49 protein-coding genes (1 of these 49 only partly in view) are annotated in these 57,671 nt (G+C 60.9%); 23 read left to right on the forward strand and 26 right to left on the reverse strand.

The features are described 5' to 3' along the window. Positions 1 to 101: 101 nt before the first annotated feature. On the reverse strand, positions 102 to 1,046 hold the full coding sequence (locus MHH62_RS25710) for a LysR family transcriptional regulator (protein ID WP_032901761.1): 945 nt from the start codon (positions 1,044 to 1,046) through the stop codon (positions 102 to 104). Between the two features lie 155 nt (positions 1,047 to 1,201). On the opposite strand from MHH62_RS25710, the gene MHH62_RS25715 reads away from it, so the two are divergent. After that, positions 1,202 to 3,517: a TonB-dependent receptor gene (locus MHH62_RS25715; RefSeq protein ID WP_020302219.1), complete on the forward strand. Its 2,316-nt coding sequence runs from the start codon at positions 1,202 to 1,204 to the stop codon at positions 3,515 to 3,517. On the opposite strand, the gene MHH62_RS25720 is transcribed toward MHH62_RS25715, so the two are convergent. Both MHH62_RS25720 and MHH62_RS25725 read right to left on the reverse strand, forming a co-directional pair. Then, positions 3,488 to 4,675, reverse strand: coding sequence for a CynX/NimT family MFS transporter (locus tag MHH62_RS25720; protein WP_336827224.1), 1,188 nt, complete (start codon positions 4,673 to 4,675; stop codon positions 3,488 to 3,490). The two genes, MHH62_RS25715 and MHH62_RS25720, sit on opposite strands and share 30 nt — an antisense overlap. Continuing rightward, positions 4,662 to 5,123: a nucleoside deaminase gene (locus MHH62_RS25725; protein WP_339232123.1), complete on the reverse strand. Its 462-nt coding sequence runs from the start codon at positions 5,121 to 5,123 to the stop codon at positions 4,662 to 4,664. The genes MHH62_RS25720 and MHH62_RS25725 overlap by 14 nt, the downstream gene beginning before the upstream one ends. 107 nt (positions 5,124 to 5,230) lie before the next feature. On the opposite strand from MHH62_RS25725, the gene MHH62_RS25730 reads away from it, so the two are divergent. From MHH62_RS25730 to MHH62_RS25785, 12 genes are all read left to right on the forward strand, one after another. After that, positions 5,231 to 6,082, forward strand: a complete 852-nt coding sequence (locus MHH62_RS25730; RefSeq protein WP_005783745.1) for a LysR substrate-binding domain-containing protein — start codon at positions 5,231 to 5,233, stop codon at positions 6,080 to 6,082. Between the two features lie 233 nt (positions 6,083 to 6,315). Next, positions 6,316 to 7,128 (forward strand): energy transducer TonB, encoded by an 813-nt coding sequence (locus MHH62_RS25735; RefSeq protein WP_014716438.1) that lies wholly within the window; start codon positions 6,316 to 6,318, stop codon positions 7,126 to 7,128. 25 nt (positions 7,129 to 7,153) lie between these two features. Then, positions 7,154 to 7,876, forward strand: coding sequence for a MotA/TolQ/ExbB proton channel family protein (locus tag MHH62_RS25740; protein WP_108538336.1), 723 nt, complete (start codon positions 7,154 to 7,156; stop codon positions 7,874 to 7,876). Next, the gene (locus MHH62_RS25745; RefSeq protein ID WP_014716440.1) at positions 7,877 to 8,278 is read left to right on the forward strand and encodes a biopolymer transporter ExbD; all 402 of its coding nucleotides are present in this window, start codon (positions 7,877 to 7,879) and stop codon (positions 8,276 to 8,278) included. Positions 8,279 to 8,435: 157 nt separating this feature from the next. After that, a complete protein-coding gene (locus tag MHH62_RS25750) occupies positions 8,436 to 11,366 on the forward strand; it encodes a DUF6543 domain-containing protein (RefSeq protein WP_339232124.1) in 2,931 nt (976 codons plus the stop codon). Between the two features lie 219 nt (positions 11,367 to 11,585). Further along, complete coding sequence (locus MHH62_RS25755; protein ID WP_014716442.1) at positions 11,586 to 12,167, forward strand: alpha/beta hydrolase; 582 nt, start codon at positions 11,586 to 11,588, stop codon at positions 12,165 to 12,167. Positions 12,168 to 12,215: 48 nt separating this feature from the next. Then, positions 12,216 to 13,142 (forward strand): sigma 54-interacting transcriptional regulator, encoded by a 927-nt coding sequence (locus MHH62_RS25760; RefSeq protein ID WP_014716443.1) that lies wholly within the window; start codon positions 12,216 to 12,218, stop codon positions 13,140 to 13,142. Positions 13,143 to 13,248: 106 nt separating this feature from the next. Then, positions 13,249 to 14,031 carry a MetQ/NlpA family ABC transporter substrate-binding protein gene (locus MHH62_RS25765; protein ID WP_003187613.1) on the forward strand — a complete coding sequence of 261 codons (783 nt, stop codon included), beginning with the start codon at positions 13,249 to 13,251 and terminating at the stop codon, positions 14,029 to 14,031. A gap of 369 nt (positions 14,032 to 14,400) precedes the next feature. After that, the gene (locus MHH62_RS25770; RefSeq protein WP_014716444.1) at positions 14,401 to 15,066 is read left to right on the forward strand and encodes an amino acid ABC transporter permease; all 666 of its coding nucleotides are present in this window, start codon (positions 14,401 to 14,403) and stop codon (positions 15,064 to 15,066) included. Beyond that, positions 15,047 to 15,706 carry an amino acid ABC transporter permease gene (locus tag MHH62_RS25775; RefSeq protein ID WP_020302224.1) on the forward strand — a complete coding sequence of 220 codons (660 nt, stop codon included), beginning with the start codon at positions 15,047 to 15,049 and terminating at the stop codon, positions 15,704 to 15,706. Before MHH62_RS25770 ends, MHH62_RS25775 begins: the two co-directional genes overlap by 20 nt. Beyond that, entirely contained in the window at positions 15,703 to 16,479 is a 777-nt protein-coding gene (locus tag MHH62_RS25780) for an amino acid ABC transporter ATP-binding protein (protein ID WP_034125472.1), read from the forward strand. The genes MHH62_RS25775 and MHH62_RS25780 overlap by 4 nt, the downstream gene beginning before the upstream one ends. Then, positions 16,476 to 17,324, forward strand: coding sequence for a transporter substrate-binding domain-containing protein (locus MHH62_RS25785; protein WP_020302225.1), 849 nt, complete (start codon positions 16,476 to 16,478; stop codon positions 17,322 to 17,324). Before MHH62_RS25780 ends, MHH62_RS25785 begins: the two co-directional genes overlap by 4 nt. A 99-nt stretch (positions 17,325 to 17,423) precedes the next feature. Here the strand turns inward: MHH62_RS25785 and MHH62_RS25790 are convergent, their stop codons facing one another. Continuing rightward, complete coding sequence (locus MHH62_RS25790; protein ID WP_032901767.1) at positions 17,424 to 18,584, reverse strand: AAA family ATPase; 1,161 nt, start codon at positions 18,582 to 18,584, stop codon at positions 17,424 to 17,426. Positions 18,585 to 18,705: 121 nt separating this feature from the next. Here MHH62_RS25790 and MHH62_RS25795 point away from each other — a divergent pair, with 121 nt between their 5' ends. The 4 genes from MHH62_RS25795 to MHH62_RS25810 all read left to right on the forward strand — a co-directional run bounded on the left by MHH62_RS25795 (position 18,706) and on the right by MHH62_RS25810 (position 26,351). Then, positions 18,706 to 19,788 (forward strand): efflux RND transporter periplasmic adaptor subunit, encoded by a 1,083-nt coding sequence (locus tag MHH62_RS25795; protein WP_038448469.1) that lies wholly within the window; start codon positions 18,706 to 18,708, stop codon positions 19,786 to 19,788. After that, positions 19,785 to 20,855 (forward strand): efflux RND transporter periplasmic adaptor subunit, encoded by a 1,071-nt coding sequence (locus MHH62_RS25800; protein WP_072434707.1) that lies wholly within the window; start codon positions 19,785 to 19,787, stop codon positions 20,853 to 20,855. Before MHH62_RS25795 ends, MHH62_RS25800 begins: the two co-directional genes overlap by 4 nt. Then, positions 20,852 to 23,917 carry an efflux RND transporter permease subunit gene (locus MHH62_RS25805; protein ID WP_339232126.1) on the forward strand — a complete coding sequence of 1,022 codons (3,066 nt, stop codon included), beginning with the start codon at positions 20,852 to 20,854 and terminating at the stop codon, positions 23,915 to 23,917. Before MHH62_RS25800 ends, MHH62_RS25805 begins: the two co-directional genes overlap by 4 nt. Positions 23,918 to 24,161: 244 nt before the next feature. Continuing rightward, entirely contained in the window at positions 24,162 to 26,351 is a 2,190-nt protein-coding gene (locus tag MHH62_RS25810; protein WP_339232127.1) for a glycoside hydrolase, read from the forward strand. A gap of 574 nt (positions 26,352 to 26,925) precedes the next feature. Here MHH62_RS25810 and MHH62_RS25815 read toward each other — a convergent pair. Then, the gene (locus MHH62_RS25815) at positions 26,926 to 27,552 is read right to left on the reverse strand and encodes a class I SAM-dependent methyltransferase (protein WP_019819876.1); all 627 of its coding nucleotides are present in this window, start codon (positions 27,550 to 27,552) and stop codon (positions 26,926 to 26,928) included. A gap of 176 nt (positions 27,553 to 27,728) precedes the next feature. Here MHH62_RS25815 and MHH62_RS25820 point away from each other — a divergent pair, with 176 nt between their 5' ends. Further along, positions 27,729 to 28,832: a hypothetical protein gene (locus MHH62_RS25820; RefSeq protein ID WP_339232128.1), complete on the forward strand. Its 1,104-nt coding sequence runs from the start codon at positions 27,729 to 27,731 to the stop codon at positions 28,830 to 28,832. Positions 28,833 to 28,834: 2 nt separating this feature from the next. Here the strand turns inward: MHH62_RS25820 and MHH62_RS25825 are convergent, their stop codons facing one another. From MHH62_RS25825 to MHH62_RS25875, 11 genes are all read right to left on the reverse strand, one after another. Then, positions 28,835 to 29,479 carry a methionine ABC transporter permease gene (locus MHH62_RS25825; protein ID WP_003187635.1) on the reverse strand — a complete coding sequence of 215 codons (645 nt, stop codon included), beginning with the start codon at positions 29,477 to 29,479 and terminating at the stop codon, positions 28,835 to 28,837. After that, a complete protein-coding gene (locus MHH62_RS25830) occupies positions 29,469 to 30,584 on the reverse strand; it encodes an ATP-binding cassette domain-containing protein (RefSeq protein ID WP_032901774.1) in 1,116 nt (371 codons plus the stop codon). The genes MHH62_RS25825 and MHH62_RS25830 overlap by 11 nt, the downstream gene beginning before the upstream one ends. After that, positions 30,581 to 31,396, reverse strand: a complete 816-nt coding sequence (locus tag MHH62_RS25835; RefSeq protein WP_038448479.1) for a MetQ/NlpA family ABC transporter substrate-binding protein — start codon at positions 31,394 to 31,396, stop codon at positions 30,581 to 30,583. The genes MHH62_RS25830 and MHH62_RS25835 overlap by 4 nt, the downstream gene beginning before the upstream one ends. A 138-nt stretch (positions 31,397 to 31,534) precedes the next feature. Then, positions 31,535 to 32,893 carry an LLM class flavin-dependent oxidoreductase gene (locus tag MHH62_RS25840; RefSeq protein WP_014716457.1) on the reverse strand — a complete coding sequence of 453 codons (1,359 nt, stop codon included), beginning with the start codon at positions 32,891 to 32,893 and terminating at the stop codon, positions 31,535 to 31,537. Beyond that, positions 32,893 to 34,086 (reverse strand): SfnB family sulfur acquisition oxidoreductase, encoded by a 1,194-nt coding sequence (locus MHH62_RS25845; protein ID WP_339232130.1) that lies wholly within the window; start codon positions 34,084 to 34,086, stop codon positions 32,893 to 32,895. Before MHH62_RS25845 ends, MHH62_RS25840 begins: the two co-directional genes overlap by 1 nt. 40 nt (positions 34,087 to 34,126) lie before the next feature. After that, positions 34,127 to 35,368, reverse strand: a complete 1,242-nt coding sequence (locus MHH62_RS25850) for an SfnB family sulfur acquisition oxidoreductase (RefSeq protein WP_339232131.1) — start codon at positions 35,366 to 35,368, stop codon at positions 34,127 to 34,129. Positions 35,369 to 35,553: 185 nt separating this feature from the next. Further along, positions 35,554 to 36,342, reverse strand: coding sequence for a hypothetical protein (locus MHH62_RS25855; protein WP_032901776.1), 789 nt, complete (start codon positions 36,340 to 36,342; stop codon positions 35,554 to 35,556). A 372-nt stretch (positions 36,343 to 36,714) separates the two neighbouring features. Continuing rightward, positions 36,715 to 37,461, reverse strand: a complete 747-nt coding sequence (tcyN, locus tag MHH62_RS25860) for an L-cystine ABC transporter ATP-binding protein TcyN (RefSeq protein ID WP_014716461.1) — start codon at positions 37,459 to 37,461, stop codon at positions 36,715 to 36,717. 3 nt (positions 37,462 to 37,464) lie between these two features. Further along, positions 37,465 to 38,130 (reverse strand): cystine ABC transporter permease, encoded by a 666-nt coding sequence (gene tcyL / locus MHH62_RS25865; RefSeq protein ID WP_003187646.1) that lies wholly within the window; start codon positions 38,128 to 38,130, stop codon positions 37,465 to 37,467. Beyond that, positions 38,130 to 38,924: a cystine ABC transporter substrate-binding protein gene (gene tcyJ / locus MHH62_RS25870; protein WP_014716462.1), complete on the reverse strand. Its 795-nt coding sequence runs from the start codon at positions 38,922 to 38,924 to the stop codon at positions 38,130 to 38,132. Before tcyJ ends, tcyL begins: the two co-directional genes overlap by 1 nt. Positions 38,925 to 39,196: 272 nt before the next feature. Next, entirely contained in the window at positions 39,197 to 40,192 is a 996-nt protein-coding gene (locus MHH62_RS25875) for a D-cysteine desulfhydrase (protein WP_032901778.1), read from the reverse strand. Between the two features lie 165 nt (positions 40,193 to 40,357). Here MHH62_RS25875 and epsC point away from each other — a divergent pair, with 165 nt between their 5' ends. From epsC to mgrA, 3 genes are all read left to right on the forward strand, one after another. Then, on the forward strand, positions 40,358 to 41,284 hold the full coding sequence (epsC, locus tag MHH62_RS25880; RefSeq protein ID WP_014716464.1) for a serine O-acetyltransferase EpsC: 927 nt from the start codon (positions 40,358 to 40,360) through the stop codon (positions 41,282 to 41,284). 399 nt (positions 41,285 to 41,683) lie between these two features. Beyond that, complete coding sequence (gene betT / locus MHH62_RS25885) at positions 41,684 to 43,645, forward strand: choline transporter BetT (protein ID WP_169856569.1); 1,962 nt, start codon at positions 41,684 to 41,686, stop codon at positions 43,643 to 43,645. A gap of 127 nt (positions 43,646 to 43,772) precedes the next feature. Next, entirely contained in the window at positions 43,773 to 44,810 is a 1,038-nt protein-coding gene (mgrA, locus tag MHH62_RS25890) for an L-glyceraldehyde 3-phosphate reductase (RefSeq protein ID WP_014716465.1), read from the forward strand. A gap of 140 nt (positions 44,811 to 44,950) precedes the next feature. Here mgrA and tauD read toward each other — a convergent pair whose 3' ends face one another. From tauD to MHH62_RS25925, 7 genes are all read right to left on the reverse strand, one after another. Next, complete coding sequence (tauD, locus tag MHH62_RS25895) at positions 44,951 to 45,787, reverse strand: taurine dioxygenase (protein WP_339232132.1); 837 nt, start codon at positions 45,785 to 45,787, stop codon at positions 44,951 to 44,953. 14 nt (positions 45,788 to 45,801) lie between these two features. Next, positions 45,802 to 46,638 carry a taurine ABC transporter permease TauC gene (gene tauC, locus MHH62_RS25900; protein WP_038448492.1) on the reverse strand — a complete coding sequence of 279 codons (837 nt, stop codon included), beginning with the start codon at positions 46,636 to 46,638 and terminating at the stop codon, positions 45,802 to 45,804. Then, complete coding sequence (gene tauB, locus MHH62_RS25905; RefSeq protein ID WP_014716468.1) at positions 46,635 to 47,414, reverse strand: taurine ABC transporter ATP-binding subunit; 780 nt, start codon at positions 47,412 to 47,414, stop codon at positions 46,635 to 46,637. Before tauB ends, tauC begins: the two co-directional genes overlap by 4 nt. A gap of 17 nt (positions 47,415 to 47,431) precedes the next feature. Further along, positions 47,432 to 48,409, reverse strand: coding sequence for a taurine ABC transporter substrate-binding protein (gene tauA, locus MHH62_RS25910; RefSeq protein WP_034125493.1), 978 nt, complete (start codon positions 48,407 to 48,409; stop codon positions 47,432 to 47,434). 259 nt (positions 48,410 to 48,668) lie between these two features. Beyond that, on the reverse strand, positions 48,669 to 50,252 hold the full coding sequence (gene gshA, locus MHH62_RS25915) for a glutamate--cysteine ligase (protein WP_339232134.1): 1,584 nt from the start codon (positions 50,250 to 50,252) through the stop codon (positions 48,669 to 48,671). A gap of 214 nt (positions 50,253 to 50,466) precedes the next feature. After that, positions 50,467 to 50,850 (reverse strand): PaaI family thioesterase, encoded by a 384-nt coding sequence (locus MHH62_RS25920; RefSeq protein WP_014716471.1) that lies wholly within the window; start codon positions 50,848 to 50,850, stop codon positions 50,467 to 50,469. Further along, positions 50,850 to 53,174 (reverse strand): Tex family protein, encoded by a 2,325-nt coding sequence (locus tag MHH62_RS25925; RefSeq protein WP_014716472.1) that lies wholly within the window; start codon positions 53,172 to 53,174, stop codon positions 50,850 to 50,852. Before MHH62_RS25925 ends, MHH62_RS25920 begins: the two co-directional genes overlap by 1 nt. A 357-nt stretch (positions 53,175 to 53,531) precedes the next feature. Between MHH62_RS25925 and ompR the strand changes: the two genes are divergently transcribed. Both ompR and MHH62_RS25935 read left to right on the forward strand, forming a co-directional pair. Beyond that, positions 53,532 to 54,272: a two-component system response regulator OmpR gene (gene ompR, locus MHH62_RS25930; RefSeq protein ID WP_003187669.1), complete on the forward strand. Its 741-nt coding sequence runs from the start codon at positions 53,532 to 53,534 to the stop codon at positions 54,270 to 54,272. A gap of 117 nt (positions 54,273 to 54,389) precedes the next feature. Then, positions 54,390 to 55,703: an ATP-binding protein gene (locus MHH62_RS25935; RefSeq protein WP_014716473.1), complete on the forward strand. Its 1,314-nt coding sequence runs from the start codon at positions 54,390 to 54,392 to the stop codon at positions 55,701 to 55,703. Positions 55,704 to 55,843: 140 nt separating this feature from the next. Here the strand turns inward: MHH62_RS25935 and rimK are convergent, their stop codons facing one another. The 3 genes in view from rimK to MHH62_RS25950 are tightly spaced (at most 46 nt apart) and all read right to left on the reverse strand, a layout consistent with a single transcriptional unit that may run on beyond the window. Beyond that, the gene (gene rimK / locus MHH62_RS25940) at positions 55,844 to 56,749 is read right to left on the reverse strand and encodes a 30S ribosomal protein S6--L-glutamate ligase (RefSeq protein ID WP_003187674.1); all 906 of its coding nucleotides are present in this window, start codon (positions 56,747 to 56,749) and stop codon (positions 55,844 to 55,846) included. Then, on the reverse strand, positions 56,746 to 57,195 hold the full coding sequence (locus MHH62_RS25945) for an ATP-dependent zinc protease (RefSeq protein WP_169856571.1): 450 nt from the start codon (positions 57,193 to 57,195) through the stop codon (positions 56,746 to 56,748). The genes rimK and MHH62_RS25945 overlap by 4 nt, the downstream gene beginning before the upstream one ends. A gap of 46 nt (positions 57,196 to 57,241) precedes the next feature. Beyond that, positions 57,242 to 57,671: the 3' portion of an EAL domain-containing protein gene (locus MHH62_RS25950; protein ID WP_103451982.1), read on the reverse strand. Its footprint extends 350 nt past the window's final position; 430 of the gene's 780 nt are visible here — the last part of the coding sequence; the start codon falls outside the window, past its right edge; its stop codon occupies positions 57,242 to 57,244.

The raw sequence follows: 57,671 nt of genomic DNA on the forward strand, positions 1-57,671 counted from the left end.
CGCGCTTCCTCGTGCGAGTCAAAAGGTAGACCCTCTTGTATGTGATCTTTGTTATCTAACGATGACTTCACTGACGTTGCGGGCCGCTGTTCACCGCTTAGTCAGACCGCAATATTTTCCAACGCATAAACATCCTCGTCCCTCTCGTCAATCTCCTTGATCTGCTCAATCATCGCCTGCGCCAGCGGCGACAACCGATACCCTGCACGGCTGACGATCCCGTAGCGGGTGTAGCGCTCCTCCAGGTTTTCGTCCAACCCCTCAATCTGCAAACACACCAGTTCGCCCCGCGCCATGTGCAGCACGTCGCTGTTGGCGCTGACGATGCCGATGGCGTCCGAGCGCAATACCACGCCCATGAGGCTGTAGCCGTTTTCGCATTCCACATTGGGCTGGTAATCCGGCCGGCCGCTGAGGTCGACGATGACTTTGCGCAGGTTCGGCGGGCGGATGGTCACTGCCAGCGGGTAGCTCATCAGCTCGGCGGCGCTGACGCTGTTGCGTGCGGCCAGGGGATGCCCGGCGCGGCAGCAGAAGTGCCAACGGCGCGGGCGCAGGCGGTGGGTGTGGTAGTCGGGGTTGGCTTCGAAGTGGCGGGTGTCGGCGACGAAGAATTCGAACTCTTCGCTGAGCAGCCGCTTGCCCAGGCTTTGCCAGTCATCCACTTGGAACTGCACGCGGGCCTTGGGGTAGCGCCCGATAAAACTGCCGATGGCACGTGGGACTAACCCAGCTGCCGGCGCGGGGCCGCAACCGAAACGCAGTTCACCGGCTTCCAGGCCGTTGAACTGGCTGATTTCATTGGCCAGTTGTTGTGCGCCGCTGACCAGGCGCCGTGCATGCTCGAGCAGCACCTGGCCTTGCTTGGTGGGCGCCAGGTCTTTGCGGCCACGGTCGACCAGTTGGCAGCCGGCACTGTGTTCCAGGGCCTGGATGCTGCGGCTGAACGCCGACTGCGACAGGTTCACCGCCGTTGCTGCCGCGACGAAACTGCGCTGTTCGGCGAGCGCGATGAAGTGGCGAAGCTGGCGCAGGTCGATATGCATTTTTCACATCAAAAATATCCGGGAAATGCATTGGCTATGCATTAGGTCGACTCCTTATAAAGGCTATCTCTTATGCAGTAAATGTTCGTAAAAACATAAATAAATAACCTTTTGGAATATGAGGCGACGAGTATTCCGGGGTTTTGGAGCCGCTTATGAGTCTGTTCAAGTCCTTGCCCCTGGCTGTTCTAGTGGCCGGTAGCAGCAGTTGGTCGCCGGCCCAGGCCGCTGAAACACCCGCGCCTGCCGGCAAGGGCGAAAGCGCCAGTGGCCAACTGGAAACTGTCACGGTCACTGCCCGGCGGCGTACCGAAAGTGCCCAGGCCGTGCCGACGCCCATGAGCGTGCTCGGCGGCCAGGCCCTGGAAACCCAGCGGGTGTACCGCATCCAGGATTTGCAGCAACTGGTGCCCAGCGTCAACGTCGCCTATATGCATGCGCGCCAGTCCAGCGTGTCGATCCGCGGCCTGGGCAACAACCCGGCCAGCGATGGCCTGGAAGGCAGCGTGGGGCTGTATATCGACAACGTCTACCTCGGGCGCCCGGGTATGGCGGTGTTCGACCTGATGGACATTGAGCAGCTTGAGGTTTTGCGCGGCCCCCAGGGCACGTTGTTCGGCAAGAACACCACGGCTGGCGTGATCAATATCAGTACGCGCGCGCCGAGTTTTACTCCCGAGCGCAGCATCGAAACCTCCTTGGGCGAGGACGGTTATTTCCAGACCAAGGGCACGATTTCCGGCCCGCTCACCGAGGACTTGGCAGGGCGTTTCTCGGCCTATCGCACGCGCAGCGACGGCGATATCAAGAACGAGTACGACGGCCATGATCTTAACGGCGGTTCGCGCCAAGGCTTTCGCGGGCAACTGCTGTACAAGCCCAACGAAGCGTTCAACCTGCGCTGGATCGGTGACTACAACGAAGAGGATTCCAGCGCCGGCACCCGCGTGCTGTACAGCACCGGCCCGACCATCAATGGCACCAACCTGTATCAATCCCGGGCCAACGCGGCGGGCGCAACTTTGGTGGACGGCACCCATCGCAAGGTCAACCTCGACAACGACCAGCACGTCACGGTGTTCCAGGGCGGTACGTCGCTGGAAGCCAATTGGACGCTGCCCAGCGACTTCACCCTGACCTCGGTGAGTGCTTATCGCTGGTGGAATTTCACCCCGCGCAACGATGATGGCCTCAACGTACCGGCGTCGTATAACGCCGGGGTTTCGGTGGAAGATAAGCAGTGGTCCCAGGAATTTCGCCTGGCGTCGCCCAGCGGTGGTTTCTTCGATTACGTGCTGGGCGCTTACTACTTCGGCTCCGACCTGGATAACAAATCCTTTGCCTACTACGGGCCCAAGGCCGATATCTGGAACGGCACACCTGCCGGTGCGTTGAGCAACGTGAGCAGTGTGGGCAACGGGCATATCCGCACCGACAGCTTCGCGCTGTTCGCCCAAGGCACCTGGCACCTGACCGAACGCCTGGATTTCACCGCCGGCCTGCGTGGCACCTACGAAGAGAAAAGCGCCTGGGTCACGCGCAATGCGCCCGTCGGTGGCGCGGCGGTCAGCGGGGCTGCTGCCACGGCGCGGCGCGGGCGTACCGGGGCCTATGACTCGGGCGACCTGTCGCAATACAGCGCCACGCCGTCGGGGCTGCTCAACCTCAGTTATCACTTCAATGAAAACCTGCTGGGCTACGCGACGCTGTCCCATGGCGAGAAGTCCGGCGGTGTGAACCTGGCGGTGGGGTCTGCGCCGACGGCCGGAGCCGACTCGTTGCTGATCGGCACCGAGCGCGCCAACAACGCCGAGCTAGGCTTCAAGAGCACGTTGTGGGACCGCCGCCTGCAGCTCAATGCCAACCTGTTCTGGACCCAGGTCAACGGCTACCAGACCAACGCCTACGACCAGGACAACCGCGTGCAGTACCTGACCAACGCCGGCTCGGTACGCTCGCGGGGCGTGGAGGTGGAAAGCACCTTGGTGCCGATCAAGGGCCTGACCCTGAACATCAACGGCTCCTTCAATGACGTGACGTACCTGTCTTACAAGGACGCGCCGTGCCCGCCGGAAACCAGCCTGCGTCCCGGTGCGCCGGCGTCCTGCGACCTGAGCGGCCATCAGGTAGTGGGCGCCTCCAAGTGGATCGCCAACGCCAACGGCGAGTACAAGTGGAACCTGGCGAACGGCTTCGAACCCTATGTCACCGCCAGTTACGCGTTCCGTTCCAAGGCGGTGGGCACGGTGGAAGATTCCGACTACGGGCAGATCCCGGCGTATGCGGTGGTCAACCTGTCTACCGGTTTGCGCGGCGACTATGACCAAGGGCAGTGGGATGTGTCGCTGTGGCTGAAAAACGCCTTCGACAAAACCTACTACACCACCCTGTGGACCGGTGGTAATGGCGGTTACGAGGGCCTGTTGGGCACGCCGCGCACCCTAGGCGTGACTGGGCGCTACGATTTCTAGGTCGGTGCGATAGGTGGCCGGGCTGAACACCCGCGTCACCAGCAGCATCGCCACCACCGTCACCGTCAGCACCACCCAGGCACTGACAAAGTTGCCGGTAAGCTCGCGCAGCCAGCCGGTCAGCCACGGCGAAATCGCATTGATCAAAAAGCCCACGCCTTGCACGAACGCCGCCAGTTGCCCCGCTTGGCGTGGGTCGCGATGGTGGTCGAGGGTCAGCAGCAGGCTCAGGGCAAAGCACGCCCCTAACCCGAAGCCGCACAAGGCCACCCACAGGTGGGGATATTCCAGCGGCGCAATGATCAGGCCCAGGTAGCCGATGGTTTGCGCCAGCAGGCTGATGCTGAGCAATGGGCGGCGGTCGATACCGCGTTGCGCCAGCACTGGCATCAACAGAGCGGCCGTCACCTGAAAAATCGTCATGAACGCCAGCAATGACCCGCTGGGCAGCACGCCCCAACCCAGTTGCTGATAGTAGGCGGGCAGCCACGCGACCATGCTCATGTAGCCGCAGTTGACCAGGCCGAAATACAGCGCCAGCAGCCAGGCGCGGCGGTTACGCAACCCTTTGAACGCAGGCGCCTGTTGTGGGTTTCGCGCCGCGCCCAGCGGCAGCCAGGCCCACAGCAACAACGCCCCCAGCGCCGGCAAGAGCCACACACCCAGGCCTGCTTGCCATTGCTGGAAATGCGTGGCCACCACCGGACTGAGCAGCGCCGCCAGGCCGCCACCGGCCATCAGCGAGGCCGAATACACGCCCATCGCCACCGGCACGCGGTGACGGAATTCGCGCTTGATCATCGCCGGCACCAGCGCCTGGATCAGCGCCACGCCCGCACCGCCGAGCAGCGCGGTAACCAGCAGTGCCGAAGCCTGGCCCATCAGCCAGCGCGCCAGGCACGCCAGCAAAATCATCAACAAGCCCAGGGCGATGCCGCGACGCTCGCCCAAGCGCGCCTCCACGCGCACGCCCACCAGTGCCACCAACCCCATGCAGATCACCGGCAGGCTGGTGAGCAGGGCGCTGCTCTGAAAGCTCAGGCCGGTGGCCTGGCGAATCTCGCCGAGCAGTGGGCTGATGGAACTGAGGATCGGGCGCAGATTCAGGCCGAGCACCACCAGCAGGCCCCAGCCGGCGAGGGATTTATTCAGGGTCATGCAGGGTTTTCCACTGGTGATACAGCGCAGTCATTGCGGCATCGGGCAGGTGCTGAATGGGCAGGCATTGCGCGTCGATGGGCAAGCCAGCCTGCTGGCTGATGGCTGCCGTCGACAGGCCGAACGGCTCGGCCATTTCGTTGCTGGCGGCAAACACTACGCGCTCGACGCCGCACAGGTACATGGCACTCAGGCACATCGGGCAAGGCTGGCCGCTGGCGTAGATCACGCACCCTTCCAGGCGTGCACCCAGCTGCCGGCTCGCTGCGCGAATTGCCAGCAGCTCGGCGTGGGCGGTGGGGTCCTGGGTCAGGTGTATCTCATTCGCGGCTTCCACCAGCACTTCACCGTTGCGCGTCAGCACAGCACCGAAGGGGCGGCCACCTTGGGCGACGTTGGCGCGGGCCAAGGCGATAGCGCGTTGCAGGTGTGCTTGATCGTTGGTCATACAAGGCCCCCGGATGCGATGAAAGGTGTGAAGTATGGGCAGCCAGCAAGGTATTCTGAAATTAAATATAAACATGCCAATCAGTGGCAAACACAATGGTGATGACGTTGTTCGATCCCGTGTTGTTGCGCAGCTTTGTCGCCGTGGTGGACTGCGGCAATTTCACCCGCGCCGCCGAGCGACTGCACTTGACCCAGTCCACCGTCAGCCAACAAATCCGCCGCCTGGAAGACGCAGTGGCGTGTCAGTTACTCGACCGCGACCAGCGCCGGGTAGTGGCCACCGCCGAGGGTGAGCGCCTGCTCGCGTATGCGCGCCGCATCCTCGCGCTGCACGAAGAAGCCGCCGATGTGCTGATCAACCAGCAAAGCGACGGCGTGTTGCGCCTCGGCGTGCCGGAGGACTTTGCCGCCGAGCGCCTGATGCCGCTGCTTTCGGCATTTGTCGTTGCTTATCCACGGGTGCGACTGGAAGTCACCAGCGGGCTGGGCCCTGAATTGCAGCGCCAGTACCGGGGCGGTGAGTTCGATGTGTTGCTGGTCAAGCAGATGGGCGACAGCGACGACTGTGTGGCGTCGTGGCCGGAGCCCTTGTACTGGGTCGACAGCCTGAGCACTCCGGCCCTGGGCCGCGACCCGCTGCCGCTGGTGGCTTTCCCCGTAGGCGGCCTGTATCGCAACGACATGCTGCACCATCTGGAACGGGCCGGCTGGCGTTGGCGCATCGGCTATTCCAGCGCCAGCCTGGCCAGCGTTTGTTCGGCGGTGGCGGCAGGCTTGGGCATCAGTTTATTGCCCGAACGGGTATTGCAACCGGGCCATCGCATACTCGGTCCAGAGAGTGGCTTGCCGCCTGTTCATGGCGTGCGATTGGCCCTGTATGGCCGCAGTGGTCTGGGCGCAGCGGGCCAGAGTTTGCTGGGTGAATTGCTGGCCTTGTGCAGTGGAAACCCGCACTGAGCCCATACCTTTGCCGAATATTTTGTATGCCTTTAAGGCATTGAAAGACAACGACTTGAAGCCAGGCCACGGGCCACGTGGCTTTGGCGTGATCGGCTGTTTTGTTTATGTGTTTTTGTTCTATGTATAACTTTAAAGATTACTTTAAGAGATAAGTGTCTGGCCCCGATGATTCAGCCCACGACGGGCCTTCGCTGGCCCGTCGGTTTTTCAAAACCGTAGGGAGTGAATCAATGGGCAATGTCCAGACCGCCGCCAGTGCACCCGAGGCGCAGTGGCGCCCGGCACCGAGTGGTGAGTTGGTCGACCTTGGCCGGCCGCATCACGCGCCGTTGGGGCAATTGCGCCTGCAGAAGACCCCGAAGCGTTTTTCCAGCCGCCGCGAGGGGGTTTTGCTCGGGTTGCTGGTGTTGGCGCTGCACGGTGCAGTGATCTATTGGGTGAGCCAGAAACCCACGCCGGTGCTGCCGATTGTGCCGCCGGAAATTCCACCGATGACCATCGAATTTTCCCAGCCGGCGCCGCCGGTGGTTGAACCGCCACCGCCTGTACCGCCACCACCGCCTCCGCCTGTGGTCGAACCACCGCCGCCGGTGGTGGATGAGTTGGCGGCCAAGCCGGCGCCGCCCAAACCCATTGCGAAACCCAAACCCAAGCCCGTGCCTAAACCTGAGCCTAAGCCGGCCCCCAAGGCCGTCGAGCAGCCACCTGCACCACCGACGCCAGCGCCACCTGCACCGCCCGCACCCGCGGCGCCAGCGCCGGTGACGCCTGCTTCGGCCAACGCCGCGTACCTGAAGAACCCGGCGCCGGAATACCCGTCACTGGCTCAGCGTCGCGGTTGGGAAGGTACGGTGTTGCTGCGGGTGCAGGTGCTGGCCAGTGGTAAACCGGGTGAGATCCAGGTGCAAAAAAGCAGTGGTCGCCAGCAGTTGGATGACGCGGCATTGGCGGCGGTGAAGCGCTGGAGTTTCGTGCCTGCCAAACAGGGCGATGTGGCCCAGAACGGCTGGGTGAGCGTGCCCATCGATTTCAAGATTCATTAATTATTCAGCGGCGCAGAGGGAAAACATCATGGCATTGGCATCTCCACTTGAATCCATCGAAAGCGCGGTGATCTGGCTGCTGGTGGCCTTTTCGGTCGCCACCTGGGGCCTGGCCTTGCTCAAGGGCGTGCAGTTCGGTCGCCTCAAGGCCCAGGATCGCAAGTTTCACAAACAGTTCTGGGCGGCATCGAGCCTCGACTCGGCCGCCGAACTCGCCGAAACCCAGCCTGGCGCCGCCGCCCGTGTAGCCCAGGCCGGCTATGCCGCGATCCAGGTGGGCGATACCCCCCACGCTGCGGATTTGAGCCAGGCGATCAATCACCAGGACCGCCTCGAACGCGCCCTGCGCCAGCAAATCGTGCGTGAGCGTCGCTCCCTGGAAACCGGCCTGGCTGTGGTCGCCAGTATCGGCAGCACCTCGCCGTTTATCGGCCTGTTTGGCACCGTGTGGGGGATCATGGAAGCGCTCAAGGGGATCAGTGCTGCCGGGTCCGCCAGCCTGGAAACCGTGGCGGGACCCATCGGCGCGGCACTGGTGGCGACCGGCGTGGGGATCGCCGTCGCGGTGCCTGCGGTGCTGGTTTACAACTACTTCCTGCGTCGCCTGAAGCTGACGGCGGCAGACCTGGATGACTTTGCCCACGACTTCTACAGCCTGGCGCAGAAAAACGCGTTCCGCGTGCTGCTGCACCCGACGTTGGCCAAGGTCAACGCCGGCAGCCCGCAGAAAGTGAAGGAGGCATCCTGAATGGCCTTCTCCACGCAAGACAGCGATGAGGTGCTGAGCGAGATCAATGTCACGCCTCTGGTGGATGTGATGCTGGTGCTGCTGGTGGTGTTTATCGTCACCGCGCCGCTATTGACCAACTCCATCCCGATCAACCTGCCCAAAACCCAGGCCGTAGCGCCGGTTGAGCAGAAAGACCCGTTGGTGGTGAGCATCGACGGCGCGGGCAAACTGTTTATCAACAAGGACGCAATCCAGCCGGACCTGTTGGAATTCAACCTGCAGGCGGCCAAGGCCAAGGACCCCGACGTGCGGGTGCAATTGCAGGCCGACGATGGAGTGAACTACGGCGAAGTGGCGCGAGCCATGGCGTCGATCGAGCGCGCAGGCATTACCAAATTGTCGGTGATTACTGCACGTTAGTTTCAAAGAGCCGCGACACGTTTTTGGGCCGTTTCCTTGGCAGGGTGCGGCCCTTTTTTATTGGAAGGGTATAGCGTTAGTAAAGGAAAAGAATTCACACGTTTTTAAATGTTTCTGAGCGTGCAATTCATGACCGTATGATTATTCTGGCTGGCGCATGGAAAGTTTCGATAAATGGAGAATTTATAGAATGGTACGTTTTCCGATTCGTTTGGTAGATACATTCGTCAGCCCGCAACAACCGGTTTCTCAGCCCGATGAAAAAAAACCTGTCGCTTTTTCTGGGCCGTCCGATAGGCCTGGCCCACGGCATCCGTTAGGGCAAAGTTTATCTTTGAATCGCGCCGGTTATCAGCACATTAACGCACCCAATGCCGAGCCCAAGGTATTGAAGCCAGATCCTGTAATAGATGCTTATATCAGTGCGCATGCGTCTGATTTTATGTCTCCCGAAAAAGAGATTGCCACTATTTTGTCCGCGAAGATAAAAAAACAGTGGGGCATTGAAGTTGATCCTGATAAAACGTATCTGGTGACGTTTAAGGATAATGGCGATGACGAAAAGGATGTTGTGGAAAAAATAACGCTGACCCAGGCGGCTTTGAAAAACAGGCAAGATGTTACGATTGAAGATAATGAGGGCTGGTTTCGAAAAATCGCCAAGTATTTTTCGCCGGCAGTGTATGTTTACAACAAAATTGACGGCTGGGTGCAGGAAGCAGGCAGTCGCCAAGCTATTTACCGGGAACCGAGTTCTCCGGGCTCTGCGCTCTACAGTGCGGCCACTGAGGTGCCCATTCCGGTTGAAGATTTCAAAGCCTTGGTCTGGGATACAGACCGCACCCAACTTTACAAGAATACGCTTGATGGATTCTGGGACAAACACAGCGCCTCGTATGCATCGTTGAGTAAAATATCCTTTGTTAAAGCGATCAATCTACAGCGTCTGGAAGGAACACTTGGACCGGTTGAGGCGGCACTCGCTCAGCGTGCGTTGGGGGCGGTTGCGCAAAAGGATTGGCCCGAGCTGACGGTTCAGGATTTTACCAAGCCTGCCGTCAAGGATCCGAATCTGGAGATCGGCTTGCTGAGCATCAACGGCTTGCAGTCGACCGACTTGATGTGTGTGACCGATCGGAAAACCCAGCTGACGTTGCTATACATCCCTGGCAATTCCTCACCTATTCATCGGTTCGATAATCCGCAGCAAATGAAAACATGGCTGGCGGGGCAGGCGTCAGACCCCGTTAAGCGCGAATCGCTGCTGACGCACTTTTCTCTCAAGGATCAAGCTGACAAGTCGTTTTCAGACGGTGTACGTCAGTCTCTGGAAGGGATGGGAAATTGGTCGGACGCGCAGGCGTCGGGTAATGCTTTCCTTAAAGGGCTCAACGGCTGGGTGCCGGACCGGTTTATCACAGTGGATCAGCTGCAGGGCGACCCTTTCGAAGCAGTCAAGGTTCGACAAAAGGCCCGATCTTATTCGGACGCGGATAATGCGATCGTCAGTGATGGGGACTACACCAAGAACAAAGTGCTGCAAGGGGTGGAAGAGGCCACCAAAGTCGCCATGTTCATGACGCCCCTGGCCCTGGTCATGCCGGAAGTCGCAATAGGCCTGGATGTTTTCTTCCTGGCAGCCGGGGGCGCCGAGGCCGGTATTGGTATTGATGATGCCATCAAAGGAAAATCGACCGGTGCGGACCGAATTGTTTTTGGGGTATTGAACGCTGCTCCGCCGTTAGCCACTCATGCGGGGGCGCCGCTGGCGAAAGTGATAACAGAAAGGTTTGCCAGCGGGGGCGTCGCAGCCGGAGCGGATGCTGCAGCCCAGGCCTCTACTCAAGTGACTGAACAAGGGCGCCCATTCTTCAATCCGCCACGGCGAATCAATGGGCAGATTGGTTATCCGATGAGCCCTGTTTCGCCCCCGAAACTCCATGAGGCGTTCACAGTCCCCATGGACGATGTCCATCAAATGGTCTCGAAAGACTACATGATTTTCGTCGATCGATACGGCACTAAAGTGACGTATGACGTAGAGGCCCGCCTATGGCGTGGGGTCAGCGAAAACGGTCGAGTGAATGACGTGTTTTATTGGCGTAAAGGCCAAGAAAACTGGATGAGTGGTACAAAAGCTGAAGCGATCGAAGGGAATAAAAATGCACCGGCTTCAATGATAAATAAGACATTGAAGTTACCGAGACTGCCATCGTTACCCTCCGGCGCCACTGAGGTGCCCAAGGTTATCCACTATTTTTGGGCTGGCAATGAGATGCCAGAGAACTTGCTCAACAATATTGTTGAGAACTCCAGGAAAAGTCCGGGCTATAAGTCGATCGTTCATGTAGATGCCAATAATGCGAGTGTTTTTCAAAAGATAAAGTCTGCATTGGATCACAAAGTAGGCGGTCTGGAAGTGCATGATTTGCAGGCAGATGAGGCTTTCAGGGAGCTGAAGGCTGGCAAGTATGGGGAAATGTATCAGTACTTTCGTGCCGGCCAAGGGCAAAATCTAGCGGCCTCATCGGATGTGATGCGCGTTGCATTGCTTAAGAAGTACGGTGGAATATATCTGGATGCGGACGATACACTGACTTTCAATGTGGGAAACGTCACGTTGAAAGCCACACCGAACGATATCCTGATGAATTCGCCAGTGACTTATGAACCAGCAGACTTCAGTGGTTTCAATACCAGTAATTTCGCCAGTCATGCCGATAATCCTTTGCTGGATGAGATCCTGGAAGAGGCCTATGAGCGCTATAAGGCCAATGAGGAGTGGTTGAAAAGTAATCGTGCTTTCCTGAGTGACAGTTCGACAGCCGCCGAACAGCACGCTTATAAAGAATACGAGAAGAAAATTTTTGAAATCACCGGGCCGAAAATGTTTGGGGATGTATTGGCAAAAAAGGAGTATGGGTTTTTCGCGGTAGTTGAAGAGGTGACAGAACTGTTGAACGCTTGTCTTTTACTTCCCAAGGACTATGGTGCCAACTATATGAGCGCGCGAGATTATTACATGCCGATGAATCATAAGTTCGGGGTCTCCATTGGCTCAGAGCAGTCTATGCATCATTCTCGCTGATTGGTAAAACAAACCTGGTGTCGATTGCAGTCGCTGAGGAGCGGGTTTATCCGCCTCAGCGACTGGCTTCAGTGACGGCGATCGCCTCGGATGAGGATAACGTGACCTGATGTCGAAAATGCAATGTGGTTATTAATAAATTCCTTTTTATTCCTTATTTGATTGTTGGGTCGCCCCTATACTGGTCAGCAACGTTAAACGCTGCAGGAGGGCACACCCATGCACAGCGAGTCGATTCGTTATCTGATCGTGCCGGGCTGGCAAGGATCGCCAGAAGATCATTGGCAAACCCATTGGCAGAACAGCCTGCCCAACAGCGCCCGCGTGGAACAGGCCGATTGGCTGACACCGCGTCGCGAGGATTGGGTCGCCGCACTGGCCGAGGCCATCGCTGCCGACAGCACGCCGGTCATCCTGATCGCTCATAGCTTGGGTTGCATCACCGTGGCCCACTGGGCCGCCACTGCCCCCGTGCACTTCTTGCGGCAGGTACGCGGCGCGTTGCTGGTGGCACCGGCGGATGTCGAGCGCCCTGCGTGTGCCCCTGCACTGCGCAATTTCGCACCTATTCCAACTGACCTGCTGCCATTTCCCAGCCAGGTGGTCAGCTCCGACAACGACAGTGCCGTGAGCGCCCCCAGGGCTCTGGAACTGGCGCGTCAGTGGGGCGCCGAAGCCGGCATCTTGGCGGGCGCCGGGCATATCAATGTGAAGTCCGGCCACCGCCGCTGGGAGCAAGGGTTTGCTTACCTCTATCGCCTGCAACATCGCCTCGAGCACCATGCTCGGCGCAGCGCCTAATATTTTTTCAACGCCCCGTCCCTGTGTGGATTGGGGCGGGAGCCTGCCATGAGTCTGCATGAAACCTTCGGCCAGCCGCTGCTGACCTTTCCAGATGCTGAAAAAAGCCCGTTGAGCATCCGCGCCAAGGCGCTGGTGTTCGTCGACCCACGCTCACGCCAACTGCGTGAAGAGTTGGAAAGCCTTGCGCCGCGCGCCTTACCCGTATTGATTCGAGGAGAAACCGGCAGCGGTAAAGAGTTGCTGGCGCGGCACATCCACCGTGGCAGTGACCGTACAGGCCTGTTTGTCTCGGTCAACTGTGGCGCCATCAGCCCCACCTATGCGGATGCCGAGTTGTTTGGCTATGCCGCCGGCAGTCACAGTGGCGCGGCGAGCAGCCGCGCGGGCTGGTTTGGCTCGGCCAATGGCGGCACCTTGTACCTGGATGAAATTGGTGACTTGCCGCTGCCGATCCAGGTGAAATTGCTCGCGGCCCTGGAAAACCACGAAGTCACCCGCGTCGGTGCCCACCAGCCCAGCCCGGTGGATGTGCGCCTGGTGGCCGCGACCAGCATCGACCTGGCCCAGGCCGTGGCCGTGGGCAAGTTTCATGAGCGTCTGTTCCATTATTTGAGTGAGGGCCGGTTGGACCTGCCGGCGTTGCGCGAGCGGGTGGGGGATATCTTGTCTCTGGCCGAATATTTCCTCGGCATCTACAGCCAGCGCCTGGACCTTCCGGTGCCACTGATCAGCGACGCCGCCCAGCAGGTGCTGGAACACCACACGTGGCCGGGCAATACGCGAGAATTGGAAAACGTTATTCACTTTGCCTTGCTGGTGAGCAGCGGCGATGAAATCTTGCCCGAACATTTGAACCTACCGACGGCAGGCTCACCGCTGGAGCAAGTACGACGAATTTTGGCCAGCGCCAGCCCGGCCGAGACGGAATCGGTGCGTAAATTCCTGTATGAACAAAATGGAATATCAACGTGAATAAAAGATATTGTTCGGGAATAAAAAATCTAGGTATTGTCCCTTCCACGCCGCGATAGCACTTCGCTGGCACCTCACATAAAAACGGTCGTTAGAAGGACATTGCATGAAAAAGGTTCTGTTGTTTACCGCTCTGGCGGCTGCCCTGACTGCTGGCTTTGCCCAGGCCAACGAGAAACTGGTGGTGGCCGCTACGCCGATCCCGCACGCCGAAATCCTCGAGCTGATCAAGCCGACCCTGGCCAAGGAAGGTGTGGACCTGCAGATCAAAGTCTTTACCGACTACGTACAGCCGAACGTGCAGGTCGCTGAGAAACGCCTGGACGCCAACTATTTCCAGACCCTGCCGTACCTGGAAAACTTCAACAAGGGCAAGGGCACCAACCTGATTACCGTGGTGGGCGTGCACGTTGAACCCTTCGGCGGCTACTCGAAAAAGATCAAGAAAATCGAAGATCTGAAAGACGGGGCCACCGTGGCTATCCCGAACGAAGGCTCCAACAGCGGCCGCGCTTTGTTGTTGCTGCAAAAGGCTGGTGTGATCACCCTCAAAGACCCGACAAACGCCCTGGCCACGCCGAAAGACATCGCCAGCAACCCGAAGAACCTGAAGTTCAAAGAGCTGGAATCGGCCCTGCTGCCACGGGTGCTGGACCAGGTTGACCTCGACCTGATCAACACCAACTACGCCCTGGAAGCTGGCCTGAACCCGGCCAAGGACGCGCTGATCATCGAAGACGCCAAGTCGCCGTACGTGAATTTCCTGGTGGCGCGCCCGGACAACAAGGACAGCGATGCTATCCAGAAGTTGGCCAAGGCCCTGACCAGCCCGGAAGTCAAAGCTTTCATCGAGAAGAAGTACAACGGCGCGGTGGTGCCAGCGTTCTGATGTAAGCCAAAACCCCCTTCAAGGTTTCAACGCCGACGGCTCCTACAGCGTCGGCGTTTTTTTATCTGAAATACAGTCAAAACTGTGGGAGCTGGCTTGCTCGTTCCCACGCTCCGCGTGGGAACGTCTCCTGTGACGCTCTGCGTCACGACTTTAGAGCGGACGCAGAGCGTCCTGGGCTGCATTCCCACGCAGAGCGTGGGAACGATCGACAGCTCCCACAGAGGTTAGGTTTTTGGGTGATATCAATATGCTATTTCGGTATTTAAACTTTGATTTTTATACCTTTAAAGTTCGCGCTAGCTGACGTTATCCACGTCGGCACGGACTGCGCTCGCGGCATTACCCATGCGGCGATATGGACTGCACATGACCTTCGATTTCGCTTTTATCCTCAGCACCCTGCCGGCGTTTCTCAAGGCCGTGGGTGTGACGCTGCAAGTCGGCCTGATCGCCATTGCCACGTCCTTGCTGGTGGCGCTGATCAACGCTGCGCTGCTGGTGTTTCGTACGCCTTACCTGTCGCGCCTGGTGGCGCTCTATGTGGAGCTGGCGCGTAACACGCCGCTGTTGATCCAACTGTTCTTCGTCTACTTCGCGCTGCCGGCCCTGGGTTTCAATATTTCCGGGTTCTGGGCGGCGATCATCACCATGACCTTTCTGGGCGGCGCCTACCTCACCGAGGTGCTGCGCGCCGGCGTGGAAGCGGTGCCGCAAGCGCAAATCGAGTCGGGCAAGTCCATTGGCCTGTCCGACTGGCAACTGTTGCGCCATGTGATCCTGCCCCAGGCCGGCATCCTCAGCCTGCCGGCGCTGTTCGCCAACTTCATTTTTCTACTCAAGGAAACCACCGTGGTGTCGGCGGTGGCGGTGCCGGAGATTCTCTATACCACCAAGAGCTATATCGCCCTCTACTATAAAACCTACGAAATGCTCGCCGTGCTGACGCTGATTTGCGTGCTGTTGTTCTTGCCGTTGTCGCTGTTGCTCAGCCGCCTGGAAAGGAGGCTCCAGCATGGCCAGTTCGGGTCTTGAGTTGCTCTGGGTGTCGTTGCCGCAACTGGGCAAGGGCGCTGCGCAAACCCTGTCAATTTCGTTTTTGAGCATCGGCTTCAGTACGGTTGGCGGCGTGCTCTACGGCGTGCTGCGCACTTTGAATAACAAGGCGATCAACGGCGTGTTGCGGGTCTACCTGGAACTGTTCCGCGCCATTCCGGTGCTGGTGTGGTTGTACCTGCTGTTTTTTGGCGTGCCGATCTTCTTCGGCCTGAGCATCCCGAGTTTCTGGTGCGCGGTGCTGGTGCTGTCGTTGTGGGGCGCCAGCGAGGTGGGCGAAGTGGTGCGTGGCGCGCTGCATTCGCTGCCCCGTGGCCAACGCGAAGCAGGCTTGTCGATTGGCCTGTCCGACCCGCAGTTGTACGGCTACGTACTGCTGCCCCAGGCCCTCAGGCGCATGACGCCGCCGACCATCAACGTGTACACGCGCATCATCAAGACCAGCTCCCTGGCGGTGCTGATCGGCGTGGTGGATGTGATCAAGGTCGGCCAGCAAATCATAGAGCGCACCTACGAGTCGGTATTGATCTACGGTGCGCTGTTCCTGTTTTTCTTCTTTATCTGCTACCCGTTGTCGGCCGCCTCCAAGCTGCTGGAACGGCGCTGGGCCCAAGCATGAGCGCATTGATCGAGTTCCAGGGTTTCAACAAATTCTTCGGCGAGGCGCAGGTGCTCAAGGGCATCGACCTGAGCGTGCAGCGCGGCGAAGTGGTGGTGATCTTAGGCCCCAGCGGCTGTGGCAAAAGCACCTTGTTGCGCTGCCTCAATGGGCTGGAAGTCGCGCACAGCGGCAGCCTGCGCTTTGCCGGCAAAGAGCTGCTGGATAAAACCACCGACTGGCGCCAGGTACGCCAGGACATTGGCATGGTGTTCCAGAGCTACCACCTGTTCCCGCACATGAGCGTGCTCGACAACATCCTGCTCGGCCCGCTGAAAGTGCAAAAGCGCGACCCGCGTGAAGCCCGTGAGCAGGCGGAAAAATTGCTGGAGCGCGTGGGCCTTGCCGACAAGCGCGACGCCTTCCCACGCCAGCTTTCCGGTGGCCAGCAACAACGCATCGCCATCGTCCGCTCGTTGTGCATGAACCCTCAGGTCATGCTGTTTGACGAAGTCACCGCGGCCCTCGACCCGGAGATGGTCAAGGAAGTGCTGGAAGTGATCCAGGACTTGGCCCGCGATGGCATGACCCTGCTGATCGTCACCCACGAAATGGCCTTCGCCCGCGCCGTCGCCGACCGCGTGGTGTTCATGGAGGCCGGTCGCATCCTCGAACACAACACCCCCGAGGCATTCTTTACGAACCCGCAGACCGCACGCGCGCAGCAGTTCCTGGAGAAGTTCTCCTTTGTTTCAACACTGCCCAAAAAGATCAAGGAACTGGAGCTGATATGAAAAAGTTACTGCTGCCACTGTTTGCCGTCGCCTTGCTGGCCGGCTGCGATAAAAAGGCCGAAGAGCCGGTAAAACCTGCGGCTGTGAGCTACATCGACAAAATCAAAGCGCGGGACAAGCTGATTGTCGGCGTGTTTACCGATAAACCGCCATTCGGCTTTGTGGACGAAGCGGGTCGTTATGTCGGCTTCGATACCGACATCGGCCGGCAATTCGCCAAGGACCTGCTGGGCGATGAAAACAAGGTGGAGTTTGTCGCCGTGGAACCGGCCAGCCGCATTCCCTTCCTGCAAAGCGACAAGGTCGACCTGATTCTCGCCAACATGACCGTGACGCCTGAACGCAAGGAAGCAGTGGACTTCACCAACCCCAACCTGAAAGTGGCGGTGCAGGCTCTGGTGCCGAATGACAGCGCCGTCAAAAGCCTGGATGACCTGGCAACCCGCACGACCATCGTCACCACCGGCACCACGGCGGATATCTGGCTGACCAAGAACCATCCGGACTGGAAGCTGCTCAAGTTCGAGAAGAACTCCGAGTCGCTGCAGGCGCTGTCGGCTGGCCGTGGGGATGCCTATGCGCAAGACAACCTGGTGCTGTTCAGTTGGGCCAAGCAGAACCCTGGCTACCGCGTGCTGGAAGAGAAGCTCGGTGATGAAGCACCCATTGCCCCGGCGGTAAAGAAGGGCAATATCGAGCTGCGTGACTGGGTGAACGCTGAGCTGGCGAAGTTGGGGGAGGAGAAATTCCTGCTCAAGCTTTATGACCAATATGTGCGTAAAGAGCTGAGCGATGACACCAAGCCTGAGAGTGTGATTGTTGAAGGCGGTAAGTGGCAGGGCTGAGATAGCTATCGCAGGCAAGCCAGCTCCCACCTTTGAATGTATTCACACATCAAAATGTGGGAGGGGGCTTGCCCCCGGTGAGGCCAGTGCAGTCACCGCCTACTCCGGCCAATGCCAGGCCGGCCCATCCAGCATCCCTTGCCCCACAATCCGCGTTTCCCCCAACACCTTCTCCAACACAATCGAGTTACACCCCTCATCCTGCTGCAACGCCGCAATCAAGCGGCTGGCATGGCTCACCACCCATACCTGGCACTGCTTCGACGCCTGGATAATCAAGCGGGCCAGTGCCGGCAACAGGTCCGGATGCAAGCTGGTCTCCGGCTCGTTCAGCACCATCATGGTCGGTGGCCGAGGGGTCAGCAGCGCGGCGATCAGCAGCAGGTAGCGCAGGGTGCCGTCCGACAGCTCCGCCGCCGACAACGGTCGCAGCAAGCCTTCCTGATAGAACTCGATGGCAAAGCGTCCGCCCTGCAACGGTTCAATGTGCAGACGCGCGCCCGGAAATGCATCGCTCACGGCGCGTTGTAGCGCCTCGGGATCGCCAATCTCGCGGATGGTCTGCAACGCGGCCGCCAGATCGCGGCCGTCGTGGTGCAACACCGGCGTGCGCGTGCCCAACTGTGGCTGGCGCACTGGCGCGTCCACGTCGCTGCGAAAGTGATCGTAAAAGCGCCAGCCACGAATGCTTTCACGCAACAGCAGCACTTCCGGCGAGCCACGCAGGCTGCCGACCTGATCGAACAGGCTGTGGTAGTTCGGTGTGTGATGCGCCAGCACATCCCACGCACGGCCTTCGCGGGCACGCACCATCGGCCCTGAGCGCTGCACCAGCAGGCTGGCCGGACGGTAGACGTGGCCGGCCCAGATGCACTCCTTTTTTACTTCGGGGTCCAGTTTGAAGGCCGAGAGGGTTTTTTCGGGTAAGCCCAAAGAGATCGCGTAGCTGAAATCCTCTGCGGCAAACCCCAGGCGCAGGCGTTTGACGCCCTGGCGCACAGTGGATTCGACCGGTACTTCGCCATTGCGCATGCGCCGGCTGATGGTTTCCGGCCCGGCCCAGAAGGTCGAATCCAGCCCGCCTTCGCGGGCCAGCGCATTGATCACCCCGCCCTGGGCGGTTTCGGCCAATAGGCGCAGGGCGCGATACAGGTTGGATTTGCCGCTGCCATTGGGCCCGGTCACCAGGTTCAGCCGGTCCAGGGGCACCACCAATTTGTTGATCGAGCGGTAATTGGCCACCGCGAGGGTTTTAAGCATGTGTAATTAGTCAGCATGGGAACCATTGGAGTATGGGATCCTCCATGCAGATAAGGAACCCTGATCTAAGCTCACAGTCGCATACACACTTGAACGTCGGCATCACGCAAAAGGAGCCTGCATGGGCGGTCGCACCTCGACATTTATTTTCAGCCTTGGCCTCCTGGCGCTGCTCAGCGGCTGTGGCCAGGACAAAGCCGAGCCCAAGCAGCATTCGCGGGTGTTCGTGCAAACCGTGCAGTCAGCGGATTTTGCCGCGGCGGTCACGCTGACCGGCGATATCCAGGCGCGCGTGCAAACCGATCTGTCCTTTCGCGTGGGTGGCAAGATCATCCAGCGCATGGTTGACGTAGGCGACCGCGTCACGGCCAGGCAAGTCTTGGCCAAGCTCGACCCTAAGGACCTGCAAACCAACGTCGATTCGGCCCAGGCCCAGGTTGTGGCCGAGCAGGCGCGGGTCAAGCAGACCGCCGCCGCCTTCGTGCGCCAGGAAAAACTCTTGCCCAAAGGCTATACCAGCCGCAGCGAATACGACGCCGCCCAGGCCGCGCTGCGCAGCAGTCAAAGTGCCCTGGCCGCTGCCCAGGCGCAGTTGGCCAATGCACGCGAACAGTTGGGCTACACCGCGTTGATCGCCGATGCCCCTGGGATCATCACGGCGCGCCAGGCCGAAGTCGGCCAAGTGGTACAAGCCACCGTGCCGATCTTCAGCCTCGCCCGCGATGGCGAGCGTGACGCCGTGTTCAACGTGTATGAGTCCCTGCTGGTGGAGCCGCCCCCCGACGCGCCGATTACGGTGAGCCTGCTGGACAACCCGAGCATCAAGGCCGTGGGCAAAGTCCGCGAAGTCACGCCCGCCGTGGCCGCCAATACCGGCACCGTCCAAGTGAAGATCGCCCTGCAAAGCCTGCCCAAGGGTATGGAGCTGGGGTCGGTGGTGAGTGCCACCGCCAATGGCCCGGCCAAGGCGAGCATCGAGCTGCCTTGGTCGGCCCTGACCAAAGACCTCAGCGAGCCGGCCGTGTGGCTGGTGGACGGTGAAGGCAAGGCGCAGTTGCACAAGGTCACCGTGGCGCGCTACCTCACCGGCAAAGTGATCATCGGCGAGGGTCTCAAAGGCGGTGAAAAAGTCGTGATAGCCGGTGGGCAATTGCTGCACCCCGGCATGGTCGTCGAGATCGCCCAACCCGGAGCGCAGCCATGAAGCAATTGACGCTGATTGTCGCCGCCAGCCTGTTGCTGATGGCCTGCTCCAAGGAAGAGGCACCGCCCGAACCCATACGCCCGGTGCTGTCCATGGAAGTGAGGGCCGAAGACCAGGAAAACCTGGGTCGTTTCGCCGGCACCATCCAGGCCCGCTATGAAAGCAACCTGGGTTTCCGTGTGCCCGGCCGCATCGCCCGTCGCGCCGTGGATGTCGGCGCCGAGGTGGAGAAGGGCGCCTTGCTCGCCGTGCTTGACCCCACCGACCAGCAGAACCAATTACGCGCTGCCCAGGGCGACCTGGCGCGCGTACAGGCGCAGTTCATCAACGCCCAGGCCAACGCTCGGCGGCAACAGGAACTGTTCAACCGTGGCGTCGGCGCCCAGGCTCAGCTGGATGTGGCCCAGACCGACCTGAAAACCACCCAGGCGACCCTTGACCAGGCCCGTGCCTCGGTCAACCAGGCCAAGGACCAACTCAACTACGCCGAACTGCGCACCGACCATGCCGGCATCGTCACTGCCTGGAACGCTGAGGCCGGCCAAGTGGTCAGCGCCGGCCAGCAGGTGGTGACCCTGGCCCGTCCGGACATCAAGGAAGCGGTGATCGACCTGCCCGCCGGCCTGGCTGAACGCTTGCCTGCCGATGTGGTGTTCCTGGTCGCCGGGCAACTGGACCCCAGCGTGCACACCACCGCCGTGGTGCGTGAGATCGAGCCTCAGGCCCAAAGCGCCACGCGCACCCGTCGCGCACGCCTGAGCCTGGCCGAAACCCCGCCCGCGTTCCGCCTGGGCACGGCAATCAGCGTGACGTTGAGCACCGCCATCGCCCCGCGTATCGAACTGCCCCTGAGCGCCTTGCAGGAAGTGGACGGCAAGACCCGTATCTGGCTGCTCGACACCCAGAGCCAGACCGTGCAACCCCGCGAGGTCACGGTTATCAGCCGTGATGCCCGCAGCGCCTTGCTCAATGGCAGCGTCAAACCCGGCGAGCGCATTGTCACCGCCGGCGTGAACAGCCTGAAACCTGGGCAAAAAGTCAAAATCGACGAGGACAGCCCGCGATGAAAGGGAGCTTCAACTTATCCGACTGGGCCCTCAAGCATCAGTCCTTCGTCTGGTACCTGATGTTCGTCGCGCTGCTGATGGGCGTGTTCTCGTACATGAACCTGGGCCGTGAAGAAGACCCGTCGTTCACCATCAAGACCATGGTGATCCAGACCCGCTGGCCGGGCGCGACCCAGGAAGAAACCCTCAAGCAGGTCACCGACCGTATCGAGAAAAAACTCGAGGAACTCGACTCTCTCGACTATGTGAAAAGCTACACCCGGCCCGGCGAGTCCACGGTGTTCGTGTTCCTCAAGGACACCACCAGTGCCAAGGCCATCCCGGAGATCTGGTACCAGGTCCGCAAAAAGATCGATGACATTCGTGGGACCTTCCCCCAGGGCTTGCAGGGGCCATCGTTCAACGATGAGTTCGGTGACGTGTTCGGCTCGGTGTATGCCTTTACCGGCGATGGCCTGTCGATGCGCCAGTTGCGTGACTACGTGGAACAGGTGCGCGCCGAAATCCGCTCGGTGCCAGGGCTGGGCAAGGTCGAGATGATCGGCCAGCAGGACGAAGTGATTTACCTGAATTTCTCCACGCGCAAACTCGCGGCCCTGGGGATTGATCAGCGCCAGGTCGTGCAAAGCCTGCAATCGCAAAACGCCGTGACCCCCGCCGGGGTGATCGAGGCCGGGCCGGAACGCATCTCCGTGCGCACCTCCGGGCAGTTCGCCTCGGAGAAAGACCTGGCCAACGTCAACCTGCGCCTCAATGACCGTTTCTACCGGCTGGCGGATATTGCCGACATCAGCCGTGGTTATGTGGACCCGGCGCGGCCGATGTTTCGCTTCAACGGCAAACCGGCGATTGGCTTGGCCATCGCCATGCAGAAGGGCGGCAATATCCAGTCGTTCGGTAAGGCCCTGCACGGGCGCATGGACGAGCTGACCGCCGACCTGCCGGTGGGCGTCGGCGTGCACAAGGTGTCCGACCAGGCCGAAGTGGTGGAAGAGGCGGTCGGCGGCTTCACCAGCGCATTGTTCGAGGCGGTGATCATCGTGCTGGTGGTGAGCTTTATCAGCCTCGGCATGCGCGCCGGGTTGGTGGTGGCGTGCTCGATTCCGTTGGTGCTGGCGCTGGTATTCGTGTTCATGGAATACAGCGGCATCACCATGCAGCGCGTGTCGCTGGGCGCGTTGATCATCGCCCTCGGCCTGCTGGTGGATGACGCGATGATCACGGTGGAGATGATGATCACGCGCCTGGAAAAAGGCGAAACCAAGGAACAGGCGGCGACTTACGCCTATACCTCCACGGCGTTCCCGATGCTCACCGGCACGCTGGTGACCGTGGCCGGCTTCGTGCCGATTGGCCTCAACGCCAGTTCGGCGGGCGAGTACACCTTTACCCTGTTCGCGGTGATTGCCGTGGCGATGCTGGTGTCGTGGGTGGTGGCGGTGCTGTTTGCGCCGGTGATCGGCGTGCATATCCTCAGCGCCAATGTGAAACCGCACAACGCCGAGCCAGGGCGCATTGGCCGTGCCTTCAATGGCGGCATGCTGTGGGCCATGCGCAACCGCTGGTGGGCGATTGGCATCACCGTGGCGCTGTTCGTGGCCTCGGTATTTTCCATGCAATTTGTGCAGAACCAGTTCTTCCCGTCGTCGGACCGTCCGGAAATTCTCGTCGACCTGAACCTGCCCCAAAACGCCTCGATCAACGAGACGCGCAAGGCGGTAGACCGCCTCGAAGCGATCATCAAGGACGACCCGGATATCGCCCGTTGGAGCACCTACATCGGCCAGGGCGCGATTCGTTTCTACCTGCCGCTGGACCAGCAACTGGAGAACCCGTACTACGCGCAGTTGGTGATCGTCAGCAAAGGTCTGGAAGAGCGCGGTGCCTTGATTGCTCGATTGCAGAAACGCCTGCGCGAGGATTTTGTCGGTATCGGCAGCTACGTGCAGCCGCTGGAAATGGGCCCGCCGGTCGGGCGGCCGATCCAGTACCGCGTCTCTGGTAAAGACACCGACCAGGTGCGCAAGCACGCCATTGAACTGGCGACCTTGCTGGATCAGAACACCCACCTGGGCGAGATCATCTACGACTGGAACGAGCCGGGCAAAGTGCTGCGCGTCGACATCGCCCAGGACAAGGCGCGGCAACTGGGGCTTTCGTCGGAAGACGTGGCGCAGTTGATGAACAGCGTGGTCAGCGGCGCGGCGGTGACCCAGGTGCACGACGATATCTACCTGATCAACGTGGTCGGCCGCGCCGAGGATGCCGAGCGCGGTACGCCGGAAACCTTGCAGAATCTGCAGATTGTTACGCCCAATGGCACCTCGATTCCATTGCTGGCCTTTGCCACGGTGCGTTACGAACTGGAGCAGCCGCTGGTGTGGCGTCGTGACCGCAAGCCGACGATTACCATCAAGGCCGCGGTGCGCGATGAGATGCAGCCGACCGACCTGGTCAAGCAGTTGGCGCCGACCATCGAGAAATTCAGCGAAGGCTTGCCGGTGGGCTACAAAGTCGCCACCGGCGGTACCGTGGAAGAAAGTGGCAAGGCCCAGGGCCCGATTGCCAGCGTGGTGCCGTTGATGTTGTTCCTGATGGCCACGTTCCTGATGATTCAGTTGCACAGCGTGCAGAAGATGTTCCTGGTGGCCAGCGTTGCGCCACTGGGGCTGATCGGCGTGGTGCTGGCGTTGATCCCCACGGGCACGCCCATGGGCTTTGTGGCGATCCTGGGGATCCTGGCGCTGATCGGCATCATCATCCGCAACTCGGTGATTCTGGTCACACAGATCCACGAGTACGAAGAGGCCGGCTACACGCCGTGGGACGCGGTGGTGGAAGCGACCGAACACCGGCGTCGGCCGATTCTGCTGACGGCCGCCGCCGCGAGCCTGGGCATGATCCCGATTGCGCGGGAAGTGTTCTGGGGGCCGATGGCCTACGCGATGATTGGCGGGATCATCATTGCGACGTTACTGACGTTGCTGTTTCTGCCGGCGCTGTATGTGGCCTGGTACAAGATCCGCGAGCCGAAACACGAACATCAGCCACAACAGGATTAACACTGAGAGAGGGGGCTGCCGGTTAAGCGCAAACCCCCTGTGGGAACGGGCTTGCCCGCGAAGGCGGTGTATCAGTCGCTGCATCTGTGACTCAACTGTCGCTTTCGCAGGCAAGCCAGCTCCCACATTTGGATCTTCATTCTGGTTGAGACTGTGTGAAGTTTCTGAAAAATCCCCATGTCGTCCTGGCTCGCTACTGCATGTTGTACCCTCTGGTCCTCATTCCAAACCCAGGTCGATCCTCATGCAGTGCCTGCGTTTCACCTTGCTGTTTTGCGCGTTGCTCCTTGCACCGTCTGCCTTCGCCGCCACCGTACTGGAAAATGCCTTGTGGCGCGTCGAACTCGACCCCGCCACCCTGGCGCTGCGCGTGACACCCGCAGGCCAGGCTTCAGTGCAGGCATCCAGTGGTGTGGCCTCGCATGCCGTCAGCCAATTGCAGAACACGCCTGATCAAGCCACTTGGCAATGGGACAACGGCGCCTATCGCCTGACCGCCCGCCTGCAACAGCGCGACCTGGCCTTGACCATCAACGCCCGCGAGCCCGGTGAGCTGGCCCTGCTGCGTCAGCCTGCCGAGGCCATGGGGCGAGGGTTGATCTGGCCCTTGGCCGAGGGGCATTACGTGCCTGCCGGCAATGCCATCTGGAAGACGTTTCTGCTGGAGCGGGGCGAGTTCAATACCACCCAAGACCTGAGCCTGCCGCTGTGGGGCGTGGATCACGGTGGCTTCACCTTGAGCTGGCTGTTGACCAACCCCTACAACAACCGCCTGCAATGGCAAGCCGACGGCAACGGCCTGGCGCTCTCCGCGGCCCATGAATTCACCTCGCTGGCGCCTGATGCGCCGATGACGCTGCGGCTGTACCTGGACGATGCCGACCCATTGGCTGGTGCCAAGCGCTACCGCCAGTGGCTGGTGGAGCAGGGCCGCTATGAGCCGTTGGCGGACAAACTGCGGCAAACACCCGAAGCCCAGAAACTGCTGGGCGCCAGCCATGTGTACCTCTGGGACAACGGCCTGCTGGCTTTGGGCGATGTGCGTGATTGGCCAAGACTGATCCAACGGCTGCGCAGCCATGAACTCAAGAGCCTGATGGACAAAGAGAGCGCACAGCTGCTGGCGCAGTCCGCTGCACTGAATCGCTATGAACAAACCGTGCTCCTGCGCGGCCTCAACGCGGCGATCAACACCAAGGCCCGGCAGGCCTGGCAAGTGCAAGAGCCAGATATGACCCGCCTTGCCGCCCGTTATGGTGAGCTGCGCAGTGAACTGGCCGTGGACTTTGCGGGAGCCTTGAGTGACAGCCCGCAGACCTGGGGCAGTAGCACCATTCAAACCCTGCGCGACGCCGGGCTGCAGCGTCTGCTGCTGACCTTGGGCGAAGGTTGGGAGGGTGGCCTCTGGCATCCCGAAGCGATTCGCGCGGGGGTGGAAGCCGGTTTTCTGATGGCGCCTTACGACTCCTACGAAACGGCCCTGTCCTCCACCGAAAACCCCGATTGGACCACTGCCCACCTGGGCGCCAAGGCCTACCGCGACTGCGCGATCGTGTTGAAAGACGGCAAGCTGAAAACCGGTTTCCAGAAGTCCGGCCACTACACGGATCCACGTTGTGTGCGGCCGCTGCTGGAGGCACGGGTGAAGGCAGTACACGCCAAGGCTGGCTTCAATGCCTGGTTTCTCGATGCCTACGCCACCAGCATGTTGTTCGACAGCTATCGCAGCAACGCCAGCATGACTCAGGCACAAAACGCCGAAGGCAATATCGATGCTTCCCGCTGGATCAACACCGTGCCGAAGCTGGTCACAGGCTCCGAAGACGGCAACGCGATCACTGCCCAAGGCATCCTGTTTGCCCACGGCATGCAGACCCCGGTGATCGGCTGGGGTGACCGCGAGATGACCCAGGACCCGCAGTCGCCGTACTTCGTAGGCAACTGGTACCCCACGGAGCAACCGGCGGTGTTCTTCAAATCGGTGCCGTTGAAGGAGCCGTTTCGCACGCTGTATTTCGAACCGACGATGCGCGTGCCGTTGTATCAGGCGGTGTTCCACGGCTCGGTGATCACCACCCATCATTGGCTGTTCGACAGCCTCAAACTGAGCAATGTGCAGGGCGACAATGAGCTGACCCAACTGCTCTACAACGTGCCGCCGCTGTACCACCTCAGTGCTGCGACGCTCAAGGCGAGGCTGCCGATTATTCAGCGCCAGGACCGCTTCTTCCGGCCGTTGCACCAGCGCCTGGCGACGCAGGAAATGACGGATTTCCGTTGGCTGACGGTGGACAAACAGCTGCAGCAAACCACCTTTGCAGACGGGACGCGGCTGGTGGCGAATTTTTCGGTGGTGGAGAAAGAGGGGTATGCCGGGCGCAGTGTGACGGTGCTTGTGGAGGGCGAGGAGCCGGTGGTGTATCAGGTGAAATAACGCTGCCCGTTACGGCGCCATCGCGGGCAAGCCCGGCTCCCACAGGGTAATGCATTCCAAAGGTGGGAGCCGGTGGTGTATCAGGTGAAATAACGCTGCCCGTTACGGCGTCATCGCGGGCAAGCCCGGCTCCCACAAGGGAATGCATTCCAAAGGTGGGAGCCGGTGGTGTATCAGGTGAAATAACGCTGCCCGTTACGGCGCCATCGCGGGCAAGCCCGGCTCCCACAAGGGAATGCATTCCAAAGGTGGGAGCCGGTGGTGTATCAGGTGAAATAACGCTGCCCGTTACGGCGCCATCGCGGGCAAGCCCGGCTCCCACAAGGGAATGCATTCCAAAGGTGGGAGCCGATGGTGTATCAGGTGAAATAACGCTGCCCGTTACGGCGCCATCGCGGGCAAGCCCGGCTCCCACAAGGGAATGCATTCCAAAGGTGGGAGCCGGTGGTGTATCAGGTGAAATAACGCTGCCCGTTACGGCGTCATCGCGGGCAAGCCCGGCTCCCACAAGGGAATGCATTCCAAAGGTGGGAGCTGGCTTGCCTGCGATGAGGCAGGTACAGGCGATGCAGCACTAAATCTTACGCCATACACTCGCCAACCAAGGCTGCTGTTCCCGCGGCAACCCGGCCGGCCGGTAGTAGTGCTCCAACTCTTCAAACCCGGCTGCGGTCAGCAAGGCCCGCCAGGCCTGCAGATCGTGATAAGAGCCATACCGCGGCCCATTCCAGCCCTCCTGGTTCTCGCCCCGAGGGTTCGAGCTGAACAGCACGCCCCCAGGCTTCAACGCGCCGTGCAGCTCTTTGAGCACTCGGGGCAACTCCTGCTTGGGAATATGAAACAGCACCGCATTGGCAAACACGCCATCGAAGCGGTCGGCGGGCAGGTCCAGCTTGAGAAAGTCCTGCTGCAGCACCTCACAGCCGCTGTCTTCGCGGGCCATCTGCGCAAAACGTTCGGAGCCATCCAGGCCCACGGCGATATGCCCCATGCGCGTAAACGTCTGCAAATCCCGCCCTGGCCCACAGCCGAAATCCAGCACAGTGAACGGCGGCGTGCCCTGGATATGCCGCAGCAGCGCGTCGACGTTCTGGCTCACATCGTGATCGCGGGTGCCTTCACGGAAGTCTTCGGCCACCTTGTTGTAATGGCCCAGGGTGGTGGAGGTGATCTGGTTGAGGTCGTCGGGAGCAAGTTTCATGGCATGGCGCACGGCTGCGGCTGAGGTGGTTGGACTATACCCCGGCCCACTCTTGAGTTGAAAACCGTGTATCCGCTGTAGGGCACTTCATGGCGCTCGCAGTGTGCGCATCCGACAGACCGTCACGGGAAATTGTGGGTAAGATTCGGCCTTCATTTGCAGAGGGTTATACATCCATGGAAGAGGAAAAACGTCCCACCGTTGGCAACCACACCGCGCCGAACAAGGTCGACCAATACGCCACGAGATTGAGCAATGGGCTGTTCTGGCTCAATGAGCGTGCCTGGCCGCTGACGGTGGGGATTCTCTCGGTGGCAGGCCTATACCTGTACCAGTACATCCAGATGGAAAAGGTGCCGCTGAGTATCTTGTCGGCGTCGGCGTTCACCGCATTGCCAGCGATGTTCGCCATGTTGGTATTTGTGATCGGCATGATGGGTGCATCGATCCTGGTGCCCACGTTCATCTTGTTCACACGCCTGAACGGCACAGGTGTGCGTCTGAGTGATCAACTCAATCTCAGCCCGCAGTCGCCGCAAGAGACGGCCCAGCACAGGAGGTTACTGGGACATTGGGCGGCCAGCCTGTTGGTGATGTTTGTGTTCTGGATGTCCGCCGTATACCTGTCCGTGAACGCCGAAAGTGGGTTTTTGCTGACTTTCAGTTGGATCGTAGCGATCATGGCGGCGGTAGTGGCCTATGTCGGCATCATTATTCGTGCGCGCCCCGCCCATGTTGCTCTGCGTGAGTTGTCCGGCGAGTTCTGGCTGGCCAGTGCTGGCGCCGGGGCCATTCAAATGGTGGTCATTCTGATGGTGACGGTGCCGGTCTCCCGCGCCTTCAGCGAGTACTCCGACAGCGCCGTGTTCTTTGCGCCGTTCATGGCTGCCGAAATGGCCGTGCTGTTCCTGATCCAGGGAAGCGCCGCCTGCCTGGTGGTGCGCATGCGCGTCCAGAAAAACCCGGTGGCGTTCGCCTCATTGGTGGCCTTTGCGCTCATCGTTTTACTCGGGCTGATCCCGGCGAGTGGGGCCAAGTTGGGCGGCCTGCCGCTGCAAGGATCCGCCTCGGGAGGGCGCGTTTGTACCTTGATGACCTGGACGGCGCAGGCCCAGGTTCCCGGCGCGCTGGTAGACGCCGACAACCCCAAGCGCAGCGTAAAACTGCGAGTGATGGCCGACTCGGATGGCAGCTATATCGTGCGGCCCTGGCAGGCCAAGGAAAAAACCATCACCTTCGTGCCCCGTGCCAGTGTTGCCCAACTGGATGAGTGCCCGTGACGTCAGCGCTTGTTCAACACCCGCGCCAACCTATCCCCACTCAGTTGGATCACCGCCACCAGCACCACCAGCAACACAATCACGGTGAGCATGATCTGCGTATCGAAGCGCTGGTAGCCATAGCGGTAGGCAATATCGCCCAGGCCACCGGCGCCGATTGCTCCGGCCATGGCCGATGAATTGATCATGGTCACCAGGGTGATCGTGAAGCCGCCGACGATGCCGGGCAACGCCTCTGGCAACAGCACATGCCAGATGATGTGCCAACGGCGGCAACCCATGGCCTGCGCGGCTTCGATCAGGCCATGGTCGACCTCGCGCAGGCTCACTTCAGCGATGCGTGCAAAGAACGGCGTGGCGGCGATGGTCAGCGGTACCACTGCGGCCCAGACGCCATAGGTGGTGCCGACGATCAGGCGCGTGAACGGGATGAGCGCCACCATCAGGATCAGAAACGGAATGGAGCGGAACAGATTCACGAACGCTCCCAGCACGCGGTTAAGCGCCGGTGCCTGGTAGATGCCGCCCTTGTCACTGGTGACGAGGAACACCGCCAGCGGAATGCCCACCAGCAGCGCGATCAGCGATGACACCCCCACCATCAACAAGGTGTCGATGGCCCCCTGCACTAAACGATCAAACCACATAGCCCAGCACCTCCACCTGTTGTGCCCAGTTGGCCGCGCGTTTGCGCAGTTCTTCGGCGTTGTGCGGCGATCCATTCACCGCCAGCAGCAGTTGCCCCAAGGCATGCCCCTGGATGCGTTCCACGCCCCCTTGTAGTAAACGCACACGGCCGCCGAGGGCACTGAACAGCGCCGCGAGGTCTGGCTCCAGGGTGTCGCTGCCGGTGAACTGCAGGCGCAGCACCAGTGCGGCGTCGGCCGAGGCTGGCGTGGGTTGCAGGCGGCGTTGCAACTCTGGCGGCAAGCCGTGTTGCAGCGGTGCGAGCAGGGTCTTGCTGACCTCATGTTGCGGATCGCCAAACACCTGCCACACCGGGCCTTGCTCGACGATACGCCCGTGCTCCAGCACCACTACGCGGTCGCAGATGTCGCGGATCACCGCCATCTCATGGGTGATCAGCACGATGGTCAGGCCCAGGCGCTGGTTGATCTCGCGCAGCAGGCCGAGGATCGACTGGGTGGTTTCCGGGTCGAGGGCCGAGGTGGCTTCGTCGCACAGCAGAATCTCGGGGTCGTGCACCAGCGCGCGGGCGATGCCGACGCGCTGCTTCTGCCCGCCGGACAGCTGCGCCGGGTACGCCTTGTGTTTGTCTTGCAGGCCTACCAGCTCCAGCAGTTCATGCACCTTTCGCGCGCGTTGTGCCTGGGGCACACCGGCGACCTTGAGCGGCAACTCGACGTTCTGCCACACGGTCTTGGCCGACATCAGGTTGAAGTGCTGGAAGATCATGCCGATGCGTCGCCGCAGCGCCACCAGGTGGTCTTCATCGAAGCTGCCGATGTCCACCTGGTCGATCAGCACCCGTCCGCTGCTGGGTTGTTCCAGGCGATTGATAGTGCGGATCAGCGACGACTTGCCGGCGCCGCTGCGGCCGATGATGCCGAACACTTCGCCCCGCTGGATCGCCAGGTCAATGCCTTGCAGCGCATGCACCGTGCCGTCATAGGTTTTGCCCAGGTTGATGAACCGCACATGGGCGCGGTTCAAGTCCGGGTGCAGTTCAGTCTGTTCCGCGTGGCTGGGCGCAGGGGCCAGATCGTGCAATCGGGCGTTGGCGGCACTCATGGTTTAGCTTCCCAGCCAACCTGATAGAGCTTGCCGAGGGACTTGTCCAAGGCTGCACGCACCACTGGCGAGTGCTGGTAGATATCGACGAACTTGATCACCCGTGGGTCGGTTTTGCTCTTGGGCTGGATGACGAACTGAATCACGTATTCCGGATGATCGAGGCCGTCGAACAGCAGTGCCGACTCGGCATCGAAGGTCTTGGACAGGCGGATGTACGCCGGGTAGCCCTGCACCAGATCGGCGTCGTCATAGGCGCGCACCAGTTGCACCGCTTCCACTTGCAGGATCTTGATGTTTTTCGGGTTGGCGACGATGTCTTCTTCGGTGGCCTTGTAGCCCACACCCGGTTTGAGGGTGATCAGCCCGGCCTTGGCCAGCAGTTGCAGGCCGCGCCCGCTGTTGATCGGGTCGTTGGCAATCGCCACGCTGGCGCCTGCGGGCAGCTCGTTGAAGCTTTTGTATTTTTTCGAATACAGCCCGACGTTGTTGATGATGCCCGGCGCGTACGGCACCAGGTCAAACCCGGCGGCGGCCTTGGCGTTTTCCAGGAAGGGGATGTGCTGAAAGTAGTTCACGTCGATATCGCCGGCGGCGAGGCTGACGTTGGGCGCGATCCAGTCGGTGAACTCCACCAGTTCGACCTTCAGGCCCTGCTTGCCGGCCTCTTCTACGGCGGCTTCCAACGGAATGGCGAAGGCAGCGGTGGTGCCGATTTTCAACGGTGCATCGGCGGCGAATACCGCCGAGCTGAATAAGCCGAAGGCCAGGGCCAGTGCTTTGACTGGGTTGTTTAAGAATGTCTTTTTCATAGTGGTTTTCCAGTCATAAGGTCTTAGGTAGCGAGATCGTTCCCACGCTCCGCGTGGTAATGCAGCCAGGGACGCTCCGCGTCCCCAAAGCGAACGCAGAGCGCCCAAGAGGCATTCCCCCGCGGAGCGTGGGAACGATCAAACAACGTGGCGGTAGGTAGAGCCGGTGTGTTGGTTGGGTAAGCGAGCCGTGTCGTGAAAGACTTTTTCCCGCAGCGTTCCCTGCGCATATTCCGTCTTGTACGAGCCCCGTCGTTGTAACTCCGGTATCACCAGCTCAATGAAATCCACATAGCTCTCCGGCGTCACAATGCGCGTCAGGTTGAAACCATCCAGCCCGGTTTCGCTGATCCAGGATTCCAGCTCATCGGCCACCTGTTCAGGCGAGCCCACCAGGGTGATATAGCGCCCGCCCAAGGCGTGCTGGTCGAGCAATTTGCGCCGGGTCCAGTCGTTGTTCTGCAGGTTCTGGGTGGCCGACTGGATCGCGTTGCTCTTGACGTACTGGATCGGTTCGTCCAACGCGTACTGGGCAAAATCAATCCCGGTCGAGGCCGAGAAGTGCGCCACGCCGGCTTCCGCGCTGGCGTAGCTGAGGTACTCGGCGTGCTTGTTCCAGGCCAACGCTTCAGTGGCGCCCACAATGACGTTCAGGCCCATGAACACCTTGATGTCGTCCGGGTTGCGCCCAGCCTCCACTGCGCTGGCGCGCACCTTGTCCACCTGGCGCTTGGTCGCGGCCTTGTTCTGCCCGCTGATAAACACGCACTCGGCATGCCGCCCGGCGAACAGCAAGCCGCGCTCGGAACTGCCGGCCTGGAACAGCACCGGCGTGCGCTGGGGCGAGGGCTCGCACAGGTGGTAACCCTCCACCTGATAGAACTCGCCGTGGTGCTCTACCTTGTGCACCTTGCCCGGTTGCGCATACACCCGCGCTTGGCGATCGTTGCGCACCGCGTCGTCCTCCCAACTGCCTTCCCAGAGCTTGTACAACACCTGCAGGTATTCATCGGCCTGGTCGTAGCGCCGGTCATGCTCGACCTGTTCGGTAAGGCCCATGGCCTTGGCGGCGCTGTCGAGGTAGCCGGTGACAATGTTCCAACCCACCCGGCCACGGCTCAGGTGATCCAGCGTCGACATGCGCCGGGCGAACAGGTACGGCGGCTCATAGGTGAGGTTGGCGGTAAGGCCGAAGCCAAGGTGCTGGGTAACGGCGGCCATGGCCGACACCAGCAGCAACGGGTCGTTGACCGGTAACTGGATCGACTCCTGGAGCGGCACGTCGATGGAGTCCTGATACACGTCATACACGCCGACGATATCAGCGATGAACAAACCGTCGAACAACCCGCGCTCCAGGATCTTCGCCAGTTCAGTCCAGTATTCGAGGGTCTTGTACTCGGTCGAGTTGTCCCGTGGATGAGTCCACAAACCGTGATTGATGTGCCCGATGCAGTTCATGTTGAAAGCATTGAGCAGGATCTTTTTTTTGCTCATCAGATGGTCCCCCGCAGCGGCGGGTTTTCATCGTTGAGGTAGTAGTTGCCAACCGCATGGTATTTCCAGCGCACCGGGTCGTGCAGGGTGTGCACCCGGGCGTTGCGCCAGTGGCGGTCCAGGCCGTGTTCGGCCAGGGTCGCCTGGCTGCCGGCCAGTTCGAACAGGGTGCTGCCGGCCGCCAGGGAAATCTCGGTGCTCAGGGCGCGTATTTCGGCAACGGCGATGGAGGCTGCGGCGACGGTCTGGGCATTGCTGTCGGCCTGGGCGCGGTCGAGGAATTCACCCGAGCGTTCCAGCAAGGCTTCGGCGGCGTGCAGGCGGCTGCTCAGGTGGCCGAAGCTCTTGAGTGTCAGCGGGTCTTCGGTGGCCTTGTCGTTGCCGGCGTCGATCCACGGGCGGGTCTTGGTGCGCACAAAATGCAAGGCATCCTCAAAGGCTGCGCGGGCGATGCCGGTGTCGATGGCTGCGTGAAGGATCTGCGCCAGCGGGCCGACAGTAGTCGGGCGTTCGAAGGCGCTCTGGAACGGCACCACGTCTTGCGCCGCGACCCACACGTTGTCGAACACTACCGAGCCGCTGCCGGTGGTGCGCTGGCCGAAGCCGCTCCAGTCATCGATCACCGTCAGCCCCTCGCTGTCACGCGGTACGAAGGCCAGGTGCTGGGCGCCGTTTTCATCCACCACCGAGGTGGGGATGCGCTGGGCGTAGATCGCGCCGGTGGCGTAGAACTTGCGCCCGTTGATGCGAAAACCATCGCCGTCGCGGGTGAGGCTGGTAATGCGGTCGTGTGCGGTCTTGGTGCCCAGCTCCGCCAAGGCGTTGCCAAAGCGTTGGCCAGCCAATACCTCGGCGTACAGGCGTTGCTGCTGTTCGGGGCTGCCGTTCACCCGCAGTACTTCGAGGGCATAGAAATGGTTTTGCGGAATCTGGCCCAACGAGCCATCGGCCTGGGCGATCAGTGCGATGACCTTGGCCAGGGTGACGTTGGACACGCCCGCGCCACCGTAGGCCTTGGGCACGCTGATGCCCCACAGGCCAGAGCGGGAAAACCCGTCCAGCTCGGGCAGCGGCAGGCGGCGTTCGCGGTCGCGTTGGGCGCTGTCGCGGCGCAAGTCTTCAGCAAGATCGCTGGCGACAATAAGCGCTTGTTCGTCGCTGGTGATGACCGCGACGGGGTGAGAAAGGGTCATGAGTTTCTCCAGAAGCTCGTGGAAAAAGTGTTCTGGTTGGTTAAATCCACGAATGACGAGCCGGCAAGGTGCCGTTGAGCCGATAGGCGCCGATGGCGTGGTACTTCCAGCGCACCGGGTCGTGCAGGGTGTGAACCCGGGCATTGCGCCAGTGACGGTCAAGGTTGAATTCGGCCAGGGTGGCGCGGCTGCCCGCCAGTTCAAAGAGCTTCTCGGTGACTTGTAACGCCACTTCGGTGGTCAGCACCTTGGCTTCGGCCACGGCAATCGAGGCGTGGGCGGCGGATTGCGCGGTGATCGGCGCGGCGCTGACCTGGTCAAGCACCTGGCCTGCCTTGCGCAGCAGGGCTTCGGCGGCGTGCAGTTCGATCTTCAGCTTGCCGATATCGGCGATCACATACAGGTCGTCGCTGGCTCGCTCGACCTTGGCGTCGATCCACGGGCGCGAACGCTCACGCACGAAGGCGATGGCGTCGTCGAGGGCGCCCCGGGCGATGCCGGCGTCGATGGCGGCCTGGATCAGTTGCGACACGGCCCCTTGGATATTCGGGCTTTCGCCCAGGCGCCAGTTGTCGATGACCAGGTCCGGGTCCACCGCTACGCGATCAAGCAGCACGGTGCCGCTGGCGGTGGTACGTTGGCCAAAGCCGGACCAGTCATCAACGATGCGCAGCCCTTCGCTGCCGCGACGTACAAAAGCCATGACCTGCTTGCCGTCATCGTTCAGGGCCTTGATTGCCACCCAGTGAGCGAACAGGGCGCCTGTGGAGTAGAACTTCTGGCCGCTGAGCACGTAACCGTCGCCTTCGGCCGTGAGGCGCGCCTTGAGCTCCAGAGTATTTTTGGTGCCGCGTTCCGGGCCGCCGTTGCCGATGCGCCAGCCGTCGAGCACGCTCTGGAACAGCTGCTTTTTCTGACGCTCGGTGGCGGTGCCCTGCAATACGTGCAAGATGCCGAAATGGTTCTGCGGGATCTGCCCGAGTGCCGGGTCGGCCGCGCTGATGATCGCGAAGACTTCGGCCAGGGTCACAAACGACACCTGGGGGCCGCCGTATTCGCGGAGAATGGAAATACTGCCCAAGCCGCTGCGGGTGAACTGTTCGAGCTGCGCCCAGGGCAGTTTGCGTTGCTGGTCGCGCTGGGCGGCCTGCGCACGCGCAGCCTGGGCCAGCTCGTGGGCGGCGCTCAGCGCCTGGGCGTCGTTGCGCAGCACCGTGGCGGGCAACAGCTGGGGAGCTACGTCCACATCACTCTGGGGGGATGTTAGAGCCAAGTTAGACATCAGCGCCGCTCCTTGGCTGCACGCAATGCCCTGGCGTTGCGCACCGGGGTAATTCTGACCATACCGACCTCGCATTCAATGAAATAAACAGAAAAATCAGGAATGTCCGGTGGTCCGGTGCATATACCCTAAGCGTGTTAATTATTTAAATAAACTAACTTTTAGGAATATGCATAGAAGGGCTGTCACCCCGGTTCACAGGGTGAACCGAAGCGACGCGGTTGATAGCCTGGCGCGGGCGAGGCTGGGCGGGGCGGTGTGCAGGCCGCGATGCGCAGCGTGCGGGCGGGCGCCCAGCGGGAGTTGTTACCCACGCGATCGAGAATGCAGTAGGTGACCTCCAACCGGCAGTCGTCGCCGGCTTCGACAATCACGTGGGGCGGCACCCACACCTGCACCGCCAGGCCGACGCTTTGAGCCTGAATGCGGGGCAGGTCCAGGCGTACATCGCCCCAGCGCAAGGTGATGGCATCGCCCGTGCTCATGTTCAGGTAAGGCTCGATGGTCAGCGGAATGCCGCGCCTTACCTGGCTGCTGTTGACGCCATGGCGGCGGATCGTCTCGGGCAGGTTCACGGGCGCCAGGTTCTGGTTTTCATCGCTGCCTTCAGGGTTCAGGCGCGGCGAAGGCTGACCGCCGGGGTAGTTGGTCTTGACCCGCACCAGGGTCACCGCCGAGCGCATCGGGCCATGGCCGATCTGCAAGACCTGGTAGTGGACGCGTGCCGGTCCGTCCTGCACAAAACTCTGCGGTACGCACAGGTGGGTGCACGTGCCGATCTTGCACGCCGTCACCTTGCGCGAGGCGGCGAAGCAGTTGTTCCAGAACAGTTCGATCAGGTCGCCTTCTTCCATGCTCGGGTAGGGTGAAATGTCGACCTGCAAGTGGGCGGAGGCCAGGGCGCTGATGCCGTTTCCAATAGCCTGGGGCAGCCTTGGGGCACGGAGCGTGGCCGAGGTTTGAGCGTGTGTCATAAGTAATCTCCTTGGTGCAGCCAGCAGCAATCGTTCCGAAACCTCGACGAACAGGCGCAAGGGGGGTCGAAAGGCACGATTCAGTCAGTAGCCGGGATAGGATCCAATCCTCAAGGCGCTAGATAAGAGGGTTGGCCAAGGAGCGTCAATGGAGGCAAAGGGCTAAACGGTGGGTTTGGCGAGATTCAGACGGGTCTGACGGGGAGGGGGGACCTCAGGGGGCAGGCGGCGGGGTCTTTTACGGGGTGGAATGGCGACTCCCTGTAGGGCCTCGCTTATGTGGGAGCTGGCGTGCCTGCGATAGGATCACCCCGGTTGGACTGCTACACCGAGGCGCTTGCATCGCAGGCAAGCCAGCTCCCACACAGAACATCAGTGGGCGAGGAATTTGCTCAGGAACTGCTTGGTACGTTCTTCCCTGGGGTTGGCAAACAGCGCCTTGGCTTCGCCCTGTTCGACGATCACGCCCTTGTCGAAAAAGATCACCCGGTTGGCCACATCACGGGCAAAGCTCATCTCGTGTGTGACGATGACCATGGTGCGGTTTTCTTCGGCCAGGCTGCGAATGGTCGCCAATACTTCACCCACCAGTTCCGGGTCGAGGGCCGAGGTGGGTTCGTCGAACAGGATCACCTCCGGCTCCATGGCCAATGCGCGGGCAATCGCCACACGCTGTTGCTGGCCGCCGGACAGCCGCCTTGGGTAGGACGCTTCCTTGCCTGCCAGGCCGACCCTGGCCAACAGCTTGCGCCCCAGTTCGGCCGCCGCTTCCCGTGGCATCTTCTTGACCACGATGGGGCCTTCGATGACGTTTTCCAGTGCGGTGCGGTGGGGGAACAGGTTGAAGTTCTGGAACACAAAGCCCACATGCTGGCGCAGGCGTCGCACCAGGCCCTGTTGCTGGTTGAGCGGCCTGCTGCTGTCGATCTCGATGTCACCCACCTTGATACGACCGCTGGTGGGTTCTTCGAGGAAGTTCAGGCAGCGCAGGAAGGTGGTCTTGCCGGAACCACTGGGGCCGATGATGGCGACCACTTCGCCTTCCTTGACCTCCAGGTCGATGCCGTTGAGCACCACCTGACCATTGAATTGTTTGGTCAGTTTTTCAACCACGATCATGCTTCAAGACTCCAGGTCATGCCGGTTGACCCGGTCTTCCAGACGATTTTGCAGATGCGCCAGGATGCTCGCCAGGATCCAGTAGATCAGGGCCGCGGACAGATACATGGTGAAAATTTCGAAGGTACGCGCCGACACCAGTTGGGCCTGGCGGAACAGCTCGGGCACCTGGATGGTGGCGGCCAGCGCCGTGTCCTTGACCAGTGAAATAAAGCTGTTGCCCAAAGGCGGCAACGCCGTGCGCATCGCCTGGGGCAGGATGGCCCGGCGCAACGTCTGCGCACGGGTCATGCCGATACTGGCAGCAGCTTCCCACTGGCCACGCTCGATGGAGGCGATGGCGGCCCGCAGGATTTCACACGCATAGGCAGCCATGTTCAGCGAAAAGCCGATCATGGCAGCAGGGATAGGGTCCAGCTCGATGCCCACTTGCGGCAAGCCGTAGTAGATCAGGAACAGCTGCACCAGCAACGGCGTGCCACGAAAGAACGACACGTAGACCCGGGCCGTCCAACTCAGCAACTTGAAGCGCGAGAGGCGCATCAAGGCCAGGCCGAAGCCCAGCAACAGGCCGAAAAACATCCCGCCGAGGCTGAGGATTACCGTGTAGTACGCGCCCTTGAGCAGAAAGGGCGCGGAGTCCAGCGCGAGTTGGAAACCTGCTTCCATTATTGAGTGACGTCAGCGTTGAAGTACTTCTCGGACAGCGTCTTCAAGGTGCCGTCGGCGCGCAGTTTGTCCAGAGCCTTGTTGACTGCGTCGAGCAATTCAGGCTCGCCTTTGCGCAGGGCGATACCGGATTCCTGACGGGAGAAGGCGTCGCCGGCAGCGGCGGTGTCGGGGGCCTTCTTGGCGTATTCCAGCGCGGCCAGGCGGTCGATCAGGATGGCGTCGATGCGGCCGATGCGCAGGTCCTGGAACTTGGTCGGGTCGTCGTTGTAGGTCTTGATAATAGCTTTAGGCTGGTTGTCCTTGAGCCATTGTTCGTAGTTGGTGCCCAGGCCCACACCCACTTTCTTGCCGGCCAGGTCGTCGGCTTTCTTGATCGAGTCGACGTTCTTTTTCAGCACCAGCGCCTGGATGCCGGACACGGTGTAAGGCTTGGAGAAATCGTATTTTTTCTTACGCTCTTCGGAAATGGTCACCTGGTTGACCACGGCGTCCAGGCGCTTGGATTCCAGCGCGGCAAGGATGCCGTCCCATGGCGTGGCTTGCAGCTTGACCTTGACGCCCAGCTCCTTGGCCAGTGCCTCGGACAATTCCACTTCGAAACCGCTGAGCTTGCCGCTTTCATCGACAAAGCTGAACGGTGGGTAGGTGCCTTCCAGGCCGATCTTGATCTCGCCGGCCTTTTTGATGGTGTTCAACTGCTCGCCGGCAACCGCCTGGCCCAGCCAGCCAGCGCCAAGCGCCAGGCCCAAAGTGCCAACCAACAGCGTGCGACGAAATGCGGAAATAGTCATGGAGAGCCCCTGTGTTTTTATGGTGAGCGAAGCAGGTGACGCGGTAGTCGTATCCTGCCCTAAAGTGCGAAGCGCGTCTTCGCCTTCGGCGCGATGATAAAGCGGGTTTTTAAGTCTTGAAAATAATAAAAATACAATTTCATATTCTTTTTGGAAATATGTGCGGCTTGTGTGGGAGCTGGCTTGCCTGCGATTGCAGTGTGTCAGTGCCAAGTTTCTGGCTGACCCAGCGCAATCGCAGGCAAGCCAGCTCCCGCATCGACCGTATTCAATCAGTTGAAAACTGAGTCATAAGCAAACAATGCCGGCGCGCCACCGGTATGCAGGAAAATGATCGGCCCCTCTTCAAAGCGCTGGCGCCCGATGCCGTCCAGCAAACCGGCCATGGCCTTGCCGGTATACACCGGGTCCAGCAACAGACCTTCCTGGCTGGCCAAAAGTTTGATCGCCGAGAGGGTGCCAGCGTTTGGCTCGCCATAACGCGGCCCGAAATACTCGTCCCACAGGGTGACCTTGAAGGCTTGCGGAATAGCCACGCCGAGCAACTCGGCAGTGCGCTCGGCCAAGCCCTGCACCTTGGGCAATTGCGCTTGCTCGGTACGCGACACCGTGATGCCGATCACCGGCAATTGCGGCAGTGCTTGGCTCAAGGCCAGGGCCAGGCCGCTGTGGGTGCCGGCACTGCCAGAGGCAAGCACCACGGCGGCAAATTCAATGCCGCTGTCTTCAATCTGCGCGGCCAACTCCAGCCCGGCGCGCACGTAGCCCAGCGCGCCGAGTGCATTGGAACCGCCGATAGGCACCAGGTACGGCTTCTTGCCGTTACTGCGCAGGCGGTCGGCGAGGGCGTTGAGTTGGTCGTCGGCGTTGTCGAGGTTTTCCACCAACTCCACTTTGGCGTCGAACAACTCCAGCAGCAGGCGATTGCCGTTGCCCAGGTAGTTGGGGTCGTCGGTGCCGGTAGGATTCTCCAGCAGGGCAACACAGCCCAGGCCGAGCTTGGCAGCCAGCGCGGCGGTCTGGCGCACATGGTTGGACTGGATCGCGCCGGCGGTGACCAAGGTATCGGCGCCCTGGGCGATGGCGTCGGCGGCCAGGTATTCGAGTTTGCGCAGCTTGTTGCCGCCCATGGCCAGCGGCGTGGTGTCATCGCGTTTGACGTAGATGTCCCTGCCCAGCCAAGCCGACAGCCGCTCGAGTTTTTCCAGGGCCGTGGCACTGCCCAGTAGTTCCAGACGGTTAAAACGGTCGAGCTGTTGTTTGATCATGGTACGCACGGTGGCTGAGTGATGGGGGGACTATAGGCAGGCACTTTTCATCGGGCAACCGTCAATCGCTTATGACGAAAGGTTCTTATGCTCACACCATTGGTTCTTAAGAGCTGCCTGGGTGCATACCGTAAAGTGATGGCCATTTCGTCAGGAGTGAATACCGTGAGTGAGCGTTCCAGTCATTGGCAATTGCAGACCATCGTCAGCCAGCTGCGCGGCGCCCGCGACCAGTGGCGAACGCGCAATGGGCGCTTGAGTGGCGAGCATGGTGGCCGCGAGTTGCCGTCCCGCGAGGCGGTGGCGCAGATTCTTGAGGCCTTGTGCGGCGCCCTGTTTCCGATGCGCCTGGGCCCGGCGGACCTGCGCGAAGAAAGCGAAGACTTCTACGTGGGCCACACGCTCGACGTCGCGCTCAACGCCTTGCTCGCCCAGGCGCGCCTGGAGTTACGCTATGCCGCGCGCCAGAGCGGTGAGGACGACAGCGAAGTCAACGCCCACGCCATTCGCCTGATCCAGGATTTCGCCCTGGCCTTGCCATCCTTGCGCAGCCTGCTGGACACCGACGTACTGGCCGCCTACCACGGCGACCCGGCCGCACGCAGTGTGGATGAGGTGCTGTTGTGCTACCCGGGCATCCTGGCGGTGATCCACCATCGCCTGGCCCATCACCTGTACCGTGCCGGCCTGCCGCTGTTGGCGCGGATCAGTGCAGAAATCGCCCACTCGGCCACCGGCATTGATATCCACCCCGGCGCACAGATCGGCCCGAGTTTCTTTATCGACCACGGCACAGGCGTGGTGATTGGCGAGACCGCGATCATCGGCGAGCGCGTGCGCATCTACCAGGCCGTGACATTGGGCGCCAAACGCTTTCCGGCGGATGAAGATGGGCAATTGCAGAAAGGCCACCCGCGTCACCCTATTGTTGAAGATGATGTGGTGATTTACGCCGGGGCGACGATCCTGGGGCGGATCACCATTGGCCAGGGCTCGACCATCGGCGGCAATGTGTGGCTGACCCGCAGCGTGCCGGCCGGGGCGAATATCACCCAGGCGAACTTGCAGCATGATGATGGGGCGCAGAAGTAATACCTGAGCCAAACGCCGGTCAGTGTGGGAGCTGGCTTGCCTGCGATAGCGGTGTATCAGTCAACAGATGGGTGGCTGACCCAGCGCTATCGCAGGCAAGCCAGCTCCCACATTTCGAATGTATTTCAACGTGGGGTCGCTGAACGATTTGCCTTCTTCATCCGTCATACCAATCCCTGAGCTAGTGTAGGAAACACCTACCACTCAGCCTTGCGATTAGTCCCAGACCGCCTATTCATGTTTAACTTGAACGTTCGTTCAAGTTAAACCGGTGGTTCGCTGCCCGCTCACAACAGGAGGCTTACCTTTGCTGAGTCCGTTTTTTACAGCCATATCCCGCAACCTTGAGGTGCATCGTTCATGAGTGCATCGTCCACCCCTTCCAGCGGCATGGTGCGCATGAATGCGCCCGTTTTCTATTTTGCCGCCACCGTCATCCTGCTGTTTGGCATCACGGTCATCGCTATCCCGCAACAGGCCGGTGCCTGGCTGCTGGCGGCGCAAAACTGGGCGGCCAACACGGTCGGCTGGTACTACATGCTGGCGATGACCCTGTATCTGGTCTTCGTGGTGGTCACCGCGCTATCGGGCTACGGCAAGATAAAACTCGGTGCCGACCACGACGAGCCCGAATTCAGTTACCTGTCCTGGGCCGGCATGTTGTTCGCCGCCGGGATCAGCATCACGCTGTTTTTCTTCTGTGTCTCGGAGCCGCTGACGCACCTGGTGCAGCCGCCCCAGGGCGAAGCAATGAACGCCGATGCGGCGCGCCAGGCCATGCAGGTGTTGTTCCTGCACTGGGGCCTGCATGGCTGGGGCGTGTTCGCGTTTGTCGGCATGGCCCTGGCCTATTTCGCCTACCGGCATAACCTGCCGCTGGCATTGCGCTCGGCGCTGTACCCGCTGATCGGCAAGCGCATCAATGGCCCTATCGGTTACGCGGTGGATGGCTTTGGCATCATTGCCACGGTGTTCGGCCTGGGCGCCGACATGGGCTTTGGCGTACTGCACCTCAACTCTGGCCTGGACTACCTGTTTGGCATTGCCCATACCCAGTGGATCCAGGTGGGCCTGATCACCCTGATGATGGGCGCGGCGATCATCGTGGCCGTGGCCGGCGTCGACAAGGGCGTGCGGGTGATGTCCGACATCAACATGCTGCTGGCCTGTGCGCTGCTGCTGTTCGTGTTGTTCGCCGGGCCTACCCAGCACCTGCTCAACACCTTGATCCAGAACATCGGTGACTATCTGGGCGCGTTGCCCACCAAAAGTTTTGATGTGTACGCCTACAACGAGCCGAGCGACTGGCTGGGCGGTTGGACGGTGTTCTACTGGGCCTGGTGGATCGCATGGTCGCCGTTCGTGGGCCTGTTTATCGCGCGCATTTCCCGTGGTCGTACCATCCGCGAATTCGTGTTTGGCGTGCTGCTGATTCCACTGGGCTTCACCCTGGCGTGGATGTCGATCTTCGGTAATAGCGCCATCGACCAGGTGCTCAACCATGGCATGGCTGCACTGGGCCAGTCGGCTATCGATGACCCATCGATGAGCCTCTACCTGCTGCTGGAAACCTACCCGTGGAGCAAGACCGTGATCGCGGTCACGGTGTTCATCAGCTTTGTATTCTTCGTGACCTCGGCTGACTCCGGCACTGTGGTGCTCTCCACCCTCTCGTCCAAAGGCGGCAACGCGGATGAAGACGGGCCGAAGTGGCTGCGTGTGTTCTGGGGCGCGATGACCGCCCTGGTCACCAGTGCGTTGCTGTTCGCTGGCAGTATCGACTCGCTCAAGTCTGCGGTGGTACTGACCTCGCTGCCGTTCTCGCTGATCCTGCTGCTGATGATGTGGGGGCTGCACAAGGCGTTCTACCTGGAGTCGCAAAAGCAGATCGCGCAGTTGCATTCCCTGGCGCCGATATCGGCTTCACGCAAAGGTCGAGGCGGCTGGCGCCAGCGCTTGAGCCAGGCCGTGCATTTTCCGTCGCGTGACGAGGTGTACCGTTTCCTCGACACCACGGTGCGCCCCGCGATTGAAGAAGTGACCGCCGTGTTTGTCGAGAAGGGCCTTACGGTGGTGACCCAGCCCGACCCGTCCAACGACAGTGTCAGCCTCGAAATCGGCCATGGCGAAGAACGTCCGTTCATCTACCAGGTGCAGATGCGTGGCTACTTCACGCCGTCGTTCGCCTTGGGCGGCATCGGTAAGAAAGAGATCAACAACCGCCGCTACTATCGGGCCGAAGTGCACTTGAGTGAGGGCAGCCAGGACTATGACCTGGTGGGCTACACCAAGGAGCAGATCATCAATGACATCCTCGACCAGTACGAGCGCCATCTGCAGTTCTTGCACATGGTGCGCTGATAGCGTTCCTCTCAAGTAGGTCTTTGCTGTAAAAGGAAGAGGCAGACTTAAGCGATTCAGCTGCTTAAAAGGCCCGGGAATATGCCTATTCCTGGGCCTTATTTGCCCTAGATCAAGAGAGGATTCGATGACGTACATTGCTGCCGAAAACCGCTATGAATCTATTCCCTATCGCCGCGTAGGCCGCAGTGGATTGGTGCTACCAGCCCTGTCCCTGGGGTTGTGGCACAACTTTGGCGACAGCACCCCGATCGACACCCAGCGCGCGTTGCTGCGCACGGCGTTCGACCTGGGCATCAACCACTTCGACCTGGCTAACAACTACGGCCCGCCCTATGGCAGCGCCGAGATCAACTTCGGCCGTTTGCTGCGCGAAGACTTCAAGCATTACCGCGACGAATTAATCATTTCCAGCAAAGCCGGTTGGGACATGTGGCCCGGTCCTTACGGCCAGGGTGGTGGTTCGCGCAAATACGTGTTGGCCAGCCTGGACCAGAGCCTGCAACGCCTGGGCGTCGATTATGTGGATATCTTCTATTCGCACCGTTTCGACCCCGATACGCCGCTGGAAGAGACCGCCAGCGCCCTTGCCACCGCCGTGCAGCAAGGCAAGGCGTTGTACATCGGTATCTCGTCTTACTCCGGGGTAAAAACCCGCGAAATGGCGGCGCTGCTCAAAGAGTGGAAAGTGCCGCTGTTGATCCACCAGCCGGCCTATAACCTGCTCAACCGTTGGGTGGAAAAAGACCTGCTGGAGACCACTGAAGAACTCGGCGCCGGGGTGATCGCCTTCACGCCGCTGGCCCAGGGTTTGTTGACCGATAAATACCTCAACGGCGTACCGGCCGATGCGCGGGTGAACCGTCCGGGTGGTGGCTCGTTGCAGGCCCAGCACCTGTCCGAAGCCAACATCGCCCATGTACGCGGCCTGAATGAAATCGCCAAGCGCCGTGGCCAGAGCCTGGCCCAGTTGGCGTTGGCGTGGACATTACGTGATCCACGGGTAACCAGTGCGCTGATCGGCGCAAGCCGGCCGGAACAGATTATCGAGAACGTCGGGGCGTTGAAGAACTTGAGCTTCAGTGCGCAAGAACTGGCGGAGATTGATCGGTTTGCGCAGGAAGGTGGGATCAACCTGTGGGAAAAACCGTCCACTGCTGAATAACCTTACACCACTGGTTGATCGTTCCCACGCTCTGCGTGGGAATGCAGCCCCGGACGCTCGGCGTCCGCTTTAAAGTCGTGACGCAGAGCGTCACAGGAGGCGTTCCCACGCAGAGCGTGGGAACGATCTGTCGCCAAGCGTTAGAACGGCACATCCCCAAGAATCGTCGCCCGGTGCATCACCCGCCGCTGCGGCCGGTAGTCATCCACGGCGTAATGCTGGGTGACGCGGTTATCCCAGAACGCAACGTCATTTTCCTGCCAGCGCCAGCGGATGGTGAACTCCGGGCGGGTGGCGTGGGCGAACAGCAGCTTGAGAATGGCCTTGCTTTCGGCCGGTTCCAGTTCATTGATTCGGGTGGTGAATCCGTCGCTGACGAACAGCGATTTACGCCCACTCACCGGATGTGTGCGCACGACTGGGTGCGATAGCGGCGGGTTTTTCTTGCGGGTTGCTTCCCAGCGCGCAAGGTCTTCGGCGGTGTTGCCAAAGCGCTCCAGCGGGAACGACTTGGTGAAATCGTGTGTGGCGGTGAGGCCATCGAGCATGCGCTTTAACGGCTCGGACAATGCCTCATACGCCGCAATCCCACTGGCCCACAAGGTATCGCCGCCGAAGGCTGGCAGCAGCTTGGCGCTGAGCACAGCGCCCAGGGCCGGCGTGGGCAGGAAGGTCACGTCGGTGTGCCAAACGGCGTTGTCACGCACGTCGGTGACCGCGGTGTCGAGGATTAGCACTTGCGGCTGTTCCGGCACGTTGGGGTAGATCGGATGGATGTGCAGGTCGCCAAAATTGGCCGCGAAGCGTGCCTGTTGCTGCGGGGTGATCGGCTGGTCACGGAAGAACAGCACCGAATAGTCGAGCAACGCCTGTTCAATGGCGTCGCGCTGTTCAGGGTTCAGCGGCTGAGTGATGTCGACGCCACTGATCTGGGCGCCCAGGGCGGTGCTTAATGGGGTAATGGTCAGGCTGCTCATTGTGGATTCTTCACTCAGTGTGCCTGGCCATGCCAGGGCACTAATTTACGCTGCAGGGCGCGCAGGCCCATTTCCATGGCGAAGGCGATCAGGGCGATCACCAGGATGCCCAGCACCACCACATCGGTGACCAGAAACTGCGCCGCCGACTGCACCATGAAGCCCAGGCCGCTGGTGGCGGCAATCAGCTCGGCGGCGACCAGGGTCGACCAGCCCACACCCAGGCCGATACGCACACCGGTGAGGATGTCGGGCAGGGCGCTGGGCAGGATCACATGGCGAATCAGTTGTGCGCGGGTTGCGCCCAGCGACTGCGCGGCCCTCAGCTTGGCAGGGTCGACGGTGCGCACCCCGGTTGCGGTCGCGATGGCAATCGGGGCGAAAATCGCCAGGTAAATCAGCAGCACCTTGGACAGCTCGCCAATGCCGCACCAGATTACGATCAGCGGCAGGTAGGCCAGCGGCGGAATTGGCCGGTAGAACTCGATCAGCGGATCGAAAACGCCTCGGGCAATGCGGTTGGCTCCGATGGCAATCCCCACCGGTACGGCGGTCAGCACCGCAAAGCCCAGGCCCAGGCCGATGCGGCTCAAGCTCGCGCCCAGGTGCTGCCACAAGGTGGAATCCATGTAGCCGGTGGTCGCCAGCAGCCAGCCTTTTTGCAACACTGCCGATGGTGGCGGCAGGAACAGAGGTTCGATCAAACCGGTGGCGGTGACGGCCCACCAGAGGGCGAGCAAGGCCACCAGGGTCAGCACGCTGATCCAACGCGTGCTCAGGCTGCGGCGTACAGGAATAACGACAGGTGCCACCGCCTTGCTGGCCGTGGCGGGAAGTTCGTAGCTGCTCATGCGTACACCTGCCGTTGGGAGAAGACTTTGCCCAGCACATGTTCACGGGTTTCGATAAAGCGCGGGTCGGACTTGATTGCGCGGGCTGATTCACCGGCGGCGTAACGTTGGCCGAAATCCAGCTGCAGGCGTTCGACGATCTGGCCGGGGTTGGGCGCCAGCAGGATCAGGTCCGTGGCCAGAAACACCGCCTCTTCAATGTCATGGGTAATCAGGAATACCGGCTTGGCCGTGCGCCGCCACACTTGCAGCAGCAACTCCTGCATTTGTTCGCGGGTAAAGGCATCCAGCGCGCCGAAGGGTTCGTCCATCAGCAGTACACGCGGGTCGGCCGCCAGCGCACGCGCCAGGCCGACGCGTTGCTTCTGGCCGCCCGAGAGCTGCCAGATGCGCCGGCTGTCGAAACCGGCCAGGTCCACCAGCGCGAGCATTTCGCGGGCGCGCACTTCGCGCTGAGCCTTGGGCACGCCGGCAAGTTCCAGGCCAAAGGCGACGTTGGCCAGCACGTCCTGCCAGGGCAGCAGGGCGTCGTCCTGGAACACCACGCCGCGCTCGGCGCTGGGGCCCTTGACCGGCACGCCATCGAGGGTGATACGCCCGGCAGACGGTTCGACAAAGCCGGCAATCAGGTTCAACAACGACGTCTTGCCACTACCGGACGGGCCCAGGGCGACCAGCAATTGCTGGGGCCCAAGCTCCAGTGAAATATCGGACAGTACCGGTTCCGGGGCGCCTGGGTACTGTGCGCTGATGCGCTCCAGTTGTAGCAAGGCCATCGCAGTGAACTCCTGGGTCAGTTGGTAATGAACTTGGCGCTGACATAAGGGGCGTAGTCGGGCAGCACGGCCTCGACCTTGCCTTGCTCCTTGAGGAACGCAGCGGTGTCGGTGACGGCCTTGGTGGTCGGTGCGCCCAGCAGCGTTACCTGGTCGGCGGCCAACGGGTAGACGTTGCCTTGCAGCAGCAACGGGATATCGCTGGCCTTGGCGCCGGAGAGTTTCACCAGTTTGTCGACGTTGCCGGAATCGGCGAGCCAGGCTTGTGGGTCTTTGCGGTAGGCGGCGTAGGCATCCAGAGTGACCTTGGCGAAGGCGGTGACGATCTCTGGGTGCTTCTCGGCGAAGTCTTTGCGCACGATCCAGGCATCGAACGTCGGCGCGCCGAACTTGGCCAGCTCCCCGGAGGTGATCAGCACCTTGCCGGTTTCCTTGGCCACGCCCAGGGCTGGGTCCCAGACATAGGTGGCGTCGATATCACCGCGCTTCCAGGCGGCAATGATGGCCGGCGGGGCGAGGTTGAGAATGGTGACTTTGGCCGGGTCGATGTTCCAGTGTTTCAGGGCGGCGAGCAGGCTGTAGTGGCCGGTGGAAACGAAGGGCACAGCGATTTTTTTGCCGACCAGGTCCTGCGGGCTGTTGATCCCCGAGCCGTTACGCGCCACCAGGGCTTCGGCGCCGCCGATCTGGGTGGCGACGAGGAAGGTTTGCACCGGGACTTTGCGGGTTATTGCGGCGGTCAGCGGGCTGGAACCGAGGTAGCCGATCTGCACGTCGCCCGAAGCGATGGCGGCGATGATGTCGGCGCCATTGTCGAATTTGCGCCAGTCGATCTTGGCATTGGTGGCTTTTTCATAGGCGCCGTCGGCTTGGGCGACTTTGGCCGGGTCCACGGTGGTCTGGTACGCAATGGTCACATCCGCCGCCTGGGCAAACAGGCTGGCACCGGCCAGGGACAATGCGGCCAACAGGCGCAGAGGGGTCAGCAGTTTCAAAGGGAAGCTCCTCAATCAGGCGGCCGAGGGTCGGCGTGAGAGGAGACTAAATGATCTAAGAACTCGAAAATAAATAACTTTTTCGAATTAGCTTATGAGGGTAAATGGCGAAGCCTGTTTTCAGGCTGGCAGAATAATGTGGGAGCTGGCTTGCCTGCGATAGCGGTGTATCTGTCAACAGGTGGGTTGCTGACCCACCGATATCGCAGGCAAGCCAGCTCCCACACAAGCCAGCTCCCACAGGGGAGCGAGCCTTAGGTTAGTTGCTGATGGCGAGGATGCTTGCCTGGTACGAACCGACAAACACATCGAAATCGCCTACTTCGTTCTGCTCCAGCTCTGCCTGTTGCGCCAGCGACGCACGGGCCAGTTCTTCAAAGTGCGCTTGTTCCTCAGGCGCCAAAGGTTCTTTGCGGAAGTATTCGGCATGGACTTCGCTTTGATGCAGGGAGAACTGCGCAAAGCTTTCCTTGCGCTCAGCCATGGCTGCCAATACCTGCGCCGACGGCGTCAGGGATGGGTCCTTGACCTTGGCCAACTGGGCGTCCAATGCCTCGCTGTGCTCGGTGATGCCATGGCTCTGATCGAGCAGGGCGGCCAGCGGGGCAATCTTCTCCAGCAACTCGGCCGCCCACTCCTTCATGTCCACCGGCTGGCCGTCACGCTGCAATTGCAGGCCCGGACGGCGGCCTTCCTTGACCACGCTGAGGAAGTTGGAGGTGGCGTTGCCGCACTCGTTGTTGGCAAACAGTGGGCTGTCGTTCAGCGCGCAGTACAGCAGGAATGCGTCGAGGAACCGCGACTCTGGCAGGTCGATACCCATCGGCAGGAACGGGTTGATGTCCAGGCAGCGTACTTCGATGTACTGGATGCCGCGGGCCATCAACGCCTGGATCGGCCGCTCGCCGGTGTAGGTCACGCGTTTGGGACGGATGTTGGAGTAGTACTCGTTTTCGATCTGCAGGATGTTGGTATTGAGCTGCACCCACTCGCCATCCTTGTGCGTGCCGACTTCGACATAGGGCGGGTAGGGTGTTGCCACCGCTTCGCGCAGGCTGTCGGTGTAGCTGGCCAAATCGTTGTAGCACGGCGTCAGGCCGGCCTGGGCGTTGCTCTGGTACCCCAGGTCGCTCATGCGCAGGCTGGTGGCGTAGGGCAGGTACAGCGTGTCGGCGTCGAGGACTTCAAGCTGATGCGAGCGTCCGCGCAGGAAGCCGGCATCCAGGGCTGGCGAGGCACCGAACAGGTACATCAACAGCCAGCTGTAACGACGGAAATTACGGATCAGCGCGATGTAGGCCGTGGATTGATAGTCACGGTCGGTGCCGACAAACCCTTCTGTTTCCTTGAGCAACGGCCACAACGCTTCCGGCAGGGAAAAGTTGTAGTGGATGCCGGCGATGCACTGCATGGTCTTGCCGTAACGCAGGGCCAGGCCCTTGCGGTACACGTACTTGAGCTGGCCGATGTTGGAGGTGCCGTAGTAGGCAATCGGAATATCTTCCTCGGCCGGCAACGGGCACGGCATCGAGGGGCTCCACAGGTATTCGCTGCCCAGCTTGGTGTAGGCAAAGCGATGGATCTTGTCCAGGCTGCTCAGAGTATCGGCCGGGTTCGGCAGGGCAGGGGTGATGAACTCCAGCAGCGATTCCGAGTAGTCGGTGGTGATCTGTTCATTGGTCAGCGCGGCGCCCAGGGCTTCGGGGTGCGGCGTTTGCGCCAGTCGACCTTCGTTGGTGACGCGCAGGCATTCGCGCTCGATGCCGTGCAAGCATTGCTCTAGCAGGGAGAGGTGTTCGCGCTTGCCGAGCAGGGCCAGGCGGCGGTTGAGAAGTTCGCTCAAGTTGGATTCCTTCACGCGTCAGTCGCCCCAATATGGGGGTGGGCAGGACGGTCTACAAGGGTGAAGTTGAAACTGGCGTGATCGCCTGGTTTTGAGTCGATTTGACCCGCTCTGAATTTGCCGACTTCACTCCATGAATTGGGCTACAGCGCAGCGAGAAAATTCCGACGCTGTTATCGCAGCGCCGAAATTAACTCAAATCGGGGGTGGGGAGCTATAGGACAGCGAACGTGCCCTGTGCTTTTGCGACAAGTCTTTCGCCTTGGTACACGTCGGCCTCGACCACCAGGGTGCGGCGACCGGTGTGGATCACCCGGCTGGTGCACAGCACATCACCGTCTTCCACGGCGCGAATATAGTTGATCTTGCATTCGATGGTGGCGCTCTGCTGGTCGAAACCGTGGGCGCTGGAACACGCCAGGCCCATGGTTATATCCACCAGGCTGAAAATCGCCCCGCCATGGAGCTTGCCCGCGCGGTTGCGCAGGTGCGGCTCCAGGGTCAGGGCCACCTCGGCAACGCCTTCTTCCAGGCGTTGCAGGCGGCAGCCGATCAGTTCGCTGAATGCGCTCTGGGTCAAACCGGCCGGAATCTCCATCAACGCTTCTTCAGCTGTTTAGCGTTGGCAAACAGCGACGCCATGGCGTTGTTGCTGGGCGCGGCAGTCGCGGTTTCCTTGCGCGGCGCGTTGTTCTGCGACTGGCGCGGCGCCGAACCGGGGCGAGCACCACGTGCGCCGTCGATTTTCTCCCCGGGGGTGTCGCTCATGCGCATCGACAGGCCGACGCGTTTGCGCGGGATGTCGACTTCCATGACCTTGACCTTGACCACGTCACCGGCTTTGACTGCCTCACGTGGGTCCTTGATGAACTTCTCCGAAAGCGCGGAGATGTGTACCAAACCGTCCTGATGCACGCCGATGTCCACGAATGCGCCGAAGTTGGTCACGTTAGTCACCACGCCTTCGAGGATCATGCCCGGTTGCAGGTCCTTGAGGTCTTCGACGCCGTCCTGGAACTCGGCGGTCTTGAACTCCGGGCGCGGGTCGCGACCCGGTTTCTCCAGTTCTTGCAGGATATCGGTGATGGTCGGCACACCGAAGGTCTCGTCGGTGTACTTCTTGGGGTCCAGGCGCTTGAGGAACGCGGCATCACCGATCAACGAACGGATATCGCGGTCGGTCTCGGCGGCAATGCGTTGCACCAATGGGTAGGCTTCCGGGTGAACCGCAGAGGCGTCCAGCGGGTTGTCACCGTTCATTACGCGTAAGAAACCAGCAGCCTGTTCAAAAGTTTTTTCACCCAGGCGTGCGACTTTTTTCAGTGCAGCACGGGTTTTGAACGCGCCATTTTCGTCGCGATGGCTGACGATGTTCTGCGCCAGGGTGGCGTTGAGGCCGGAGATTCGCGCCAGCAGGGCCACGGACGCGGTGTTCACATCCACGCCCACGGCGTTTACGCAGTCTTCCACCACCGCATCCAGGCCGCGTGCCAGTTTCAGCTGCGACACGTCGTGCTGGTACTGGCCGACGCCGATGGATTTAGGGTCGATCTTCACCAGTTCGGCCAGCGGGTCTTGCAGGCGACGGGCGATGGACACCGCGCCACGGATCGACACATCGAGGTCCGGGAATTCCTTGGAGGCCAGCTCCGACGCCGAGTACACCGAAGCGCCTGCTTCGGAGACCATGACCTTGGTCATCTTCATGGCTGGGTATTTTTTGATCAGCTCGGCGGCCAGCTTGTCGGTTTCGCGGCTGGCGGTGCCGTTGCCGATGGCGATCAGGTCCACCGCGTGCTTGGCGCACAGGGCGGCCAGGATCGCGAGGGTCTGGTCCCACTTGTTGTGCGGTACGTGTGGGTACACGGTGGCGTGGTCCAGCAGCTTGCCGGTGGCATCGACCACCGCGACCTTGCAACCAGTGCGCAGGCCCGGGTCGAGGCCCAGGGTGGCGCGCGGGCCGGCCGGTGCGGCCAACAGCAGATCGTGCAGGTTGTGGGCGAACACGTTGATCGCCTCGGTTTCGGCGCCGTCGCGCAGCTCGCCCAGCAGGTCGGTTTCCAGATGGGTGTAAAGCTTGACCTTCCAGGTCCAGCGCACCACTTCGCCGAGCCACTTGTCCGCCGGGCGGTTCTGGTTCTGGATGCCGAATTGTTGACCAATCATGCCTTCGCACGGGTGCATGGTGCCCGGCAACTCGTCACCGACTTTCAACGCGGAGCTGAGAATGCCTTCGTTGCGGCCGCGGAAAATCGCCAGGGCGCGGTGGGACGGCATGCTTTTGAGCGGCTCGTCATGTTCGAAATAGTCGCGGAACTTGGCGCCTTCTTCCTCTTTGCCGGCGATAACGCGGGCGCTGAGGATGGCTTCTTGCTTGAGGTAGGTACGCAGTTTTTCCAGGAGGCTGGCGTTTTCGGCAAAGCGCTCCATCAGGATGTACTTGGCGCCCTCGAGGGCGGCCTTGACGTCGGCGACGCCTTTTTCCGCGTCGATGAAGCGCGCGGCTTCGGTTTCCGGGGTCAGCGATGGGTCGTTGAACAGGCCGTCGGCCAAATCACCCAGGCCGGCTTCCAGGGCGATCTGGCCCTTTGTACGACGTTTCTGTTTGTATGGCAGGTAAAGGTCTTCGAGGCGGGTCTTGGTATCCGCGAGTTTGATGTCGCGTTCCAGTTGAGGAGTCAACTTGCCCTGTTCCTCGATGCTGGCGAGGATGCTGATACGCCGTTCGTCGAGTTCTCGCAGGTAGCGCAGGCGCTCTTCCAGGTGACGCAGTTGGGTGTCGTCGAGGCTGCCGGTTACTTCTTTTCGGTAACGGGCGATGAAGGGCACGGTGGAGCCTTCATCCAGTAGAGCGACGGCCGCTTCGACCTGTTGTGGGCGTACACCGAGTTCCTCGGCGATGCGGCTGTTGATGCTGTCCATAAAACCACCTGAAATTCTTAAAATCAGCGCGCCGGCCCGTAAAAACAAGGCTCGGCGAGGCTGGTTGAGCGGCCCGACTGGCGCCGCTGCCTGGGTCAAGAGGCTGGCTATTGACCCTCGAAATCGAAAAAGTCACGACAAGCGGGTAAAAAAAGCCCGGCAGCAAACGGTAACGATCTGACGTTGCCCTGCACGGAGGCGCCGCATTATAACCAGCGTTCCGCCCTTGGGGGCTACTGCGCCGCAGCTTGTAGGGCGCGGGTTCGCTGGCAGTAGATGAAAAATCTGCTAACAATGCACACGGTGCGTATAACGGCAGCTACGCCATAATGCGTGCCGAGATAAGAGGAGCATCCAATGAGCAGCACCGCACAAACTGCTGAAGGCGAAAAAATTCTCATCGTTGATGACGATCCGGGGCTGAGCAGCCTGCTGGAGCGTTTTTTCAACTCCAAGGGCTATCGTGCCCGGGCGGTGCCGAACACCGAGCAGATGGATCGTCTGTTAGGGCGTGAAGTCTTCAACCTGGTCGTACTCGACCTGATGCTGCCCGGCGAAGACGGCCTTACTGCCTGTAAACGCCTGCGCGGTGCTAACAACCAGATCCCGATCATCATGCTCACCGCCAAGGGCGATGAACTGAGCCGTATCAAGGGCCTGGAACTGGGGGCTGATGACTACCTGGCCAAGCCTTTCAACCCCGATGAGCTGATGGCGCGGGTCAAGGCCGTATTGCGTCGCCAGGCACCGGCGGTACCGGGCGCACCGGGCAGCGAAGACGAAAGCGTCACCTTTGGCGACTACGAACTGTCGCTGGCCACCCGTGAGCTCAAGCGCGGTGAAGAAGTGCACATGCTCACCACGGGTGAATTCGCAGTGCTCAAGGCCTTGGTCATGAACGCTCGCCAGCCGCTGACCCGTGACAAACTGATGAACCTGGCCCGTGGCCGGGAATGGGACGCACTGGAGCGCTCCATCGACGTGCAGATTTCCCGACTGCGTCGGATGATCGAGCCAGACCCGTCCAAGCCGCGGTATATCCAGACGGTGTGGGGTGTGGGTTATGTGTTTGTGCCGGATGGCACCGCAACCAAGTGACCGATGATTTGCAGGGGCGGGTATCCTGGCGTTTGACCCCATGAGGGTCGACGGGATGCCCGGCGTCTGCAATTCTGCGAGCACCGCTCGTTCCTGCAAGGTGTGCAGCTTTCATCTATGAAAACCCCGCTGTGGTTCCCGCAAAGTTTCTTCTCCCGCACCCTCTGGCTGGTGCTTATTGTCGTTCTGTTTTCCAAGGCACTCACGTTGGTTTATCTGCTGATGAACGAAGACGTGCTGGTGGATCGGCAGTACAGCCATGGCGTCGCCCTGACATTGCGTGGTTATTGGGCGGTAGACCCTGAGAACCGCGAAAAGGTAGCCAAGGCATCGACCCTCACTCGAGTTGACGGCGCCGGTGTGCCTGAAGGCGAGCAACATTGGCCCTACAGCGAGATTTACCAGCGCCAGATGCAGGCCGAATTGGGCGCCGATACCGAGGTGCGGCTTCGTATGCATGTTTCGCCTGCGTTGTGGGTGCGAGCGCCAAGCCTGGGGGATGCGTGGATCAAGGTTCCGCTTTATCCGCACCCGCTGCGTGGGCAAAAAATCTGGAACGTGTTGGGTTGGTTCCTGGCCATTGGCTTGCTCTCAACGGCGTCGGCGTGGATCTTCGTCCGCCAGCTCAACCAACCCCTCAAGCGCCTGGTGTTTGCCGCTCGCCAACTGGGCCAGGGGCGTAGTGTGCGTCTGCCGGTCAGCGACACGCCCAGTGAGATGACCGAGGTGTACGGCGCCTTCAACCAGATGGCAGAAGATGTCGAACAGGCCGGGCGCGAACGCGAGTTGATGCTGGCGGGGGTGTCCCATGACTTGCGCACGCCGCTGACGCGATTGCGTTTGTCCCTGGAATTGATGGGTGACCATACCGACCTCACCGATGACATGGTGCGCGACATCGAAGACATGGACGCCATCCTGGACCAGTTCCTGGCGTTCATCCGCGACGGGCGGGATGAGGTGGTCGAGGAGGTCGACCTCACGGAGCTCGTGCGTGAGGTGGTTGCGCCCTATAACCAGAACGGTGAGCAGGTGCGCACGCGCCTGGAGCCGATCCAGCCGTTCGCATTACGCCGGGTGTCGATGAAGCGCCTGCTGAACAACTTGATTGGCAACGCCTTGCACCATGCTGGTTCCGATGTGGAAGTGGCGGCGTACGTTTCTGGCGACAGTGCCGCACCTTACGTGGTGCTGAGCGTGATGGACCGTGGCACAGGAATCGACCCGGCGGAACTGGAAGGTATCTTCAACCCCTTCACCCGTGGCGACCGAGCCCGAGGAGGCAAGGGCACCGGGTTGGGGTTGGCGATTGTGCGGCGGATTGCGTCGATGCATGGCGGCAATGTTGAGTTGCGCAACCGGGAAGGCGGCGGGTTGGAGGCGCGGGTGCGGCTGCCGTTGGGGTTGATGCTGCCTAGAGACGCCGTCTAACAAGTAATATGAATGCAAATGTGGGAGCTGGCTTGCCTGCGATAGCGGTAGTTCATTCAACGACGATGTTGAATGTACCGGCGTCATCGCAGGCAAGCCAGCTCCCACAGTGGTTTGCGGCGTGTGGCAGATGTGGGTATTCAGCCCTTTCCCTTGGTCCGAGTCATATTCGGCCCGCCATTCTTTTCCAGATGCTGAATGATGATCCCTGCCACATCCTTACCGGTGGTGGTCTCGATTCCTTCCAGGCCCGGCGATGAGTTTACTTCCATCACCAAGGGGCCATGGTTGGAGCGCAGGATGTCCACACCCGCCACGCTCAGCCCCATCACCTTGGCTGCCCGTAGCGCGGTCATGCGTTCTTCCGGGGTGATCTTGATCAGGCTGGCGCTGCCACCACGGTGAAGGTTGGAGCGGAACTCACCGGGCTTGGCCTGGCGCTTCATCGCCGCAATCACCTTGTCGCCTACCACGAAGCAGCGAATGTCCGCGCCGCCAGCTTCCTTGATGTATTCCTGCACCATGATGTTCTGCTTGAGGCCCATGAACGCCTCAATCACCGACTCCGCTGCCGTTGCTGTTTCACACAGCACCACGCCGATGCCCTGGGTGCCTTCCAGCACCTTGATCACCAGCGGTGCGCCATTGACCATCTCGATCAGGTCGGGAATGTCATCCGGGGAGTGGGCAAAACCGGTGACCGGCAGGCCGATGCCCCGGCGCGACAGCAGTTGCAGGGAGCGCAGCTTGTCCCGCGAGCGTGCAATGGCCACGGATTCATTCAGCGGAAACACCCCCATCATTTCAAACTGGCGCAATACCGCGCAGCCATAGAACGTCACAGAAGCGCCGATACGCGGGATCACCGCATCAAAGCCTTCCAGGGGCTTGCCCCGGTAGTGGATCTGCGGCTTGTGGCTGGCAATGTTCATGTAGGCACGCAACGTGTCGATCACCACCATTTCATGGCCACGTTCAGTGCCGGCCTCGACCAGGCGGCGGGTAGAATACAGACGCGGGTTTCGCGACAGCACAGCAATCTTCATGCAGCACCTGGGGCAGAAATAGTGGAGACCGGGAACACCGGCTTGTCTTGAACGTACTTGAGGCCCGGATTGACCACCAGCTGGCCGTCAATCAGCGCCTTGGAGCCCAGCAGCAGGCGGTAACGCATGGCTTTGCGACAGGCGAGGGTGAACTCCACCCGCCATACCCGATCACCCAGGGCCAGGGTGGTGCTGATCACGTAGCGCACCTGCGCATGGCCGTTGGAGCTCTTGATGGTTTTCATCGTCACCAGGGGCGCTTCACAGCGCCGGTGACGCAGTTGCACCACGCTGCCCAGGTGCGCGGTAAAACGCACCCACTTTTCACCGTCGCGCTCAAAGGGCTCGATATCGGTGGCGTGCAGGCTTGAGGTACTGGCACCGGTGTCAATCTTCGCGCGCAGGCCTGCGACTCCCAAGTCGGGAAGTGCCACCCACTCACGCAGACCCACAACGGTCAAATGGTCAAATGTCTTCAATATGGTTAACCGGTCAATTCGCCCAGGCTTGAGGAGATACCTCAGCCAACGCTTTGAATGCAGGCTTGGCGAACCAGAAGCCCTGCATCAGAAATATTCCGCAGTCGGACAGGAAGTCGCGCTCGCCGGCACTTTCGATGCCTTCGGCGATGACAGTAACCCCCAACTGCTCACAGATTGTGACAATCCCTCGGACGATGACCTGGCGGACACGATCCTGGTCGACATCGCGAATCAGCGCCATGTCGAGCTTGATCAAGTCAGGTTGGAAATCGGCCAGCAGGTTCAGCCCCGAATAGCCCGCGCCGAAATCGTCGATGGCGGTCTTGAAGCCGAACTCGCGGTATTCACGCAGAATATTCGTCAAATGGCGATAGTTATCTACGTGCTCGCTTTCCAGAGTCTCGAAAATCAGCCGGTCCAGCGGGAAATTGTGCGCTCGG

This window comes from Pseudomonas sp. FSL L8-0168 (assembly GCF_037976155.1).
Lineage (GTDB): Bacteria > Pseudomonadota > Gammaproteobacteria > Pseudomonadales > Pseudomonadaceae > Aquipseudomonas > Aquipseudomonas paracarnis.

Coding starts and splice junctions, on each gene's coding strand:
- MHH62_RS25710 (WP_032901761.1), bottom strand. CDS start 1,046: ATGCATATCGACCTGCGCCAGCTTCGCCACTTCATCGCGCTCGCCGAA.
- MHH62_RS25715 (WP_020302219.1), top strand. CDS start 1,202: ATGAGTCTGTTCAAGTCCTTGCCCCTGGCTGTTCTAGTGGCCGGTAGC.
- MHH62_RS25720 (WP_336827224.1), bottom strand. CDS start 4,675: ATGACCCTGAATAAATCCCTCGCCGGCTGGGGCCTGCTGGTGGTGCTC.
- MHH62_RS25725 (WP_339232123.1), bottom strand. CDS start 5,123: ATGACCAACGATCAAGCACACCTGCAACGCGCTATCGCCTTGGCCCGC.
- MHH62_RS25735 (WP_014716438.1), top strand. CDS start 6,316: ATGGGCAATGTCCAGACCGCCGCCAGTGCACCCGAGGCGCAGTGGCGC.
- MHH62_RS25745 (WP_014716440.1), top strand. CDS start 7,877: ATGGCCTTCTCCACGCAAGACAGCGATGAGGTGCTGAGCGAGATCAAT.
- MHH62_RS25750 (WP_339232124.1), top strand. CDS start 8,436: ATGGAAAGTTTCGATAAATGGAGAATTTATAGAATGGTACGTTTTCCG.
- MHH62_RS25755 (WP_014716442.1), top strand. CDS start 11,586: ATGCACAGCGAGTCGATTCGTTATCTGATCGTGCCGGGCTGGCAAGGA.
- MHH62_RS25760 (WP_014716443.1), top strand. CDS start 12,216: ATGAGTCTGCATGAAACCTTCGGCCAGCCGCTGCTGACCTTTCCAGAT.
- MHH62_RS25765 (WP_003187613.1), top strand. CDS start 13,249: ATGAAAAAGGTTCTGTTGTTTACCGCTCTGGCGGCTGCCCTGACTGCT.
- MHH62_RS25770 (WP_014716444.1), top strand. CDS start 14,401: ATGACCTTCGATTTCGCTTTTATCCTCAGCACCCTGCCGGCGTTTCTC.
- MHH62_RS25775 (WP_020302224.1), top strand. CDS start 15,047: ATGGCCAGTTCGGGTCTTGAGTTGCTCTGGGTGTCGTTGCCGCAACTG.
- MHH62_RS25780 (WP_034125472.1), top strand. CDS start 15,703: ATGAGCGCATTGATCGAGTTCCAGGGTTTCAACAAATTCTTCGGCGAG.
- MHH62_RS25785 (WP_020302225.1), top strand. CDS start 16,476: ATGAAAAAGTTACTGCTGCCACTGTTTGCCGTCGCCTTGCTGGCCGGC.
- MHH62_RS25790 (WP_032901767.1), bottom strand. CDS start 18,584: ATGCTTAAAACCCTCGCGGTGGCCAATTACCGCTCGATCAACAAATTG.
- MHH62_RS25795 (WP_038448469.1), top strand. CDS start 18,706: ATGGGCGGTCGCACCTCGACATTTATTTTCAGCCTTGGCCTCCTGGCG.
- MHH62_RS25800 (WP_072434707.1), top strand. CDS start 19,785: ATGAAGCAATTGACGCTGATTGTCGCCGCCAGCCTGTTGCTGATGGCC.
- MHH62_RS25805 (WP_339232126.1), top strand. CDS start 20,852: ATGAAAGGGAGCTTCAACTTATCCGACTGGGCCCTCAAGCATCAGTCC.
- MHH62_RS25810 (WP_339232127.1), top strand. CDS start 24,162: ATGCAGTGCCTGCGTTTCACCTTGCTGTTTTGCGCGTTGCTCCTTGCA.
- MHH62_RS25815 (WP_019819876.1), bottom strand. CDS start 27,552: ATGAAACTTGCTCCCGACGACCTCAACCAGATCACCTCCACCACCCTG.
- MHH62_RS25820 (WP_339232128.1), top strand. CDS start 27,729: ATGGAAGAGGAAAAACGTCCCACCGTTGGCAACCACACCGCGCCGAAC.
- MHH62_RS25825 (WP_003187635.1), bottom strand. CDS start 29,479: ATGTGGTTTGATCGTTTAGTGCAGGGGGCCATCGACACCTTGTTGATG.
- MHH62_RS25830 (WP_032901774.1), bottom strand. CDS start 30,584: ATGAGTGCCGCCAACGCCCGATTGCACGATCTGGCCCCTGCGCCCAGC.
- MHH62_RS25835 (WP_038448479.1), bottom strand. CDS start 31,396: ATGAAAAAGACATTCTTAAACAACCCAGTCAAAGCACTGGCCCTGGCC.
- MHH62_RS25840 (WP_014716457.1), bottom strand. CDS start 32,893: ATGAGCAAAAAAAAGATCCTGCTCAATGCTTTCAACATGAACTGCATC.
- MHH62_RS25845 (WP_339232130.1), bottom strand. CDS start 34,086: ATGACCCTTTCTCACCCCGTCGCGGTCATCACCAGCGACGAACAAGCG.
- MHH62_RS25850 (WP_339232131.1), bottom strand. CDS start 35,368: ATGTCTAACTTGGCTCTAACATCCCCCCAGAGTGATGTGGACGTAGCT.
- MHH62_RS25855 (WP_032901776.1), bottom strand. CDS start 36,342: ATGACACACGCTCAAACCTCGGCCACGCTCCGTGCCCCAAGGCTGCCC.
- tcyN (WP_014716461.1), bottom strand. CDS start 37,461: ATGATCGTGGTTGAAAAACTGACCAAACAATTCAATGGTCAGGTGGTG.
- tcyL (WP_003187646.1), bottom strand. CDS start 38,130: ATGGAAGCAGGTTTCCAACTCGCGCTGGACTCCGCGCCCTTTCTGCTC.
- tcyJ (WP_014716462.1), bottom strand. CDS start 38,924: ATGACTATTTCCGCATTTCGTCGCACGCTGTTGGTTGGCACTTTGGGC.
- MHH62_RS25875 (WP_032901778.1), bottom strand. CDS start 40,192: ATGATCAAACAACAGCTCGACCGTTTTAACCGTCTGGAACTACTGGGC.
- betT (WP_169856569.1), top strand. CDS start 41,684: ATGAATGCGCCCGTTTTCTATTTTGCCGCCACCGTCATCCTGCTGTTT.
- mgrA (WP_014716465.1), top strand. CDS start 43,773: ATGACGTACATTGCTGCCGAAAACCGCTATGAATCTATTCCCTATCGC.
- tauD (WP_339232132.1), bottom strand. CDS start 45,787: ATGAGCAGCCTGACCATTACCCCATTAAGCACCGCCCTGGGCGCCCAG.
- tauC (WP_038448492.1), bottom strand. CDS start 46,638: ATGAGCAGCTACGAACTTCCCGCCACGGCCAGCAAGGCGGTGGCACCT.
- tauB (WP_014716468.1), bottom strand. CDS start 47,414: ATGGCCTTGCTACAACTGGAGCGCATCAGCGCACAGTACCCAGGCGCC.
- MHH62_RS25920 (WP_014716471.1), bottom strand. CDS start 50,850: ATGGAGATTCCGGCCGGTTTGACCCAGAGCGCATTCAGCGAACTGATC.
- MHH62_RS25925 (WP_014716472.1), bottom strand. CDS start 53,174: ATGGACAGCATCAACAGCCGCATCGCCGAGGAACTCGGTGTACGCCCA.
- ompR (WP_003187669.1), top strand. CDS start 53,532: ATGAGCAGCACCGCACAAACTGCTGAAGGCGAAAAAATTCTCATCGTT.
- MHH62_RS25935 (WP_014716473.1), top strand. CDS start 54,390: ATGAAAACCCCGCTGTGGTTCCCGCAAAGTTTCTTCTCCCGCACCCTC.
- rimK (WP_003187674.1), bottom strand. CDS start 56,749: ATGAAGATTGCTGTGCTGTCGCGAAACCCGCGTCTGTATTCTACCCGC.